53 protein-coding genes (2 of these 53 cut by a window edge) are annotated in these 57,671 nt (G+C 69.4%); 27 read left to right on the top strand and 26 right to left on the bottom strand.

Annotation, left to right across the window (positions count from 1 at the left end; translation table 11 throughout):
• Positions 1-2,692, bottom strand: partial view of a DUF4132 domain-containing protein gene (locus ON31_RS19285; RefSeq protein ID WP_147287117.1) — the 5' portion only. Its footprint begins 383 nt before the window's first position; 2,692 of the gene's 3,075 nt are visible here — the first part of the coding sequence; it begins with the start codon at positions 2,690-2,692; the stop codon falls past the left edge of the window.
• Positions 2,693-2,896: 204 nt separating this feature from the next.
• Positions 2,897-3,145, bottom strand: coding sequence for a Scr1 family TA system antitoxin-like transcriptional regulator (locus tag ON31_RS19280; RefSeq protein ID WP_147287119.1), 249 nt, complete (start codon positions 3,143-3,145; stop codon positions 2,897-2,899).
• A 4-nt stretch (positions 3,146-3,149) separates the two neighbouring features.
• On the opposite strand from ON31_RS19280, the gene ON31_RS36790 reads away from it, so the two are divergent.
• The 7 genes from ON31_RS36790 to ON31_RS19250 all read left to right on the top strand — a co-directional run bounded on the left by ON31_RS36790 (position 3,150) and on the right by ON31_RS19250 (position 7,886).
• On the top strand, positions 3,150-3,326 hold the full coding sequence (locus ON31_RS36790) for a hypothetical protein (protein WP_157533728.1): 177 nt from the start codon (positions 3,150-3,152) through the stop codon (positions 3,324-3,326).
• Positions 3,327-3,410: 84 nt separating this feature from the next.
• Positions 3,411-3,845: a GH-E family nuclease gene (locus ON31_RS19275; protein WP_081592572.1), complete on the top strand. Its 435-nt coding sequence runs from the start codon at positions 3,411-3,413 to the stop codon at positions 3,843-3,845.
• A 102-nt stretch (positions 3,846-3,947) separates the two neighbouring features.
• The gene (locus tag ON31_RS19270) at positions 3,948-4,223 is read left to right on the top strand and encodes a hypothetical protein (RefSeq protein ID WP_115061567.1); all 276 of its coding nucleotides are present in this window, start codon (positions 3,948-3,950) and stop codon (positions 4,221-4,223) included.
• Positions 4,224-4,319: 96 nt separating this feature from the next.
• Positions 4,320-4,721, top strand: coding sequence for a hypothetical protein (locus ON31_RS19265; protein ID WP_039815522.1), 402 nt, complete (start codon positions 4,320-4,322; stop codon positions 4,719-4,721).
• Between the two features lie 342 nt (positions 4,722-5,063).
• Entirely contained in the window at positions 5,064-5,768 is a 705-nt protein-coding gene (locus ON31_RS34760; protein ID WP_147287120.1) for a GNAT family N-acetyltransferase, read from the top strand.
• 234 nt (positions 5,769-6,002) lie between these two features.
• Positions 6,003-7,226, top strand: a complete 1,224-nt coding sequence (locus ON31_RS19255) for an FAD-dependent oxidoreductase (protein WP_051037482.1) — start codon at positions 6,003-6,005, stop codon at positions 7,224-7,226.
• A gap of 21 nt (positions 7,227-7,247) precedes the next feature.
• Complete coding sequence (locus tag ON31_RS19250) at positions 7,248-7,886, top strand: TetR/AcrR family transcriptional regulator (RefSeq protein ID WP_081592570.1); 639 nt, start codon at positions 7,248-7,250, stop codon at positions 7,884-7,886.
• A gap of 11 nt (positions 7,887-7,897) precedes the next feature.
• Here ON31_RS19250 and ON31_RS19245 read toward each other — a convergent pair whose 3' ends face one another.
• Positions 7,898-8,905, bottom strand: a complete 1,008-nt coding sequence (locus tag ON31_RS19245) for a PHP domain-containing protein (RefSeq protein WP_039815517.1) — start codon at positions 8,903-8,905, stop codon at positions 7,898-7,900.
• A 22-nt stretch (positions 8,906-8,927) separates the two neighbouring features.
• Positions 8,928-9,524, bottom strand: a complete 597-nt coding sequence (locus ON31_RS19240) for a GntR family transcriptional regulator (protein ID WP_039815515.1) — start codon at positions 9,522-9,524, stop codon at positions 8,928-8,930.
• Between ON31_RS19240 and ON31_RS19235 the strand changes: the two genes are divergently transcribed.
• The gene (locus tag ON31_RS19235) at positions 9,510-10,031 is read left to right on the top strand and encodes an SRPBCC family protein (protein ID WP_255222173.1); all 522 of its coding nucleotides are present in this window, start codon (positions 9,510-9,512) and stop codon (positions 10,029-10,031) included. The two genes, ON31_RS19240 and ON31_RS19235, sit on opposite strands and share 15 nt — an antisense overlap.
• Before the next feature lie 175 nt (positions 10,032-10,206).
• Here the strand turns inward: ON31_RS19235 and ON31_RS19230 are convergent, their stop codons facing one another.
• Positions 10,207-10,449: a hypothetical protein gene (locus ON31_RS19230; protein WP_147287122.1), complete on the bottom strand. Its 243-nt coding sequence runs from the start codon at positions 10,447-10,449 to the stop codon at positions 10,207-10,209.
• Between the two features lie 275 nt (positions 10,450-10,724).
• Between ON31_RS19230 and ON31_RS19225 the strand changes: the two genes are divergently transcribed.
• Entirely contained in the window at positions 10,725-11,195 is a 471-nt protein-coding gene (locus tag ON31_RS19225; protein WP_051037480.1) for a hypothetical protein, read from the top strand.
• 14 nt (positions 11,196-11,209) lie between these two features.
• Here ON31_RS19225 and ON31_RS19220 read toward each other — a convergent pair whose 3' ends face one another.
• The 5 genes from ON31_RS19220 to ON31_RS19200 all read right to left on the bottom strand — a co-directional run bounded on the left by ON31_RS19220 (position 11,210) and on the right by ON31_RS19200 (position 20,751).
• Entirely contained in the window at positions 11,210-14,419 is a 3,210-nt protein-coding gene (locus ON31_RS19220; protein ID WP_147287124.1) for a DUF4132 domain-containing protein, read from the bottom strand.
• A 313-nt stretch (positions 14,420-14,732) separates the two neighbouring features.
• Entirely contained in the window at positions 14,733-15,947 is a 1,215-nt protein-coding gene (gene speD, locus ON31_RS19215; RefSeq protein ID WP_039815513.1) for an adenosylmethionine decarboxylase, read from the bottom strand.
• A gap of 8 nt (positions 15,948-15,955) precedes the next feature.
• Positions 15,956-17,056 (bottom strand): type III PLP-dependent enzyme, encoded by a 1,101-nt coding sequence (locus ON31_RS19210; RefSeq protein WP_039815590.1) that lies wholly within the window; start codon positions 17,054-17,056, stop codon positions 15,956-15,958.
• 207 nt (positions 17,057-17,263) lie between these two features.
• On the bottom strand, positions 17,264-19,771 hold the full coding sequence (locus ON31_RS19205) for a DEAD/DEAH box helicase (RefSeq protein WP_039815589.1): 2,508 nt from the start codon (positions 19,769-19,771) through the stop codon (positions 17,264-17,266).
• 23 nt (positions 19,772-19,794) lie between these two features.
• A complete protein-coding gene (locus tag ON31_RS19200) occupies positions 19,795-20,751 on the bottom strand; it encodes a PAC2 family protein (protein ID WP_039815511.1) in 957 nt (318 codons plus the stop codon).
• A gap of 302 nt (positions 20,752-21,053) precedes the next feature.
• Between ON31_RS19200 and ON31_RS19195 the strand changes: the two genes are divergently transcribed.
• Positions 21,054-21,761: a DUF5642 family protein gene (locus tag ON31_RS19195; RefSeq protein ID WP_255222172.1), complete on the top strand. Its 708-nt coding sequence runs from the start codon at positions 21,054-21,056 to the stop codon at positions 21,759-21,761.
• Between the two features lie 4 nt (positions 21,762-21,765).
• Here ON31_RS19195 and ON31_RS34755 read toward each other — a convergent pair whose 3' ends face one another.
• On the bottom strand, positions 21,766-22,272 hold the full coding sequence (locus ON31_RS34755; RefSeq protein ID WP_051037478.1) for a hypothetical protein: 507 nt from the start codon (positions 22,270-22,272) through the stop codon (positions 21,766-21,768).
• Between the two features lie 20 nt (positions 22,273-22,292).
• Positions 22,293-22,712 (bottom strand): hypothetical protein, encoded by a 420-nt coding sequence (locus ON31_RS19185; RefSeq protein WP_115061569.1) that lies wholly within the window; start codon positions 22,710-22,712, stop codon positions 22,293-22,295.
• Between the two features lie 299 nt (positions 22,713-23,011).
• Between ON31_RS19185 and ON31_RS36785 the strand changes: the two genes are divergently transcribed.
• The gene (locus tag ON31_RS36785) at positions 23,012-24,964 is read left to right on the top strand and encodes a DUF4192 domain-containing protein (RefSeq protein WP_157533726.1); all 1,953 of its coding nucleotides are present in this window, start codon (positions 23,012-23,014) and stop codon (positions 24,962-24,964) included.
• A gap of 263 nt (positions 24,965-25,227) precedes the next feature.
• Here ON31_RS36785 and galE read toward each other — a convergent pair whose 3' ends face one another.
• The gene (gene galE, locus ON31_RS19175) at positions 25,228-26,211 is read right to left on the bottom strand and encodes a UDP-glucose 4-epimerase GalE (protein WP_039815508.1); all 984 of its coding nucleotides are present in this window, start codon (positions 26,209-26,211) and stop codon (positions 25,228-25,230) included.
• A 3-nt stretch (positions 26,212-26,214) separates the two neighbouring features.
• Positions 26,215-26,901, bottom strand: a complete 687-nt coding sequence (locus ON31_RS19170) for an iron-dependent transcriptional repressor DtxR (RefSeq protein WP_039815507.1) — start codon at positions 26,899-26,901, stop codon at positions 26,215-26,217.
• A gap of 176 nt (positions 26,902-27,077) precedes the next feature.
• On the opposite strand from ON31_RS19170, the gene ON31_RS19165 reads away from it, so the two are divergent.
• From ON31_RS19165 to ON31_RS19145, 5 genes are all read left to right on the top strand, one after another.
• Positions 27,078-28,316 carry an acetoin utilization protein AcuC gene (locus ON31_RS19165; protein ID WP_039815506.1) on the top strand — a complete coding sequence of 413 codons (1,239 nt, stop codon included), beginning with the start codon at positions 27,078-27,080 and terminating at the stop codon, positions 28,314-28,316.
• Complete coding sequence (locus ON31_RS19160) at positions 28,309-31,107, top strand: bifunctional acetate--CoA ligase family protein/GNAT family N-acetyltransferase (protein WP_169335023.1); 2,799 nt, start codon at positions 28,309-28,311, stop codon at positions 31,105-31,107. The genes ON31_RS19165 and ON31_RS19160 overlap by 8 nt, the downstream gene beginning before the upstream one ends.
• Positions 31,108-31,139: 32 nt before the next feature.
• Complete coding sequence (locus tag ON31_RS19155; protein WP_051037476.1) at positions 31,140-31,481, top strand: DUF4333 domain-containing protein; 342 nt, start codon at positions 31,140-31,142, stop codon at positions 31,479-31,481.
• Between the two features lie 73 nt (positions 31,482-31,554).
• Positions 31,555-34,317 carry a phosphoenolpyruvate carboxylase gene (ppc, locus tag ON31_RS19150; protein WP_039815504.1) on the top strand — a complete coding sequence of 921 codons (2,763 nt, stop codon included), beginning with the start codon at positions 31,555-31,557 and terminating at the stop codon, positions 34,315-34,317.
• Positions 34,314-34,691, top strand: coding sequence for an SRPBCC family protein (locus ON31_RS19145; protein WP_255222175.1), 378 nt, complete (start codon positions 34,314-34,316; stop codon positions 34,689-34,691). The genes ppc and ON31_RS19145 overlap by 4 nt, the downstream gene beginning before the upstream one ends.
• Before the next feature lie 282 nt (positions 34,692-34,973).
• On the opposite strand, the gene ON31_RS19140 is transcribed toward ON31_RS19145, so the two are convergent.
• From ON31_RS19140 to ON31_RS19125, 4 genes are all read right to left on the bottom strand, one after another.
• Positions 34,974-35,942 (bottom strand): sigma-70 family RNA polymerase sigma factor, encoded by a 969-nt coding sequence (locus ON31_RS19140; RefSeq protein WP_029923966.1) that lies wholly within the window; start codon positions 35,940-35,942, stop codon positions 34,974-34,976.
• Between the two features lie 382 nt (positions 35,943-36,324).
• Complete coding sequence (locus tag ON31_RS19135; protein ID WP_039815500.1) at positions 36,325-37,845, bottom strand: DUF7782 domain-containing protein; 1,521 nt, start codon at positions 37,843-37,845, stop codon at positions 36,325-36,327.
• Positions 37,846-37,898: 53 nt separating this feature from the next.
• Positions 37,899-38,633 (bottom strand): VOC family protein, encoded by a 735-nt coding sequence (locus ON31_RS19130; RefSeq protein WP_039815498.1) that lies wholly within the window; start codon positions 38,631-38,633, stop codon positions 37,899-37,901.
• A 12-nt stretch (positions 38,634-38,645) separates the two neighbouring features.
• Positions 38,646-39,623: a GlxA family transcriptional regulator gene (locus tag ON31_RS19125; protein WP_039815496.1), complete on the bottom strand. Its 978-nt coding sequence runs from the start codon at positions 39,621-39,623 to the stop codon at positions 38,646-38,648.
• A 93-nt stretch (positions 39,624-39,716) separates the two neighbouring features.
• Here ON31_RS19125 and ON31_RS19120 point away from each other — a divergent pair, with 93 nt between their 5' ends.
• The gene (locus tag ON31_RS19120; protein WP_051037474.1) at positions 39,717-41,036 is read left to right on the top strand and encodes an MFS transporter; all 1,320 of its coding nucleotides are present in this window, start codon (positions 39,717-39,719) and stop codon (positions 41,034-41,036) included.
• Here ON31_RS19120 and ON31_RS19115 read toward each other — a convergent pair.
• The gene (locus ON31_RS19115; RefSeq protein ID WP_029923961.1) at positions 41,007-41,357 is read right to left on the bottom strand and encodes a DUF3099 domain-containing protein; all 351 of its coding nucleotides are present in this window, start codon (positions 41,355-41,357) and stop codon (positions 41,007-41,009) included. The two genes, ON31_RS19120 and ON31_RS19115, sit on opposite strands and share 30 nt — an antisense overlap.
• A 159-nt stretch (positions 41,358-41,516) precedes the next feature.
• Between ON31_RS19115 and ON31_RS19110 the strand changes: the two genes are divergently transcribed.
• Entirely contained in the window at positions 41,517-41,759 is a 243-nt protein-coding gene (locus ON31_RS19110; protein WP_029923960.1) for a DUF3039 domain-containing protein, read from the top strand.
• A 61-nt stretch (positions 41,760-41,820) separates the two neighbouring features.
• Here the strand turns inward: ON31_RS19110 and ON31_RS19105 are convergent, their stop codons facing one another.
• Together ON31_RS19105 and ON31_RS19100 are read right to left on the bottom strand one after the other, a co-directional pair.
• Positions 41,821-42,123: a type II toxin-antitoxin system PemK/MazF family toxin gene (locus ON31_RS19105; protein ID WP_029924055.1), complete on the bottom strand. Its 303-nt coding sequence runs from the start codon at positions 42,121-42,123 to the stop codon at positions 41,821-41,823.
• Positions 42,120-42,359 carry a YlcI/YnfO family protein gene (locus ON31_RS19100; RefSeq protein WP_029924056.1) on the bottom strand — a complete coding sequence of 80 codons (240 nt, stop codon included), beginning with the start codon at positions 42,357-42,359 and terminating at the stop codon, positions 42,120-42,122. The genes ON31_RS19105 and ON31_RS19100 overlap by 4 nt, the downstream gene beginning before the upstream one ends.
• Before the next feature lie 149 nt (positions 42,360-42,508).
• On the opposite strand from ON31_RS19100, the gene ON31_RS19095 reads away from it, so the two are divergent.
• Positions 42,509-44,710, top strand: a complete 2,202-nt coding sequence (locus ON31_RS19095; protein WP_218007358.1) for a TerD family protein — start codon at positions 42,509-42,511, stop codon at positions 44,708-44,710.
• A gap of 42 nt (positions 44,711-44,752) precedes the next feature.
• On the opposite strand, the gene ON31_RS19090 is transcribed toward ON31_RS19095, so the two are convergent.
• Complete coding sequence (locus ON31_RS19090; protein ID WP_255222171.1) at positions 44,753-45,493, bottom strand: maleylpyruvate isomerase family mycothiol-dependent enzyme; 741 nt, start codon at positions 45,491-45,493, stop codon at positions 44,753-44,755.
• Between the two features lie 56 nt (positions 45,494-45,549).
• On the opposite strand from ON31_RS19090, the gene ON31_RS19085 reads away from it, so the two are divergent.
• The 5 genes from ON31_RS19085 to ON31_RS19065 all read left to right on the top strand — a co-directional run bounded on the left by ON31_RS19085 (position 45,550) and on the right by ON31_RS19065 (position 50,346).
• On the top strand, positions 45,550-45,987 hold the full coding sequence (locus ON31_RS19085) for a MarR family winged helix-turn-helix transcriptional regulator (RefSeq protein WP_029924059.1): 438 nt from the start codon (positions 45,550-45,552) through the stop codon (positions 45,985-45,987).
• A gap of 144 nt (positions 45,988-46,131) precedes the next feature.
• Positions 46,132-47,184 carry an ABC transporter substrate-binding protein gene (locus tag ON31_RS19080; RefSeq protein ID WP_039815494.1) on the top strand — a complete coding sequence of 351 codons (1,053 nt, stop codon included), beginning with the start codon at positions 46,132-46,134 and terminating at the stop codon, positions 47,182-47,184.
• Positions 47,185-47,243: 59 nt separating this feature from the next.
• On the top strand, positions 47,244-48,236 hold the full coding sequence (locus tag ON31_RS19075) for a FecCD family ABC transporter permease (RefSeq protein WP_483247240.1): 993 nt from the start codon (positions 47,244-47,246) through the stop codon (positions 48,234-48,236).
• Entirely contained in the window at positions 48,233-49,015 is a 783-nt protein-coding gene (locus ON31_RS19070) for an ABC transporter ATP-binding protein (RefSeq protein WP_039815492.1), read from the top strand. The genes ON31_RS19075 and ON31_RS19070 overlap by 4 nt, the downstream gene beginning before the upstream one ends.
• A 29-nt stretch (positions 49,016-49,044) precedes the next feature.
• Complete coding sequence (locus tag ON31_RS19065; RefSeq protein ID WP_255222170.1) at positions 49,045-50,346, top strand: MFS transporter; 1,302 nt, start codon at positions 49,045-49,047, stop codon at positions 50,344-50,346.
• A gap of 17 nt (positions 50,347-50,363) precedes the next feature.
• Here the strand turns inward: ON31_RS19065 and ON31_RS19060 are convergent, their stop codons facing one another.
• Both ON31_RS19060 and ON31_RS19055 read right to left on the bottom strand, forming a co-directional pair.
• Positions 50,364-50,963, bottom strand: coding sequence for a GNAT family N-acetyltransferase (locus ON31_RS19060; protein ID WP_039815490.1), 600 nt, complete (start codon positions 50,961-50,963; stop codon positions 50,364-50,366).
• Between the two features lie 189 nt (positions 50,964-51,152).
• On the bottom strand, positions 51,153-52,220 hold the full coding sequence (locus ON31_RS19055) for a YihY/virulence factor BrkB family protein (protein WP_051037473.1): 1,068 nt from the start codon (positions 52,218-52,220) through the stop codon (positions 51,153-51,155).
• A 123-nt stretch (positions 52,221-52,343) separates the two neighbouring features.
• Between ON31_RS19055 and ON31_RS19050 the strand changes: the two genes are divergently transcribed.
• Both ON31_RS19050 and ON31_RS19045 read left to right on the top strand, forming a co-directional pair.
• Complete coding sequence (locus ON31_RS19050; RefSeq protein WP_039815488.1) at positions 52,344-54,065, top strand: DEAD/DEAH box helicase; 1,722 nt, start codon at positions 52,344-52,346, stop codon at positions 54,063-54,065.
• Between the two features lie 166 nt (positions 54,066-54,231).
• A complete protein-coding gene (locus ON31_RS19045) occupies positions 54,232-55,782 on the top strand; it encodes an APC family permease (protein ID WP_039815486.1) in 1,551 nt (516 codons plus the stop codon).
• Between the two features lie 27 nt (positions 55,783-55,809).
• Here ON31_RS19045 and ON31_RS19040 read toward each other — a convergent pair whose 3' ends face one another.
• Positions 55,810-56,412, bottom strand: coding sequence for a TetR/AcrR family transcriptional regulator (locus tag ON31_RS19040; RefSeq protein WP_039815484.1), 603 nt, complete (start codon positions 56,410-56,412; stop codon positions 55,810-55,812).
• Positions 56,413-56,521: 109 nt separating this feature from the next.
• Between ON31_RS19040 and ON31_RS19035 the strand changes: the two genes are divergently transcribed.
• Entirely contained in the window at positions 56,522-57,262 is a 741-nt protein-coding gene (locus tag ON31_RS19035; RefSeq protein WP_039815483.1) for an SDR family oxidoreductase, read from the top strand.
• Positions 57,263-57,383: 121 nt separating this feature from the next.
• Here the strand turns inward: ON31_RS19035 and ON31_RS19030 are convergent, their stop codons facing one another.
• Positions 57,384-57,671 carry the 3' portion of a hypothetical protein gene (locus tag ON31_RS19030; RefSeq protein WP_039815482.1) on the bottom strand. Its footprint extends 264 nt past the window's final position, so only the last 288 of its 552 coding nucleotides appear in the window; its start codon lies beyond the right edge, outside the window — the gene reads right to left on this strand; the stop codon is at positions 57,384-57,386.

Genomic DNA, 57,671 nt, shown 5'->3' with positions numbered 1-57,671 from the left:
GCAGGAGTTCGTAGTCGGCGAAGATCTCCCGCCAGGACGTGAGCTCACCCGGAAACCGGAGCGGATGGGCGACGCCCAGCACCGCATCGTCGGTGAGGGTGACCCCGTCGTCGGCGCTGTCGGCGAAGCCGCGATCCTCGGCGATACGGAAGGTGGTCGTCAGCGCATCACCCTCGTAGACGCCCCAGACCAAGCGGCGGGTCACCTGCCAGCGCAGGGGATGGCCGATGAACAGGGTGCGCAGTTCGTCGACGGTGAAGCGGCGCTGGACCACCATGGCCCGCTCCAGGCGGCGGATCTGATCGGTGGCGATCGTCCGCGCGTTCTTCTTGAGCGCGCGAAAATCCTTGTGGGCCTGTGCTGCTCGCTCCGGGTCGTCGTGTACTCCGGGCTTGGGCAGCGAGCGGACCTGGGTGCCGTCGGCGGTGGCGACGGTCGGGCGCAGCTGTTCGTCGAAGCCGACCACGAACCGTCGCGGTCCGAAATCCAGGACGGCGGTGCCGTCCGCGCGCAGCCCCAGATCCGGCACCAGGCGATCGGCCAGTTGATCGGCGGTGAGCCCGAGCCGCTCCGCCACCGCCTCGATGCGCTCCTTCGCGCCCTCGCGCACGCGAGTGGTCTTGACCTTCTCGCCGATATGCCGCAATGCCAGCAGCGCGGCATCGGAACCGATGGCGACGAAGGCGTCCAGCGCCGACACCGAGCGCGGATCGGAACGATGGGCGCGGACGTGGTGGAGCAGCGCGGCCACCGTGTCGTCATCGCCGAAGGAGCCGAGGGCGTCGTACACCCAGCTGTGCCGGGTGGGCGCACCCGCCCGCTGCCACTGCGAGAACAGTTCCCATGCCAGGTCGGCCAGCGATGCCGGATCGCAGTGCCGATACACCTGTGCCACACCGGCATACGGCTCGAACGGGTCGGCCAGCATGAGCATGACGAGCAGATTCTCCACCGCGGCGGCGGGGAGGGTCGCGCCGTCGGCGGTGCGCACCGAAGGAAGTGCGGCCGTATTGATCCAGGCCGGAACCGCCGGGAGTCGGGCGGGCAGCAGAGTGAGGGGATCGGCCGCCAGCAGCGCCGCTACCGCCGCCGTGGCCTTGTCGCCGTATTCCGCTGCGGCGGCGTGTATGTCGCCGTCGTGGCCGTGTGCCGCCAGTAGTCGCAGGACCCGGGTGGCGAGGCGGCGGTCCTTCGCCGCCGACCCGACAGCGCGAGGGATCAGCACGCGGGCGACGTGGTGGGCATGGCGGCGGAGATAGCGCAGTGCCCCGGGGCGTAGCGTGCGCCGGTCCAGGCGGGTGATCGCGAGGTCGATCAGTTCCGTGCCCGCGTAGGGAACGATCGCGTCCTCCATATCGCGGGGGTACTCGCGCGCCGCGGCCACGACCATCGGGTAGGCGGCGGTTTCGAACGCCGCGATGGCGGCCTTGACCTGTTTCGACGGTCCGTAGAGCCAGCGCAGCCGGGAGGCGGCCAGTATCGGCAGGGCGCGCTCGGGGCCCGCGAGCACCAGCGCGCCCAGAACCTGCTCGGTGAGCGTGCCGTCGGTGCGGCGCTCGAGGGTCTTGTCGAGATCCGCGTAGTCGTCGGGCCGTACCAGGTTCCGCCATTCCTCGCGTTCGCCCGGCAGCCATGCACAGTACGGTTCGGTGGGCGCCGCGAGTTCCGGCACCACCGCGGCGGCCTTGCCGCGTTTGCGGTTCTGCCAGGGCGGATTCCGCAGTATGCCCGGTATCCCGATCTCGTCGGTGGTGGGTTGAGAAGCCATCCGGCCCAGTTCGCTGGTGATGAGTTCGGCTGTGGCGGTGGGAAGTTCGGGTCTCAGCCGCCGCGCCAGCTCGGGGTGGCCGTGAATGTGCTCACGCAGGATGTCGCCGTGGGCGCCGGGATCGAGCAGGCGCAGGGCCCGCATCGGGAAGCGTGCGGCCGCGCCGCGGACGGCGGCGAGCGCGGGCGGACGGAAAATGCGGGCGGCCAGCGCCGCGAACGCGGCATCCGTGGGTATCACGCCGAGCGCGTCCGCGATCGGAACGCGCAGCGCCTGCGTGGTATCCGGGTGGTCGAACCAGTGCGTCAGCATCTCCACGACTTCGAACCCAACCCCGTCGACCACGGTGATCGCCATCCCGGGCGTATCGATGGCCAACCCCTCGGTGCCGTACCAATATCCGGTGAACAGCGAATTCAAGCGCCGCAACTGCGCCACCGACCAGGCCGCGTCGACGAGCAGCCGCGCATCTCCCTTGGACCCGGCCGCCACCGCCTCCTCGATATCCGCCGCCACCCACTCCCGCCGCGACGGCAACAACACCGACGTGAGCACGCGCGCCCACCGCGACGTCCCTCGATACCGCTCCAGCACGGCGACCGCCGCCGCCAACTCCTCCTCCGAACACCCTGCGAGGCGGTTGCGCAAGGCCCCCGACACCGCCCGCATCTCCCGCACCTCGCCCCGTGCGTCCCACTGCGGCGGACGCACCCACGACGGCTCGGTGACCGCCCGCATCAACACCTCGGCCGTGAACCCCAACCCCCGCACCGCACTCCAGGAGTCGAGCAGCGCACACACATCCGTCACCGCCCGCCGCCGCTCCCCACCGCTCAGGTGATACAGCAGCTCCACCCGCCTACGCAGCAACGCCGCAGCGGATTCCACCCCCAGCACCCCCGCCTCCCCCGGTACCGCACCCACGCCCACCGCACCCCGGGGCGCCCGCAACAACCCATCCCGTCGAAACAACAGCTGCTTCAACTGCTTTGCCGTCGGCTCGAAAACCGACTCGCCACCCACCCGGCCCGTGGCCGTCGAACGGTGTGCGGTTACGGCCATCGATTCCCCTGTCAGCGCGCTCGGCGGTTCGTCGACGACTGTAGTCACCGGTACCGACGCCGGCTGCTACCGGCGTTCCTCGAGTTCGGCCATGATCAGTCGCCGAGTCGATTCGCCGTAGACGGCCTGCTCGGACAACTGCGTGAACATTCTTCCGTAGAGGGCGATTTCGCGCGGTTGGGTGACCGACAGTTCTGCGGTGATCGTCTCAACGTGGACGAGGCGATTGTCGAACATGATGAAGCCGTTCGTGGCGGGAGCCTGGTACGTGGCGCGTTCGGGCAGAATACCGAGCACTACTCGGGGCAGTGACATCGCGGTGAGCACCGCCGTGCCCGCGCAGCAGCGGGCGGCCCGGTATCTCGAGGATCTGGACGCGGGCCGGGAGGAGGACACCACCCTGGCCCGCCCCGACTGGCGGGCCGCCCGTCAGCGTGCAACAGCGTTCGGCGCGTCGCGGCTGATGTCGCGCATCAGAACGCCGGTTCCCGTCTGAATCACATTGCAGCGCAAGTACGATAGGACGACGGTGGGTTGCGGGCGCCCACCCTCACGGAAATGCTTCAGAAGGAGCGCCACGATGAGGGCCGGTTATCAGCATGAGCTCGCATTGCCCGAGGACATCGGATTCGATGTCACCTGGACCCCCGACGCCGCGGTCCATCAGCCGACTGTCGACGCCTACGTCAATGGTCTGGCCAAACCGGGCTGGTACACCGATCCCAACCACCTACGCGCGTCGCGGGATACCCGGATCTGGATGCTGTCTCACCGCGAGTTCCGTCCCGTGGCCGATCCGTGGAACCCGCAACGCCAGCTGCGAATCTTCCTGTGCGAGAGCTGCCGTAACGGTGTGTCGGAGAGCGGCGTGGAACTGGGCCACATTCGGAGGTGGCGCGACCATCTGAAGTACGCGGCGGTCGCGACCCCGGCCGAGGCAAAAGCGGCGTACAACGATCTCGGCAATCTGCGCCTCGAGTGCCGTTCCTGCAACGCCAGCCACGACTGGGAGTAGGCCCGTTTCGGCCTACTGCGTGCGAGTGTCGGTTTCGGCTCGGCCGGATGGGTACGGCTATCGATGATCCGGCGGTCGCCGGGCAGTCGATCGGATGGCGCCATGACCGAACCACGTTCCGCTCAATCGGGAGGTGGCGGCGCCGATCAGGAGCGCCAGGACTGGGCCGAAGGGCTGGTCGCACGCTTGGACGGCCCGATGAGCGCCCTCGGGGTGGTGTTCCTGTTCGTCGTGCTGGGGCAGACGCTGGCGCGGTCACCGGTTCTGATCACCGTCTTGGCGGTCTTGGCGTGGGGGCTGTGGCTGATCTTCGCCGGAGAGTTCCTGCTGCGGCTCTACGTGGCCCCGCGGCGCGGTCGCTTCCTGCGAAAACACTGACGGACGCGCGCCACGACCCGGCCGCTCCCGACATGGTGGGGGAGTTCACTCCGGACACCCGGGTTTCGGGTCGGGCAGTACGGGCATCCAGCCTGCATGAACGGAAACCAGGACCCGGCCGACGAAATGGGCCCCGGCGACACGCTGAGTTCGACGGAGAGCCTGGACCCTGATGACGTACGCAACGCCGACGACGACACCGTGGTCGCACCACCGGAGGATTGGCGCGCCGCGGACAAGTACGGCATGACCGAGCGGGAACAGCGCATCGGCGAACCCCACGCCGCCCGCCTCGACGCCGAGGAACCGGACGTCAGCGCGGACCGGCGCAACCCCGACGCGGGCCCGCCCACGGAGGAATTCTCCCCGCTGGACACATCCGCCGTCGTCACCGACGAGAACGCCGAGGACACCGATCCCCGCCCTACCCGCCAGCATCGCGGGCAGGTCGACGACACCCCGGAAGACGGGGAGTCCTACTTCCCGATCGTGGAGTAGCGGACCCGACTCCTGTCCGAGGTTCGATCCGAGTCGTGAACCCGCGGGCGACCGGAGCAGCGGTGGCCCGATGACATCGTGATCACCGGCGGTGGGGGATCGGCGCGGCCACCAGTGCAACGTGCTGCCCACGGGTCGCATGTACTTCGCTGCCGCCGTGGCGCATTCGCCGTGGAAGCTGTAACTACCTCTGGCCGGGCCGGTGGGTGTCGGCTGGGGCGGCGATGGTCCTCGGTGACTGCGGGTCACCACATCCGGTACTGTCGAGCTACCCCGCGATCCACTGTTGGAAGGGTGCTTTTGTCGAGGTGGTCCCACGTCCGGGGCGAGGTCCTCCAGCGAGTGAGTGCCGTCATCGCCCTTGTGGCAGGTGTCCGCCGCCGACCGCTGGTGGAATCGGCCGAGCACCTACGAGCTACGACGAATGACTGTGAACGCGGCGACGCAGTCGGCGGAAGAGCAGCCGCTGCACTCGATTTCGGTGATATGCGGCACGGCCATGATGAACCGACCGGGACCGGCGGCGCACCGGATCCGGCAGATCGTGCTATGCGTGACGACGCCCTCGATGTTCGTCGACTGACCGCCGAGGATTGGAAATGCCAGCGAGAAGTAACTTTTCGTTCCATCGCGGACGCACCGTGGGCGTTCAAGACCACTCTCGAGCAGGCGGCGGCGCGGACGGAGCAGGAGTGGCGGGCGCTGGTCGAGTCGGCGATGAGCAGGTTTGTCGCGACGCGGGATGGCAAGCCGGTCGGCAGTATCGGCACGGTTGCCGATCCCGGGCGATCCGACACGTTGGAGATTGTCGCTGTGTGGGTTGCCGCCGAGGCCCGTGGAAGCGGGACAAGTGACCGGCTGCTGCACGCTCAGCTGCAGTGGGTGCACGACAATGGTTACCGTCGAGCGGTGCTGTGGGCTCGGCAGGACAACGCTCCGATGCGACAGTTGGCCGAGCGGCACGGCTTCGCTCCCACCGGTCGTACCAGAGACAGCCCGGGCGGCAACGCCATTCCGACAGTGGAGATGAGCCGGGACCTGTCCTGACGGCCGAGCGGACCTGAGCCGCTGCGCCGCCGCGCGGCCACCTTCGCCAGCACGATCGCCACATGCGGAGCGACCGCAAGCGCCGCCGCGAACGGTGACAGCACCGGAGTCAGGAGCATTCCCGGTGCCGATGGCTCGTGGGTACTCGGATTCCCGAATCCGTAGTTACGAGCCCGTAGTTACGTTACCGTATCAAACGTCGGAAGCGAGCGGGCAGGACAAGGGGAACCGTCGATGAGTGCGAACTGTGTGGTGGTGGGGGCCGGGCCGGTGGGGTTGGTCGGGGCGCTGGCGTTGGCGCGGCGGGGTGTGGCGGTGACGGTGGTGGAGGCCGAGGGGATGGGGCGGATGCGGCCGGGGAGTCGGGCTATCGGGTTGTTCGCGCCGACCGTGCGTCGGTTCGATGCCGTGCTGCCGGGGCTGGGGGAAGCTGTTGCGGCGGCGGGGATTCGGGTTCGGGGTTATGACGCGTACTACGGGGAGCGTCGGGTGTTCGGGTACCGCTCCCGGCGCGGCGTGCTGGGGCGGGTGATGCCCAGCGAACTGCTGGGTGTCAGTCTGCCGCAGACGGTTACCGAGAACCACCTGTACGAGGCGTGCGTGGCGCACGGCGTGCGGTTTCGGTGGGCGTCGCCGCTGATGCGGTTGTCCAGCAATCCGGACGGAGTCGAGATCGAGCTCGAAACCGGGGACACCCTTTCTGCCGCATACGTTATCGGGGCCGATGGGGCGCGCTCGCGGGTACGGGACGAGATCGGCGCGACCCTGCGGGGTACGCCGGACGACACCCGATTCGTCATCGTCGACGTCGCCGACCATCCGGACGGCACGACACCGCACATGCCGGGCTTCTTCCAGTACAACTGTCCCCGCCTGGGTGGACGCAATGTCATGCATATGCCGTTCCAGGGCGGGATGCGCATCGATCTGCAATGCCTGCCCGGCGACGACGCCGACTACTGGTCCGGTCTCGACGGCATCCGGCGGTGGACGGCCGAGATCGTCGACCCCTGGTACGGGGAACACGTGACCTGGGTGTCGAGCTACCGCTTCCACCAATCGGTCGCCGACACCTACACCGACCCGCACCGGCGGGTCCTGCTGGCCGGGGAAGCCGCGCATCTGTTCGCGCCGTGGGGTGGAAGAGGGCTCAACTCAGGGGTTTTCGACGCCACCGATGCCGCCACCGCCATCGCGCATGCCCTCCGCACCCCCGATCCGCACCGCGCCCGCCGCGCGATCGAACGAGTCGCCTGCCACCGGCGCGCCTGGGGCATCCGCAATCGGGACCTGTCGTCGCGCGCCCTGCGGATCATGCGCGCCGCCGAGCCCACCACCCTGCGCGTCCGTGATCGGGCGGCCCGGCTCGCGCCCGTATGCTGGCCCGCCGGAGCCTGGTTGGCCAACGCGCCGCTGCAAATGGCGCCGCCACCGGTCGGGTTGCGCGGCCTGTACTGAGCACCGCATACGGTGAACCGTATGCCCGCTCCCCTCGAGTCGCCGCGGAAACGTCAACCGCGCATGGACCTGGAAGTCCGTCGCGTCCAGGTCCTGGACGCCGCCCTGCGGCTGGTTGTCCGCGACGGCTACGCGGCCGCCACCATGGAGGCGATCGCCCGTGAGGCGAAACTCGCCAAACCTCGTGTCTACGCCGCCTATCCGGGCCGCGGCCCGCTCCTGCTGGCACTGCTGGAACGCGAACAGCGACGCACCATCGACACCCTCGCGACAGCCATGCCCCCCTTCGACGACGACAGCGACTTCGAAACCATCCTCACCTCTGCCGCCACCAACCTGCTGCACGCCGTCGTCGAACATCCGGAATCCGCCCTCCTGCTGACCGCCCCCGCCGACGACGCCCCCGCCGAAGTCCGCGAACACGCCGCCCGCGCCCGCGCATTCGCCCGCGACAACCTGCGCGCCCTCATCGAATGGGCCCGCCCCCGCCGCCCCGACCTCAGCCGCCTGGACCCCGAACTGCTGTCCATCGCACTGCTGGCGGTCGGCGAACAACTCGTCCGTCTGGCCGTCACCGACCCCGACCGCTACCCCCCGACTCACCTTGCCGACTTCGTCACCACCGCCGTCGACCATCTCAGCCGCCCGTCCGGGACCTGATCGCGCTGCCGTCAGCCGCGGGAAGTCCACGCCAGCAACTCGTCCACCGGCCAGGTATTGACGATGTGCTCGGTGGGGATGTCGTTGTCGGCGGCGCGTTGGGCGCCGTAGCCGAGGAAATCGAGTTGGCCGGGGGCGTGGGCGTCGGTGTCGATGGAGAAGTGGCAGCCCAGGTCGCGAGCGAGGCGGAGCAGGCGGGTCGGTGGATCGCGGCGTTCTGGGCGGGAGTTGATCTCGACGGCGGTGCCGTGGTCGCGGCAGGCGGTGAAGACCGCTTCGGCGTCGAAGGTGGATTCGGGGCGGCGGCCGCGAGAGCCTTCGACCAGGCGGCCGGTGCAGTGGCCGAGCACATCGACGCGGTGGTTCGAGACGGCGCGAATCATCCGCCTGGTCATGGCGGCGGATTCCATTCTGAGCTTGGAGTGGACGCTGGCCACGACGATATCGAGGCGATCGAGTAGAGCCGGGTCCTGATCGAGGGAGCCGTTGTCCAGAATGTCCACTTCGATGCCGGTGAGAATGCGCATGGGGGCGAACCGTTCACGCAACTCGTCGATGACGTCGAGCTGTTCGCGCAGCCGCTGCGCCGACAGGCCGTTGGCGACGGTCAGGCGCGGCGAATGATCGGTGAGCGCGCAGTACTCGTGACCCAGGGTGCGGGCGGTGTCCATCATCTCCGCTATGGGCGCCGAACCGTCGGACCAGTTCGAGTGCAGGTGCAGATCACCCCGCAGTGCCGCGCGCACCGCACCGCCGCCCAGATCCTGTGCCGCCGAGCGTAATTCGATCAGTGCGTCGGGTTCGCGACCGGACCACGCCTGGGCGATGACCGCGGCCGTCTTCGGCCCGATACCGGGCAGCGACTGCCAGGCGTTGGTGCGGCCCAGCACCTCGCGCTGGGCCGTGTCCAGCCGTTCGACGATATCGGCGGCCCTGCGGTAGGCCATGACCCGTCGGGTGTCCTCGCGGGCGCGGTCCTTCCAGTACGCGATCTGGCGTAGAGCCTCGACGGGGTCCATGCCTCCAGTGTGCCCGGGGGTGTCACGCGGGGTCGGTCAGTCCGGTCGCGGTGAGCGTGAGGTGCCGGGTCAGTACGGCGGCGGCGGTATCGGCGTCGCGCGACAGCGCCGCCTCCTCCAGGCGGCGGTGTTCCGCGGCTCCGTCCCGATCGGGGTTGCGGTGTGCCGACCAGCGGCGGGCCAGCTCGCTGGCGGTCCACAGGCGGTCGAAGGTCTCCAGGAGCACGGGGTTGCCGCACCCCTCCAGCAGGGTGCGGTGGAACCGGCGGTGCGCCTCGGACCAGGCTTCGGTGTAGTACGCGCCCTCCCCCGGAGCGAAGGCCGGGGTGCGGGCCAGCCGGTGGTGGGCGGCGCGCACCCGGGCCTCCCAGTCGACGTCACCGCGCTCGATGGACAGCCGCAGCAGTACCGGTTCGACGGTGCGTCGCGCTTCCGCGATCTCCTGCCAGCGGCGATCGGAGTACTCCGGGACGGCGAAGCCGCGGTTGGGCAGCCGGTCGGCCAGACCCTCGCCGACCAGGCGCACCAGCGCTTCACGGACGACAGCCAGACTCACGCCCTGGTCCCGCGCGAGATCCTGCGGTTTGAGGGCGGTGCCGGGAGCGTGGTCGCCGCGCATGCGAACGCCCCAATCGAAACGCCCTCCACGGCAGATGCCGTCGAACGGATCGAGGTCTCGAGGCTCATCCCCGCGCCCGCCGCCGCCATCTTCTCGGTGCTGACCGACCCGAAGGGGCACGTCGATATCGACGCATCGGGAACGCTCATCGACGCCGAGGGTGCGACGGTCGAGCGGACCGGCGACCGGTTCGTCGTCCATATGGATCGAGAGGCGTTGGGCGATCTTCCGCTGGGGCGATACGACGTCGAAGTCGTCATCACCGAACTGGTTCCGGATACCGAGATCGCGTGGACCGTGGAGGCCCACATCAAGCCGCACGCCCGCCACATCTACGGCTACCGGCTGGAACCGGTCGCGGACGGCACCCGCGTCACCTCGTATTACGACTGGTCGGAGGTCGACGAGCACTGGCGGCGGCGCGTCGACTTCCCGGTGGTTCCCGCATCGGCGCTCAAGGCGACGCTCGGAATTCTCGAGCGCACCGTCCGGCGGCGCGCCGCCTGAACCGATCAGTCCGCGCGCAGCAGCGGTTGGGTCGAGCAGCGGAATGACCGCATCAGCGGGAGGTCAGTGGTCGCCCTGGGTCGCGGCCTCGCCGAACTCGATACTGTCCCAGCCGCGCGACGGCTGGGACAGACCGTCGGACAGCCGGACGCGAGTGGGCCGCACAGCGATACGCTCAGCGCCGCTCGGGATGGAGGGCGGGCTCGAGTAGTCGTTGGCGGGCCAGTCGCTCACCGAGTTCGGGCATGGCGCCGGGGGGATTGCCGGTCAGATCGTCGAGACTCCACCGGAGTACCAGCTCCACCCGCTGTCGTGACACGCTGCCCGCGAGTTCGGCGGACAGCCGCTCGACCGTCTGGTCGTACACCGCCGGGTCGATGGTTCGCGTCGGCCCGGGCGTTCCAGTAGTGGGAATCACAGGTACAGGCTGCTGGGTGATCGACCGCCATGGCAGAGCCGAAAGACCCTTTCTGAGATGGCCTTCACACCGAACGAGGCGGCTCGGCGCGTCGTGGCACGGCTGCGCGGACGACGCTAACCTCGGTTTCGGGACAATCGCGACGCTCTTCGTCTGGGACGGTGGGCGGGGCGTTGCTCGTCTCACCCGTGTCAGCGCTGACTCGCGTGTGAAAGGTATTGGCAAACAACTACATTGGAGTTCGATCGGCTATGGTTTCGCACACCGCACCCGCAATGAGACCGCACCGGCGGGCCGAGATGGTTCCGGTCGGCACGAGCGCATGGCATGACGGATCGCTGTGGTGGGATGCGAAATCCGTGCTGGTGACGCGTCCGGTCGCACCGGGAAGCATCGCCACCGCACCACATCTGGTGCTCCCCGCCGAACAGGGGCGACTGGCCTTCGTCCTCTCCTCCTACGGGGAGGAAGCGCAGCAGCTCGCCTACGACGGCCGGGTCGTGATCCAGATCGGCGACTGGCGCGGCCGCCCCGCACTGGGATCCCGCCAGCACTACGGGACCGCGCACATCGTCAACGATCCCCGGGTGACCGAACGGGTACACGAGGGGATGCGCATCAAATACGGTGCGCGGACCGCGCTGGCGCGCATGGCGCATCGGTTCGCGCACGGAGCGGTGCCCTACGGTGACCTGGTCGCCATTGTCGAACTGCATCCGCAGGGTCCGCTGATGATCTCGCGCTGAGTCGTTCGCCTCGGTCAGGTGGTGAGCTGTTCCAGCTCCCGCAACACCTCCGACACCGTGACCTGATCCAGGTCGGCGAAGGAGTGCTCGGTCCGGTTCCGATGCCCCCACGCGGATTCCTGCCCGCTGGCGGTGATGTGCACGCTGATCGTCTGGTCGCCCAGTTCCAGGGCCATACCGGCCACGAAGCCGGGATCCAGATCGAGGACCACGGACCGATCGTCGCCGAGCGGCCGGAAGATCTCGCCCGAGATACCGGCGTCCATGGGCGTACCGCGCTCCCAGCCGAGGCGGGTCAAGCCGAGCACCTTGCCCGCCGGAACGACCGTGCCGTCGAAGCGGGCGAAGGCGGCGTCCCGGTCGGTGGGCAGGTGGATCTCCCGTTGCAGCTGTGGAAACGGCTGCAGTGTCTCGTAATCGGCGAAGACCTCCGCCCATGCGGCGCGGGTGTCCCCGAGATGCAGCGGATGGGCGATGCCGACCAGCATGTCATCGGGCAGGGTGACTGCATCGTCGTCGACGTCGGCGAGGCTGCGATCCTCGGCCACCCGGAAGGAACCGGTCGGCGAGCCGTCGGCGTCGAAGGTGGCCCACACCAGGCGGCGGGTGGGATGCCACAGCAGTGGATGCTCCACGAACAGCCGCCGATGGATCGCGGCGGTCCAGCGCCGGTTGCGGACCATCGCGCGCTCCATGCGGAGCAGCTGTTCGGCGGCAACGGATTTCACATCCTTCTTCAGGTTCGTGAACCGTGTGTAGGCTGCCGGTGCGAGTTCCGGATCGTCCTTCACACCCGGTTTGGGCAATGCCTTGCGGGGTGTCCCGGCCACGTCGCGAACCATCGGGCGTAGCTGCTCGTCGAAGCCGACGAGGAAGGCGCGCGGTCCGTAGTCCAGCCGTAGCGTCCCGTCCTCGGCCAATCCGAAGCTCGGTACCAGTCGATCGGCCAGTTCCTCCGCCGACATTCCCGCCTCCTCGGCGAGCTGGCGGATCTTCTCCCGCGCTGTGGCCTTGATGCCCTTGAACTTGACCTTCTCGGCAATGCTGTTGAGTTGCATGAGCGCGACGTCGCTGCCGATGGCGGTCAAGACGTCCAGCGCGGCCACCGCGCGCGCGTGTGCGTTCTCGCCGGGCCAGGCGCGGATCAGCGGCGTGAGGGCGCGGGCGGTGTCGTCGGTGCCGAGCAGGCCCAGGGCGTGCAGGACCCAGTTCTCGTCGGCGGAGTACCCGGTGAAGCCCCATAGTTCGAACAGCGCCCAGCAGAACTCGGCCAGCGAATCCCGCTCGGCGAGCTCGAGCAGCCGGGCGACGCCCGCGTAGTCGCCGGTGGGGCCGCTCATCGCCAACATGGTGCATACCGCCGCCACGGCATCGGGCGGTAGGGCGCGCGGTCCGTCGGGCCTGGTCAGGACCTCGCGGCGCAGCACGATGGGCGGGAGTGCCGCCGGCGCGAGCCAGGTGGGCAGTGTCGGAACGGTTTTCGGCAGGATGTCGAGCGGATCGGTGGACAATGCCGCCACCAGGGCCTCCGCCGCCGACCCGCCGAGCGTGTGCGCCGCCGTGACCAGTGCCTCCCGGTGGTCGCGGCCGTCCAGGGCGCGTAGCGCCTTCCATGCCAGGGTGCGCTGTCTGCCCGGTTTGCCGAAGGCGGCGGTGAGGAGTTCCGGTGCCGCCGTGGGCAGGTGACGCTCGAACCAGGACAGGGCCACGGCGCGATTGCGCCGCGAGTCGAGCTGACGGGACATCAATTCCGTGACCGGGGTCCCCGTGGCCGGGAGCAGGACCGAGATCGTCGTGGCCGCGTTGTGTCGCACGGCGTCGACGATCGTCGCGAGGGCGGCATCGCCACAGCGGCCCAGGATGCGGCGGAGCGGGTCGACGGCGTCCCACAGCTCGGTCGGCTCGATCAGATCCAGGTTCGCCAGTGCCAGCGGCGGGGGCGCGGTGGCGATCAGTCGCAGCGTCCACCAGGAGCCGTGCCATTTCCGATCGCGGACGCGCTGGAACTCGTCCTCCCAGTCGCGGTCCGGATCCGTCTGCTCCACAAAGATGTTCGACCAACCATCCTGCTCGCCGGGAAGCCACGACAGAGCGAGCGGCCGTGGTGATCCGAGACCGGGCAGCACGGTCGGCGGCGCGGGCGTGACGCCGCGTTTCCACGGCGGCACGCGCAGCAACTCCGGCAGTTCATCGCGCGGAACGCACTCCACGGCTGGTTGCGGCGCGTGCGTCCCCGCGTTCAGGTCGGGGTACACGCGGGTCAGCAGATCACGCAGCCCGACGGTGAACGGCTCGTCGGGCAGGTCGGCGAGCACGCGCGCGGCCCGTCGGGGGAAGCGGTACATCGCCTCGATGGCGGCCGCGCGAACCCCGGGCCGGTCGGTGCGGTGCAGCAGCGCGAGGAGCGCGGCATCGGTGGGCAACTGCGCGAGCAGCTCCGCGATACCGCGCTGATCATCGGCGGACAAACCGTACACATCCAGCAGCTGGGTCAGATACGGCGCCGCGTCGGGGCCGACCTCGATCACCGCGCGCAGGATGTCGGCCCTGCCGGTGAGCCGCCACAGATATCCGGGGGTGTCCAGGAGCGCGAGCTGTTCGGTCGATGTCACGGTCGCGGCGAGCATGGTCTCGGCGCTATCAGGGTGGGACGCGCAGCGCGCCGGTGCCAGATCGCGGTTCACCCAATCCTGTTCGGTGGGTGCGAGATACGAGGTCGCGGTGTGCACGGCCAGCGCCCGCGATTCGGCGCGCACCCGCCCCAGGCCCGCCACCGCCGCGTGGTACTCGGTGTCGCTCAGCGCCGCGAGATGCGTACGCAGCCGGGGGAGTAGCGTCGCGGCCGGTTCGTCGAACACGTGCGGGCGTTCCGGGCGGCGCGCGACACACCGGGTGAGATCGGCGCCGATATGGCCGACGGACAGTCCGGCCAGCAGCGCACCCGCCGCCGCTGCTGTGCCCGCCCCGTGCGCGGCCACCCATGCGTCGACCAGTCGACCGGTCAGATTGGGCTTGGGGCGCGTGGCATCGGCCACCCGTGCGGCGAGCGCGCCCGCGACCGCGATACCCAGCGGTGTGGCGTCCCCGGGATGTTCGATCGCATGCGCGGCCGCTTCGGCGAGGTCGCGGTATCCGCCTCGGGACGTCAGTTCGATCGCGAGGCGAACACGCTTGTCGTCCAGCCATTTCCGATACAGTCCGAGCGCCTTGGGGTCCGTTCGCACGGCCCGCACGGGACCTCGCCCGCGGAACGGCGTGGCATGCGTCGGGCACCACCCAGCGGTCCTCGTCAGCGCGGCGCAGGTGTGTCATATTCCCCTCCGTAGTCCCGGCGGCACGGCCGATGGGGTGGTCGGCGTCCGATCGCGACGACTGTAAACGCGGAGTCCGACATATCGGTGGGAGCGCGCTGTGGCTTCTCCGGTTGGACCGGTCGAATGCTCTGTGGGAGAGGGTATTTCGAAGCGAATCGGCGGTCGGCTACGACAGCGCCCCGCACGGTGCTCCGTGCGGGGCGCGGTGCCGAGTCGCCTCGACTCAGACGCTGACGCCGACGCGCAGCGCGTGCGGCTCGATGGCGCCGCGGACGATCGCCCGCTCGTCGATGGTTTCCGCCCGGTACGGCAGCCGCGACAGGGCAGTGGTCATCTTGGCGACCGGGTCGGCGATCGCCTTCGGGGTGCCGAAGATGAAGGTCCACTCGTGCTCGTCGCTGACGTAGGGCACGACGGTGTCGAACAGGCTGTGGAAGCGGGTCCACGAGCGCTTCAGGGTTTCGTTGCGCCACATGGTCTGACAGCCCGCCTGCGCGGCCAGCACGCCGCCCTCGGACAGCAGTGCCTTACAGCGGAGCAGGAATTCGTCCTCGTAGAGGCGGTTGTGCTGGGCGTCCTCGACCCGCTCGTCGGGAAGGTCGATGACGATCATGTCGTAGCGCACGCCCGCGGCCTCGGCCTGGGCCAGGAAGTCCCAGCCGTCGGCGTAGTGCATCTTGATCGGGCCGGTCTGCGCGACCGCCGCGGCCAGATCCGCCTGCGTGTAGCCGTAGGGGAGGTGCTCGGCGCACAGCTCGACCTCGAGCTGGTCGATATCGACGTGGTCGACGAGCGACGCGCCCGCGGCCACCGACATCTGCGAGGCCACGCCCTCACCGGACCCGATGATCAGCACCCTGTCCAGCTTCTCGGCCAGCGCGTACCCCGGGACCAGCATGGCCTCGTGGTAGGTGAGCTGCGAGAACTCGGTGGACTGGCGGTCGTCGTCGGAGAACAGGCTGATGCCCTGCTCGGTCTTGGCGATCACCATGTGCTGGTACGGGGTGTTCGTGTCCACGATCACCTCGGACATGTTCCACACCCGGGTCAGGCCCTCGCCGACCGGCTCGTGGATGCGGCGCGAGGTGTGGCCGCGCTGGATGACCTCCATGTTGACCGATCCGGGCGACAGCTCCTCCTTCAGCAGCTCGACCGCCTTGGTGGCACCGGAACCGATACTGCCGCAGGTGAATACGTCGACGAAGATGTCCCCGGACTCCGGATACGTGTGGATGGAGGCGTGCGACTCCGAGAGCAGGGCGAGAATGGTGACCCCCTGCGGCTCGAACTGCTTGTGCACCACATCGCAAATGGTCACCCCCGCGGCGACCAACGATTTTCGGAGCGCACTCTCGAGTCGTTCGAGGTCGTCGCACAGCTGCGGGTCGACACCACCGAACTCGGCCAGCACATGCCAGCCGGTGAATTCTGCCGTCATAAGCGAACTCACTCTCGCTCAGCGCCGATGACATGAACAGTCAAAGGCGGAAAACCGTTGAAGGACACCGACGAATAGCTCGCCGTATAAGCGCCGGTATCGAGGATCCGAACGGGATCACCGGCTCGCAACGTGGTCGGAAGGAGGACACGCGTGCGTTGATAGAGTACATCGTCGCCATCGCAGGTCGGTCCGGCGACCACCGCCTCGTCCATCGGGTCATCGTCCCGATCGGTTTCGAAACGGTAGGCGATGTACTCGTTCTCGGTCTCGGCCATACCGTTGTAGCGGCCGATATCGAGGTATATCCAGCGCCGCCCGTCCGGCGCCTGGCGAACATTCACCACCTCGGCGTGAATCACACCGGTATTGCCCACCAGGGCGCGACCGGGCTCCACCACCAGTTCGGTGTGTTCCGGGAAATGGGTCGCGAACGCCTCGGCGATCACCGCACCCAGCTCGGACAGCTCCGGTGCGGCATCGGCGTACGAAATCGGCAGTCCACCACCGACATTCACCGACGGAACCGGAATGTCCTTGACGGCCAACGCTTCCGCGATGGCGCCAGCCTGCTCGATGCCGATGCGCCAGGCGATCGGATCGGTCTGCTGCGAGCCCACGTGGAAGTACGGGCCAGCCACCCGCAATCCCAGGTCACGCGCCCGCACCAGCAGCCGCTTGGCCTCACCGGGATCGCAGCCGAACTTGGTGCCGAACGGCGTCTGCGACTGCGGAGCGGAGGACAGGAACCGGCACTCCACCTCCGCGCCGGGGGCGTGCTCGGCGATGCGAGCCAGATCGTCCTCGGTGTCGAAGGCGTAGCGGCGCACCCCGGCCGCGCGAGCGGCGGCGATGTGGGCGGCTTTCTTGATCGGATTCCCATAACACATGACGGCCGGATCGACACCCTGCGCGATGCAGAGTTCGATCTCACCGATACTGGCGACGTCGAACTCGGCGCCCTCGTCGTTCAGGAGCCGGATGATCTCCGGCACGGGACTCGCCTTGACGGCGAAGCGAATTCGTGCCGCGGGTAGAGCGGCTCGCAGTGCTTGGTAGTTCGCACGGACCCGGTGCAGGTCGATGACCAGACGGGGGGATTCGAGCAGGTTTCGGTTGGTCAATCTAAGGGAACTCTTTTCGATCGGGCGCTGTGGCGGGATGTGGGCAACAGTGCGCGACGATACACGCGATCAGCCTGGAAAAACGAACCGGCCAGCGGTCGTCTTCGTCACCGTACCGCCGGGACGGTTGAACAAACCGGACCGGGCATCTTACGGAACTATGAAGAAATCGGGGCGCGAACGTGGCGGCGGTCAGCCCGCCACCACCGTGACCTCGTCGAATACCACTTCACCGGCGGCATCCGACTCCGCCAGATCGACCACCGCCGCCACGGCCCATCCGTGGTCACCGGACGGATCGTCCAGCACCTGACGCACATGCCAGAAACCCGGCCGCTGCTCGATCTGGAACAGCTTCGGTCCGCGCGCGTTCGGCCCGATACCGATCTCGCCGTATTCGTCGTAGTAGGGCGCGAGTTCGCCTTCCCAGTCCAGGCCGTCGCCCAACGCGTCGAGAGCGTCCCAGCGGCGCAGCGCGGCCATCTCCACCCGCCGGAACATGGCATTGCGCACGAGCACCCGGAAGGACCGCTCGTTCGCGGAGATCGGCCGGGGCGCCTCCGCGCCGAACGCCACCTCCTCGGTATCGCTCTCCGCGCCCGGATTGGTGAGCTGCTCCCATTCGTCGAGCAGGCTGGAGTCGACCTGGCGCACCAGCTCGCCCAGCCACTCGGTGATGTCGTCGAGCTCCTCGGTGCGGGCCTGCTCGGGCACCGTGCGGCGGAGCGCCCGGTAGGCGTCGGCGAGATAGCGCAGCACCACCCCCTCGGAGCGCGCCAGCTCGTAGGTGGACACCAGTTCGGCGAAGGTCATGGAGCGTTCGATCATCTCCCGCACCACGGACTTCGGCGACGGCTCGAACTCCGACACCCACGGGTGGCCGCCCTTGTAGGTCTCGAAGGCGGGCTCGATCAGGTCGGCGAGCGGTTTGGGCCAGGTCACCTCCTCGAGCAGCTCCATGCGCTCCTCGTACTCGATGCCGTCGGCCTTCATCTCCGCCACCGCCGCACCGCGGGCCTTGTGCTGCTGGGCCATGAGCAGCTGGCGCGGATCCTCCAGGGTCGCCTCGATGAGCGAGATGACATCGAGGGTGTAGGTGGGGGAGTCTTTGTCGAGCAGCTCCAGCGCGGCCAGCGCGAACGGCGACAGTGGCTGATCGAGGGCGAAATCGCGTTGCAGGTCCACGGTGAGCCGGGCGCGGCGGCCGAACTCGTCGGGTGTGTCGAGCTGCTGCACCACGCCCGCGTCCCGCAGCGCGCGGTAGAGCCGGATGGCGCGCAGGATGTGCCGCCGCTGCGCCGGACGCGGCTCGTGGTTCCGCTCCAGCAGATGCCGCATGGCGTCGAAGCAGTTGCCCTTGCGGGCGATCACGTTCAACAGCATGGAATTGGTGACATTGAAACGCGACACCATCGGTTCCGGGGTGGCCCCGACCAGCCGGTCGAAGGTGTCCTCCGACCAGGACACGAAACCCTCCGGCGGTTTGCGCTTCTGGACCTTCTTGAGCTTCTTGGGATCGTCACCGGCCTTGGCGATGAGGCGGGCGTTCTCCACCTCGTGCTCGGGCGCCTGCACCACCACGGTGCCCATGGTGTCGTAGCCGGCCCGGCCCGCGCGGCCCGCGATCTGATGGAACTCGCGGGCATTGAGGCGGCGGGTGCGCACACCGTCGTACTTGGTGAGACCGGTCAGCAGCACGGTGCGAATCGGCACATTGATGCCGACGCCCAGGGTGTCGGTGCCGCAGACCACCTTCAGCAGGCCGTCCTGGGCCAACTTCTCCACCAGCCGCCGGTACTTGGGCAGCATGCCCGCGTGATGGACGCCGATACCGTGGCGGATGAAGCGCGACAGCGATTTGCCGAAGCCGGTGGCGAAGCGGAAATCACCCAGGGCCGCGGCGATGGCCTCCTTCTCCGCCTTGCTGGCGAAGTTCACGCTCATCAGGGCCTGCGCCCGTTCGATCGCCGCCGCCTGGGTGAAGTGCACGACGTACACCGGGGCGAGGCTGGTGGTCACCAGATCCTCGAGAGTTTCGGTGATCGGGGTGCGCACATAGGAAAAGCTCAGCGGCACCGGGCGTTCCGAACCGGAGACGACGGCGGTGTCACGGCCGGTACGGTCTTTCAGATCCCTGGCGAAGAAGTCGACCTCGCCCAGCGTGGCCGACATGAGCAGGAACTGCACCCCCGGCAGTTCGATCAGCGGCACCTGCCACGCCCACCCGCGATCCGGATCGGCGTAGTAGTGGAATTCGTCCATGACGACCTGACCCACCGGGGCGTCCGCGCCCTCGCGCAATGCCAGATTGGCCAGGATCTCCGCCGTCGCGCAGATGATCGGAGCATCCGGATTCACCGCCGCGTCACCGGTCACCATGCCGACCCGGTCCGCCCCGAACACCTCGCACAGCGCGAAGAACTTCTCGCTGACCAGGGCCTTGATCGGAGCGGTGTAGTAGCTGCGCTGGCCGCGGTTGAGCGCGGCGAAGTGCGCGCCCAGCGCCACCATCGACTTACCCGAGCCGGTCGGGGTCGCCAGAATCACATTCGAGCCGGTGAACAGCTCGAGCAGCGCCTCCTCCTGCGCCGGATACAGCGTCAGGCCCTGCTCGAGGGTCCAGTCGACGAAGGTCTCATACAGCCACTCGGCATCGACGTCGGGTACGGCACGGTCGGGGACGAGTTCGGATAGCTGCACGCCCACCTACGTTACTGGTGTGGTCAGGACCGCCGGTCGCCGCCGTCGTTCGCGTCGCCGTCGCCGAAACCGGACTGTTCGGCGAGGAAGCGTTCGAATTCCGCGCCCAGTTCCTCGCCGGTGGGCAGGTCGCTCTCGCTGGCCAGCAGGCTGGACTGGCGTTCCTGGGCGGTGACGAAGCTGTCGTACTGGCGTTCCAGGGCCGCCACCACGGTCTCCACCTCGGAATTGCCCGCGATGTGCTCGTTGACCTGCTCCCGCACCCGGGCCGCCTGCTCGGTGAGCGCCGCCAGGGGCAGTTCCAGCCCGGCGTTCTCGGCGACGCTCTCCAGCAGCGTCTGCGCGGCCTCCGGATAGGCGGTCTGGGTCAGATAGTGCGGGACGTGCACGGAGAAGCCGACCGATTCGTGGCCGTGCTGGGCCATGCGGTACTCCAGCAGCGAGGAGGCGCTGCCCGGCACCTGCAACTCACCCGGCCAGCGCTGGTGATCGCCGATGAGGTCGCGGTCGCTGGCGTGCGCGGTCATCCCGAGCGGTCGGGTGTGCGGGATCGCCATGGGTATCGCGCTCAGACCGATGGTGCGGCGCACACCCAGCTGCTCGGCCAGCAGCCGCACGGCGGTCACGAACTTCTCCCACCGCAGATCCGGCTCCAAACCGGCCAGCAGCAGGAACGGTGTGCCCTGAGTGTCCTTGAGCGCCCACAGGTTCAGCTCCGGCTCGGTGTAGTCGGAGAAGTGGTCGGTCTTGAACATCATGAGCGGGCGGCGCGAGCGGTAGTCGAGGAGTTCGTCCATATCGAACGAGGCGACCAACTCCGCCTCCAGGCTCTCCCGCAGATGCGTGGTGGCCAGGCGGACGGCGTGACCGGCGTCGGTGAAACCCTCCAGCCCGTGCACCAGCACCGGACCCGCGCCGTCAGCGGAGGACAACTGCGGCGCGGGGAACTCCAACTCGTACATGCTCGACTCGTAGTCCATCGCTTCATCCCTTCTGCATGGTCTCCAGCGGTCCGGTCCGGCGGAACTCGGCGGCGCGTGCCGCGGTTCATTCGCCTGACGGGCGATACTGGGACCACCACCATTGTCCCTCATGCCCTCGCGTGCCCGCGCCCCGTGGGTGCGAGCCCGCATCTGGTGTGCAACACGCCCGACGGTGGAACGCATTCCCACACCGCTCGCGGTCACACCTGTTTCCGGCGTGGCATCCCGGATGAACAGCGGAAATTCGGCATAGTGGACGGGTGATCGTGCCGGATTCGCCGTGCCCGCGGCAGCCTCCAGTGTCCGTGGTGCGGCGCCGCCGCACATCGACCGTACGGCGGATATCCGCACTGCTGGGTGTCGCGGCCCTGGGCTGTGCGCTCACCGCCTGCGGAACCACGGTCTCCGGGCACCCCCGGTCCTCGTCCGGACCGAACTCGACGGCCGCGGCATCGGAACTGGCACGGCTGCTGCCGAATCCATCGCAGTTCCCCGAGCCGTACGCGGCGGTGGAACTGCCGCCGGACACCGCCGAGCAGGCCGCGCACGATCTCGACGGAATTCTGCCGGGCGCGCGGGTCGATCCGGAGGACTGTGCGCCGGTGCCGCCGGTGTCCGTACCCGCGGTCTCGGTCGGCACCGACGATGCCACCCGCGCCACCCTCACGGTGGAACTGGTGCGCACCGATCACGCCCTGGCCACCCTGCAACGGCAGCTCGAACGCTGCGGCACCGTGCGTGCCACGCAGAACGGCACGACGGCCACCGTCACCACCGAACTGCTGCCGCCGCCACCGCTGGATGCCGACGAGACGGTGGCGCTGCGGCGCACCGTCCGGTCGGAGGCGGGCGATCCGGAGACCACCCGCAACATGCGCACCCTGCTCGGTCAGGTCGGCGATGTGCGAATCACCGTGACCTACATGACCTTCGGTGACGACAGTGTCGACGGCGAGGCCCTCGACTCGCTGTTCACCACCGCGGTGAGCAAGGTGCGCAGGGGCTGACTGGTCAGCAGGCCGAGCCGCTCGCCGAGCCGCTGCCCGCGGAACCCGAACCGGCGGAACCGCTTCCGGCCGAGCCGGTGTCGGCGGATCCGGAGGCCGAACCGGTGCCCGCGGACCCGGAGGTCGAACCGGTGGGGAACCAGCCGCAGCCGGAGGCGTGCTGGGTGACGGTGTAGACGATGGTCGACGTGTTCTGCGCCTGTCGCGCGCCCACCGTGTACGTGCCCGAGACTTCCGGCCGCCACTGCAGCGTGGCGGTGATCAGGCCGGAGCTGGTGCGCTGCGGAGTGGCGGTGCCGACGGCGGTGTTGTTGATCAGGAAGTCCACCGCCTCGAACTGGGTCACGGTCACCTGGATGAGGCAGCCCGCCGCGACCGAGCACGGCCGCTCGTCGATACCGGTGATGCTGATGTCCTCGATATCCGCGGACGCGGAGCCCGCCAGGACGACCGGTGCGGTCAGGGCGAACAGCGCGGCGGTCGCGCCCAGCCCCGTACGTGTTCTCGTCATGTGATCACTCTTCTGGCGAATCAGCCCGCCGAACCGGACGGGAGCAGGCCCCCGAAGGATCCGGTGCCGCCCGGGCTCTGGATGTCGTAGGTGATGACGCCCGAGGAGACGCCCTGCTTGGCGACGATGTGGTAGCTGCCGGATTCGCTGGGATTCCAGACCACTTCGGCCGAACCGCGGTTGGGGTCCCACTGATCCTGCACCGGCCAGGCGTAGCCCACGAGGGTGCCGTTCACGGTGACGGCGACCTCGTCGAGACGGTTCTCGCCGACGGTCCGAATGCGGATGACGCAGCCACCCGACGTGCCGCAGGTCTCACCGGATACGCGGGCGTCGACGCGGATGTTCTCGGTATCCGCCGACGCCGTGGGGGCCAGCAGCACCGGCGCGGCGGCGCTCGCCACGGCGACCGCGAGACCGCCGAAAGTACTTCTCTTCATTGCTGATGCGTTCTTCCTTCCGACACCGAGCCGATGGTGTCGAGGCGGACTGTAACAGCGCGACGGCGGCGGTTCGGGCAAAATGAAACGCTACGCATTCAGATTTTTCGCCGGGTGGGTCACCGATCGCCCATCACGCGACCTGCCGGAATCGGACGGTAGCAGGGGGCACCGACGAAAAGCCCTCGGCGCGAGCCGATTCGCACCCATTCCGCACAGCCGCGGCGACTACTCACAGACTTGTCCGCCGCCCAGGTCGGCACTCCGGCGCGGTCGGCGCCATCGCGCACCGTGAGGACATGACGAATTCCACCGAACCCCTGCCCGCACCGCCACCGGGTGACGCCCCGCGTTACCGGTACTGCGAACCCGCGCGCATCCCGCGCCACCGCGGCCGCCGCACCTGCTCGGGCGGGAACACCTTCCCACCAGACGACTTCGGCACCGAACGCTGGCTGCCACCACCGCCGGATCCGCTGGCGGACGACGACCCGCCGCCGGTCGAGGGCGGCGAAACACCCGACACCCGTGCGGCGTACACCGAGCCACCCGGGCGCGGTGCGGACTCCGCGGTAGGCGCCACGGCATCGGCAGGGCCTGCGCGGTCGCCGGAGCATGCGGTGTCGCGGGAGCAGATGGAGTCGCCGGAGCGGTCGGTGTCGCGGGAGCAGGCGGTGTCGCCGGAGCAGGCGGAGTCGCGGGAGCGGTCGGTGTCGCCGGAGCAGGTGGAGTCGCCGGAGCGGTCGGTATCGCCGGAGCATGCGGAGTCGTTGGGGCGGTCGGTGTCGCCGGAGCAGGCGGAGTCGCGGGAGCAGGCGGAGTCGCCGGAGCAGGGGGTGTCGCCGGAGCAAACGGTGTCACCTGGCCGGGCGGCGTCACCCGGGATTGCGCTGTCGGCCGAGCGTGCTGGGTCTGTCGAGCGCGCCGCTTCTGCCGACCGTGCTAGGACTGTCGACAGCGCTGGGTCTACCAAGCGCGCCGCGTCTGTCGAGAGCGCTGGGGCTGTCGACAGCGTCGCGCCGATCGGGAGCGTGGTGTCTGCCGCGAGCGCTCAGTCTGCGGAGTACGCAGTACCTGTCGACGACGTGGTGACCGCCGAGAGGGCCGTCCGGGTCGACAGGGCGGCGACGGACGCGGATGCCGCGTCGTTCGGGAATGCCGCTGTGCCGCAGCAGCATCTGCGCGAGCCGGGGGAGTTCATCGCGGCGGTGCCCGCCATGCTCGGATTCGTGCCCGCGCGGTCGCTGGTGCTGGCGGTGCTGCGGGCGGAGGAGGGGCGGTCGGATTCCGCGGCGGTGGATGTGGTGGTGCGGGTGGACACCGACGTGACGGGACGGGCGGCGGTGCGGGCCATGATGGACCAACTCGCCGATATCTGCGTGCGGCAGCGGGCCGTCGCGGCGCTGGCCCTGATCGTGGACGACCGCGCCACCGTGCCGGATGCACGCCACCGGGGAGTGCGCGCACGACGGCACCGGGAACTGACCGACCTGCTCGCCGCTCGGCTCGCGGCCGCCGATGTCATGCTGACCGGCGCCTGGGCCGTCGCCGGATTCGACGCCGGGCGGCCGTGGTGGAGCGTGCTGGACCCGGCGAACACCGGCGCGCAACGGGCTCCGGCCGACTCGCCGGTGACCTTCCGGCAGGTCCTCGACGGTCGCCCGCTGCGCGGATCGCGAGCCGAACTGGCCGCTGTGGTGGCGGTCGACGCCGACGCCCGCGCCGCGGTCGCGGCGGTGCTGGAGTCGGTGGTCACCGCGGCGCAGGCCCGGCTGGCCGCGGCCGTGCGACGCGGCGAAGCGGAGGTCTACACGCGCGCCGCGCTGCGCAAGGTGCTGTGGCAGCTCGCGAACGTCGAATCCGGAGCGCGGCTGCATCCCGCCGAACTCGCGGAACTGGCGGTGGCCCTGCGGAATCCGGTGGTGCGGGATGTCATGTTCGCGCTCGCCCCGGGTGATCACGCCGCGGCAGCGGAGGCGCTGTGGATCCACCTCACCCGCGTTCTACCCGACCCGGACCGAGCCGAGGCGGCCGCACTGCTCGGCTACTGCGCCTATGTGCGCGGCGACGGTCCGCTGGCCGGAGTCGCACTGGACGCGGCCCTGGCCTCCGACCCGGACCACACCATGGCCCGCCTGCTGGAGACGGCGCTGCGGAACGGTCTGCGCCCGGCCCAACTGCGCCGCATCGCCGAGACCGGCCGCGAAGCCGCCGCGATCCTCGGCGTCGACCTCGGCCCGGAGCTGTCGTGACCGCCCCGGCCGGTCCACTCCCGCACACCGGTCACCCGGTCGACGCCGGGAGAAGCACGCCGAAACCCGGTCCGCGCCCGGCAAGGCCGAGTCCGGGGCTGGGCCGAATGAGTCCGGGGCGACCGGGACTAGGGCGAGTGAGTCCGGGACGACCGGGGCTGCGCGAACGTGTCCGGGGCGGACGGGACCGGGGCGGACGGGACCGGGGCGGACGGGACTGCGGCCGATGGGACTGGGGTGGACGGGGTTGGCGAAGGAGCGGGTCAGCGGCGGGCGCTGTGCGCCCGGTCGCCGAGTGTCTGCAGGAACGACCAGGCATCGGCCACGATGGTGTCCAGTTCGGTGTGTCGCGGACGCCAGCCGAGTTCGGTGACGGCCCGCTCGCTGGAGGCGATGAGCACCGCCGGATCGCCCGCGCGCCGAGGGGCGTCGATCGCGCGGATGGGCAGGCCGGTGACGCGTTCGCAGGCCGAAATCACCTCGCGCACCGAGAAACCGGTACCGCTGCCGAGATTGAAGATGCGGTGCGCACCGGGGCGCGACTGCGCCAGGGCCAGCAGATGCGCCTGGGCGAGATCGCGGATGTGGATGTAGTCGCGCACCGCGGTGCCGTCGGCGGTGGGGTAGTCGGTGCCGAAGACCGAGATGGACTCGCGGTGGCCCAGCGCCGTCTGCAGGACGAGGGGAATGAGATGGGTTTCCACGACGCGGTTCTCACCCAGGCCCGCGTACGCGCCCGCCACATTGAAGTAGCGCAGGCTGGTCGCCGCCAGACCGTGCGCAGCCGCGTAGGAGGTGATGGCGTAGTCGATGGACAGCTTCGACGCCCCGTAGGGGTTCGTCGGCCGGGTCGGCGCGTCCTCCACGATCGGCACCTGTTCCGGCTCGCCGTACACGGCGGCGGTGGAGGAGAACACCAGGCGCGGCGTACCGGCGGCCCGCATGGCCTCCAGCAGGGCGAGGGTCTTCACCACATTGCCGTGCCAGTACTTCTCCGGCTGCTGCACCGATTCCCCGACCAGCGACTGCGCCGCGAAATGCAACACGCCGTCGAAGTTCTCGGCGGCGACGAGCTCCACGCCCACCGTGGCGATATCGCCCTCCACGAACTTGGCGCCGGTGGGCACCCCGTCGGCATTGCCGGTCGAGACATCGTCCACCACGACCACCTCGTGGCCGTCCTCGAGCAGCACCTGCGCGCAGACGCCGCCGACGTAGCCCGCACCGCCCGTGACCAGAAGTTTCACGCCTCAGACCAACTTCACCTGGACGGCGTGGGCCATCTCGTCGGAGAGTTCGAAACCGGCGTGGCCCGGCACCAGAATGACCACCGCGCCCGGCTTGGTCTCGACGTTCACGCGGGCGTCGGGCACCACGCCCGCCTCCCGCAGCTGGTTGATGATCTCCGGATCGGTCTGGATGTGCTCGGAGAGCCGTCGCACCACCACCGCCGCGGACTGCCCGGAGGGCAGGTCCGAGAGCCGGACCAGCTTCTCCTCGGCATTCGAGGTGCCGGTGACGCCCAGCTCGTCCAGGCCCGGGATCGGGTTGCCGTACGGCGAGGTCGTGGGGTGGTTGAGCACCTCGACCAGGCGGCGCTCCACCTCCTCGCTCATCACGTGCTCCCAGCGACACGCCTCGGCGTGCACGTTCTGCCAGTCCAGGCCGATGATGTCGACCAGCAGCCGCTCGGCCAGCCGGTGCTTGCGCATCACCGCGACCGCCATGGCCCGGCCCTTCTCCGTCAATTCGAGATGGCGATCACCCGCGACGGTCAGCAGTCCGTCGCGTTCCATACGCGCCACCGTCTGACTGACCGTGGGCCCGCTCTGCTCGAGGCGCTCGGCGATGCGCGCACGCAAGGGCGTGACGCCCTCCTCCTCGAGGTCGTAGATGGTACGGAGGTACATCTCCGTGGTGTCGACCAGATCCTTCACCTGTTTAACCCCTTCGTCGTGCACGAATTCTACCCATGCGCGGCGGCTGCACCGGGCGACAGCTTATTTCGCGAACGCACTGTCAACACCCAGGGCGCGCTGCGTGTTCCCTGCGGGTTCGGTGCTGCGCGGTGTCCAGAGCCTACGAAGCGCCGTGACGCATTAGCGTGGCAGGTATGCCTGGCCCACCGCGCAGCGACGGCACCGTCGTCTGGACCGACCGTTTCCTGGACTACAAGTGGACGCCGGAGCATCCGATGCGCCCCGTGCGGCTGCGCTTCACCATGGCGCTGGCCGAGAGTCTCGGGCTGTTCGACGGGGTGGAGGCGCTCTCGCCGACGGCGGCCACCGAGGGCGATCTGCTGCGCGTGCACACCCACGACTACATCGAAGCGGTCAAGCACGCTCGACAACCGGACGGCCAGCCGCCGCTGGCACCGCCCTACGGACTCGGTTCCCCTGACAACCCGGTGTTCCCGCAGATGCACGAGGCGGCCTCGGTCATCGTCGGCGGGACCCTCGCGGCGGCCCGGGAGATCGCCGCCGGACGCACCCGCCGCGCGGTGAGCATCGGCGGCGGCATGCACCACGCCATGCCGGATTCGGCGGCCGGATTCTGTGTGTACAACGATGCGGCGGTGGCGATTTCGTGGTTGCTGGACAACGGTTTCGACCGCATCGCCTACCTGGACGTGGACGTCCACCACGGGGACGGGGTGCAGCGGGCCTTCTACGACGACCCGCGCGTGCTGACCGTCTCCATCCACCAGCATCCGGCGACGCTGTGGCCGAATACCGGCTGGTCCGAGGAGACCGGCGCGGGTAAGGCGGAGGGCACCGCGGTGAACCTGGCCATCATGCCCGGCACCCGGGACGCGTTGTGGCTGCGGGGCTTCCACGCGGTGGTGCCCGGCGCGCTGGCCGCGTTCCGGCCGCAGATCGTGGTCAGCCAGTGCGGCGTCGACACCCACCGCGAGGATCCGCTCGCCGACCTGGAGCTGTCGGTGGACGGGCAGCGCGCGGCCTTCCTGGCCATGCGCGATCTGGCCGACCGCTACGCCGAGGGCCGCTGGCTGGCCATCGGCGGTGGCGGCTACGGGCTGATCCGGGTGGTGCCACGCGCCTGGACGCATCTGCTGGCCGCCGCCCTGGACCGCGATATCGACCCGGCCACCCCCATTCCGGCGGAGTGGGTCGCGGCCGCCGCCGAGTACGCGCCGAATATCGCGCCGCCCGCCACCATGGGCGACGGTGGCGACATCGCCTTCGAACGCTGGGACGGCCCCGGCGGCGGCCGGGAGACCGGTGACGAACGCGCCGACCGGGCCCGCCGGGCCCTCGACACATCCGTATTGGCAACACGCCGAGCGACTTTCGGACTGCTCGGCCTGGATCCGGAGGATCCCCGTGACTGAACCCACCGACCCGGCGACACCGCCGCCGGGCGAACCCGCCGCACGCGACAGACCCGCCGCCGGCGAGCCGTCGGCCACCCCGGCTGGAGCACCGTCCGCCGCCGCACCCTCGTTTCCGGACAGTCCGGGGACCCCGGCGACGCCCCCGCCCCCGCCGGAACACTGGTTCGCCGACGTGCTCGCCTCCGATGGCGGCGTGGTGCGGCTGCGACCCATCACCCCCGAGGACGCGGAGCCCATGCAGCGGTTCCACGCGGGGCTGTCGGATCGCACGCGTTATCTGCGCTACTTCGGGCCGTACCCGCGGATGACGCCGAAGGATCTGTACCGCACCACCCACGTGGACTACCACGACCGGGTCGGGCTGGTGATCGAGCTGGGCGACGAGATCATCGCGGTGGGACGGTACGAGTATCTGGCCGAACGGGGTGAGCCCCGGGCCGCCGAGGTGGCGTTCGTGGTGGCCGACGGGCATCAGGGGCGCGGGCTCGGGTCGATACTGCTCGAACATCTGGCGGGCGCGGCGGCCGAGAACGACATCGACACCTTCGTGGCCGAGGTGCTGGCCGAGAACAACGCCATGGTGCAGGTGTTCCGGGATGCCGGGTACCAGGTGCAGCGCAGTCGCGACGGGTCGGTCCTGCACCTGGAATTCGCCATCGACCCCACCGAGGCGCTGCTGTCGGTGCGGGACTCGCGCGAACGCGCCTCCGAGGCGCGCAGTGTGGGAAATCTGCTGTCGCCCAAGTCTGTTGCCGTCATCGGCGCGACACCCTCCACCGGGCGGGTGGGCGGCGCGGTGCTGGCGAATCTGTTGTCGGGCACCTTCCAGGGGCCGGTCTTCCCGGTCAACCGCAATCGCGCCGCCGTCCGCGGGGTGCGGGCGTACGCGACCGTCCGCGATATTCCCGACGAGGTCGACCTGGCGGTGATCGCCGTCCCCGCCACCGAGATCGATTCCGTGCTCGACGACTGTATGGCCAAGGGCGTCAAGGGGCTGGTGGTGCTGACCGCCGGATTCTCCGAGACCGGCCCGCGCGGCTACGCGGCCGAACGCAGCCTGGTCGACGCGGCCCGCGCGCACGGTATGCGAGTGGTGGGCCCGAGCGCGCTCGGCATCGCCAATACCGATCCGGCCATCGCACTCAACGCCACCCTCGCCCCGGTCCTGCCCGGCCGCGGGCGGATCGGCTTCTTCTGCCAGTCCGGCCCTCTCGGCGGGGCCATTCTGGCCGAGGCCGCGGCTCGGCAGCTGGGCCTGTCCACCTTCGTCTCCGCCGGCAATCGTGCCGATGTCTCCGGCAACGATCTGCTCCAGTACTGGGACAGCGACCCGGATACCGATGTGGTGCTGCTGTATCTGGAGACCTTCGGCAATCCGCGCAAGTTCTCCCGCATCGCCCGCCGGGTGGCCCGCAGCAAACCCGTGGTCGCGGTGAACAGTGGCCGCAATGTGGCGCAGGCGGAGGGGGAGCGGGATCTGGACCGGTCGCTGGTGCGCAATCTGTTCGCGCAGGCGGGCATCATCCAGGTCGACTCCATCGCCGAACTGTTCGATTGCGCCATGCTGGTCGGTTATCAGCCGCTGCCCGCGGGCAAACGACTCGCGGTGATCGGCAACAGCGCCGCCCTCGCCTGGCTGGCCGTCGACGCCGCCCGCGGCGAGGGCCTCGACGTCGGCGAACCCATCGACCTGGGGCCGCAGGCGAGTCCGGCCGACTATCTCACCGCCGTGGCCGCCGCGGTCAGCGACAGCGAGGTGGACGCGGTCATCGTCGTGTACTCACCGCCGGTCGCCACCGGTGTGGCCGCCTATGCCGAGGCCATTCGTTCCGGTGCGCAATCCGATCCGGCCACACCGGTGCTCACCACCTTCGTGGCCGATCAGGGCATGCCCAATCTGCTGGCCACCCGGGGTGCGGGCGGTTCGGTGGAACGCGGTTCCATCCCGTCCTACGCCGATCCGGAGCGGGCCGCGCGGGCCCTGGCCCGGGTGCGGCGCTACGCCGACTGGGTCGCTCGTCCGGTCTCCCCGGTGGCGCGGCCGGACGGACTCGATACCACCCGCGCCCGCGATCTGGTGGCCGGGTGGATGGCGGCGGACGAGGGCCGCTGGCTCACCGATCTGGAAGCCGTGGACCTGCTGGACTGTTACGGCATTCGCATCGTCGAGTTCCGGGAGGTGCTCGACGCCGATGCCGCCGTGGCCGCGGCCGAGGAACTCGGTTACCCGGTGGCGGCCAAGGCGACCGGTGAACTGTGGCGCAACCGGCCCGACCTCACCGGGGTGCGGCTGGACCTGTGGCGCTCCGACGCGGTACGGCGCGGTTACACCGACCTCGCGGAGGTCTCCGGCAATCCGGTGGTGCACATCCAGCGCATGGCGACCAAGGGTGTCGGCTGCACCTTCCGCGTGCAGGACGACCCGTCCTTCGGATCGGTCATCAGCTTCGGCCTGTCCGGCACCATCATCGACCTGCTCGGTGACCGCGTGTACCGGGCGCTGCCGCTCACCGAGGCCGAATCCGCGGAACTCATCGACGCCCCGCGCGCCGCCCCGCTGCTGTCGGGCACCGTCGGCGGGCGCACCATCGACAAGCCGGTGGATCGCGGCGCACTCGCCGAACTCGCCCAGCGCATCTCGGCCCTGTGCGACGACCTACCGGAGGTGCGGGAGTTGCTGTGCGAACCCGTCCTCGCCTCCCCGGAGGGCGCGGCGGTGCTCTACGGCCGGGTACGCGTCGGTCCGGAACCGAGTCGATTCGATATCGGTCCCCGTCGTTTGGCGTAAACGACCGGTGGGTCGGCGGCGATACTTCCGACATGTCCGCTCTGCTCTCGGCTCGCCGTCGATCCGCCCGCGCGCTGTCCGCTTTCGTATTCGTTCTCGGCGTGGCACTCGCCGCCACCGCGTGTTCGGTGTCGATCGGCGGCGACCCCGTCGTCGAGGAGGCCGAACTCGAGAGTTCGCTCGAGCAGACGCTCACCGATCAGGTGGGCGTCGCCCCGGATGCCATCGACTGTCCCGGCGACCTGCGCGGGAAGGAGGGCACCACCATGCGCTGCACCCTGACCGCGGGGGCCGACACGCTCGGGCTGACGGTGACCGTGACCGGCACCGATGGCGATACGGTCAACTACGACGTGCAGGTCGACGAGTCGTGAGGGTGCGTGCCGTGCGGTAGCCGCGGGTATGCCCGATCCGCCTCTCGCGGCGAAAGCGGGCAGAATTCATCCCATGCGGGAAGATCGGATCGAAACTGCCACCGCGCCGCTGCGCGACGACATCCGGTTCCTCGGCGGGATCCTCGGCGACACCATCCACGATCACGAGGGGTCGGACGTCTTCGACCTCATCGAGCGGGTGCGGGTGGAGGCGTTCCGGGTCCGGCGTTCGGAGGTGGAGCGCCGCGCCGTCGCCGACATGGTCCGCGATGTGGACATTCACACCGCCATACCGCTCATTCGCGCCTTCAGCCATTTCCTGCTGCTGGCCAACCTCGCCGAGGACCTCCAGCGCGACCGCCGCCGCGCCGTGCACCTCGCGGCCGGGGAGCCGCCGCAGGACTCCAGCCTCGCCGCCACCTACCGCAAACTCGACGCCGCCCGGCCCGACGCCGATATCGCCGCCGAACTGCTGCGCGACGCCCTGGTCTCGCCGGTCATCACCGCGCACCCCACCGAGACGCGGCGTCGCACCGTCTTCGACGTGCAGGCACGCATCACCGAACTCATGCGGCGGCGGCAGCGGTACGCCGAGACCGAACCCGAGTACGCCGCGCTCGAGAACGATATCCGCCGCCAGGTACTGCTGCTCTGGCGTACCGCGCTGATTCGGCTGGCACGCTTGCGGATTCAAGACGAGATCGAGGTCGGCCTGCGCTACTACGACCTCACCCTCTTCGACGTCATCCCGCGCATCAACGCCGAACTGCGCCAGGCGCTGCGGACGCGCTGGCCCGAACAGGAGCTGCTGACCCGGCCCATCCTGCGACCGGGCTCCTGGATCGGCGGCGACCGGGACGGCAATCCGAACGTCACCGCCGAGGTGGTGCACCGGGCCACCCACCGCGCGGGGGCGGTGGCCTTCGGCAACTACCTCACCGCGCTGGTGGATCTGGAGAAGCAGCTCTCGCAATCGGCACGGCTGGTGCCGGTCACGCCCGCGCTCGCGGCGCTCACCGACGAAGGCTACGACGATTCGCCGCAGCGCGCCGACGAGCCCTACCGGCGTGCCCTGCGCGGTATCCGCGCCCGGCTCAGCGCCACCGCGCAGCGATCGCTCGGCGAAATCCCCACCGACGGCATCGATGTCGGTGCGCGCCCCTACAGCGGACCGCGCGAGTTCCTCGACGAGCTGTGCGTGGTGGACGCCTCCATGCGCGCCTCCGGTGACGGGCTGCTCGCCGACGACCGTCTCGCCGCGCTGCGAAACGCGGTGGAGACCTTCGGATTCCATCTGCAGGGCCTGGACATGCGGCAGAACTCGGAAGTGCACGAGCAGGTGGTGGCCGAGCTGTTCGCCTGGGCCGGAGTGCATTCCGACTACGCGTCGCTCGACGAGGCGCAGCGGGTGGAACTGTTGGCCGCCGAGCTCACCACCCGCCGTCCACTGGTCGGCCCGAAAGCACGGCTCAGCGAGTTGGCCACCAAGGAACTGGGAGTGGTGCGGGCGGCCCGCACGGCCCTCGACGACCTGGGCGCGGATACCGTGCCGAACTACATCATCTCCATGTGCACCTCGGTCAGCGACATGCTGGAGGCGGCGTTGTTGCTGAAGGAGGCGGGGATCCTGGATCCGGGCGACGCGCAGACGCCGCCGTCGAGTCCGGTGGGCGTGGTGCCGCTGTTCGAAACCATCGACGATCTGCGTCACGGCGCGGACATCCTGGTGGCCGCGCTGGAGGTGCCCGCCTATCAGCGGCTGGTCGCGGCGCGCGGCATGCGACAGGAGGTCATGCTCGGCTACTCCGACTCCAACAAGGACGGTGGGTATCTCGCCGCCAATTGGGCGCTGTACCGTGCCGAACTCGATCTGGTGGAGGCGGCGCGCAAGACCGGAATTCGCTTGCGGCTCTTCCACGGTCGCGGCGGCACGGTCGGTCGCGGCGGCGGCCGCAGCTACGACGCCATCCTGGCGCAACCCGCCGGAGCGGTGCGCGGTTCGCTGCGGCTCACCGAGCAGGGCGAGGTCATCTCCACCAAGTACGCCGATCCCGGCACCGCGTACCGCAATCTGGAAGCGCTGGTGGCGGGCACCCTGGAATCCACGCTGCTGGATGTGGAGGGTCTCGGCGCGGATGCCGAACCGGCCTACGAACTGCTCGACGAACTGGCCGAACTCGCGCGCCGGGCCTATGCCCGGCTGGTGCACGACACCCCCGGTTTCGTGGAGTACTTCCGTGCCTCCACCCCCATCGCGGAGGTCGCCGACCTCAATCTGGGCAGCCGCCCCGCCTCCCGCAAGCCCACCAATTCGGTCTCGGATCTGCGGGCCATTCCGTGGGTGATGGCCTGGAGCCAGTCGCGGGTCATGCTGCCCGGCTGGTACGGCACCGGTTCGGCCTTCGAACAGTGGATCGGCGACGACCCGAACCGGCTGGCCACCCTGTCGGACCTGTATCGGTGGTGGCCGTTCTTCCGTACGGTGCTGTCGAATCTCGCCCAGGTGATGGCCAAGGCCGATATGGACATCGCCGCCACCTATGCCGAGCTGGTGCCCGACGAGGCGTTGCGCGACACCGTGTTCGGGATGATCCGGGACGAGTACGCCCGCACCGTGCGCGTGCACGCCGCCATCACCGGCAGCGACGAACTGCTCGCCGACAATCCGGCGCTGGCCGAATCCATCCGCAACCGCTTCCCGTATCTGGAGCCGCTGAACCAGATGCAGGTGGAGTTGCTGCGCCGCCGCCGTGCCGGGGACGATTCCGAACTCGTGGAGCGCGGCATCCTGCTCACCATGAACGGCTTGGCGACCGCGCTGCGCAACTCCGGATAGCGGTCCGGCTCCACCACCGAAATCCCCCCGGTGGTGGAGCCACGATTGACACCACCCCGGCACCAACGGCCCGGTGGCTGATGGAATCCGACGGTTTCGAACCGGTGGTCGGCGCCCGCTTCGGCCTGCGCGCCGAGCCGATCGCGGCGACCGACTTCTTCGGGCAGATCAGCTGCGAGGTGCTCGCGGCCGTCGCCCCGAAGCGCCTGCGCATCAGCTGGGACGATGCGAACGCGGAGCGATCCACCGGCTGGGTGATCACGTGGGATCTGCGTCCGGAGGGCAGCGGCACCCGAGTCGTGCTGACGCACAGCCGCTTCGACCCCGACGACGCCGCCGCGCAGCTCTCCCGCAACATCATGCGCGGCGGCTGACCGAGGGTGCTGCGCCGACTCGACGAAACGCTCGCCGCGGGCTGATCACCGCAGCGAGCCAGATCGCCGGACCGGCCGACCGCGCGGATTCCGGCGGCTTCCGTTGCTACTGCGAATGCGCGGTCGAACGGTTTGATCAAGGTGTCGCGGCTGTCCACCGGCCATGATCGGCGACCGGAAAATGCCGGTCGGTCCACGCTGTCCCGAGGGGTTGGTGGACAGCGGGAACCGACCGGCGATGGTGTCGGACCGGCGCCTCGAGACGGCCCGACGATCAGGGGTCTAGCTTGCGTAGGCGCGCAGGCGGTCGGCGCGCTCGCCCTTGCGGAGCTTCGACATGACCTCACGCTCTATCTGGCGAACCCGCTCGCGGGACAGGCCGAAGAGCTTGCCGATCTGGTCCAGGGTGCGCGGCTGGCCGTCGTCGAGGCCGTAGCGCAGGCGGATGACCTGCTGTTCGCGTTCGTCCAGGGTGGCCAGCACGGTGCGCACGTCGCGGTGCAGCAGACCCGCGATGACGGCGCTCTCGGCGGAGGTGGCCTCGGAGTCCTCGATGAAGTCGCCCAGCGGGGCTTCCTCGTCATTGCCGACCGGCATGTCCAGACTGACCGGATCGCGGCTGTGGTCCAGCAGATCGGCGATCTTCTCGACCGGAATGCCCGACTCTCGCGCCAGTTCGGCGTCGGTGGCCTCGCGTCCCAGCTGCTGATGCAGTTCGCGCTTGATCCGGGCCAGCTTGTTCACCTGCTCGACCAGGTGCACGGGGAGCCGGATGGTGCGGCTCTGATCGGCCATACCGCGGGTGATGGCCTGCCGGATCCACCAGGTGGCGTAGGTGGAGAACTTGAAGCCCTTGGTGTAGTCGAACTTCTCCATGGCTCGGATCAGGCCGAGATTGCCCTCCTGGATCAGGTCCAGCAGTGGCATCCCGCGACCGGTGTAGCGCTTGGCAAGCGACACCACGAGACGCAGGTTGGCTTCGAGCAGATGCTGGCGCGCGGCCTGACCTTCGCGAACCAGGATCGCGAGATCCTTCTTCTTCGCGGCCGACAGCCGTTTGCCGGTCTCCAGCAAATGCTGAGCGTAGAGGCCCGCCTCGATGCGCTTGGCCAGCTCGACCTCGTCGGCCGCCGTCAGCAGCGCCGTCTTGCCGATCCCGTTCAGGTACACACGTACCAGGTCGGCGGCGGGGCTCTGGGCGTCGAGGTCCTGTTCGCTGGTGCGCACGTCAGTGGTGGCGGGGCTTGTCATGACTTGCCTCCTGTCGGTGGTGTCTCACTCCGATCAACGGACCCGACATTGGGAAAGTTCCCCGCCGTAAGCCTGATAAACCGCATCTGAGCTGCGGTTTCATCACGCTTCGGCTGAGAAGTTCCTGAGAAGGGTCCGCCCGGGGAACGCGGCCCCCGACGGGTCCGCGCCGATGTCCGGATGGTTGCCGTAACCGGAACCCAACTTCCGCATACGCCCCTCGGATAGGCGTTTTCGGCGAGAAGTAACCCCGCCGTCGGACGTTGTGTGGTGTGGGTCTCGAGGGAGCAGCTCAACCGATAGGTGAAACGACGGGTGGTCACCGGGCATTCCCTGGGGAATGCCCGGTGACCACCCGCCGTGACGTGTGCGTTTCGCCGAACTACCGAACCGGTCGGATCAGGCCGTGCCGGACCAGGTCCAGCACCACCCGCAGGGCGGCGGTCCGGAACTCCGGGGTTGCCGTGTCGCCGGACTCACCGAAGGCGAGCAGTTCGACCAGATCGGCCAGCGGCAGCCCGTCGGGCCGCATACCGGCCAGCAGAGCGGCGATGGCGTCGTCGATCTCGTGCTGCCAGCGCGGGCCGTCACCGCGATGCAGGCGCGCCACCCGCTGCTCCCAGCCGTGCGGGCCCGGCAGTGAGACCCGCTCCAGCGCCGTCGCGGCATCCACCTCGAAGCGTGCCGACCACGCCACCTCGGGATCGGCGGCCACCGCCCGCAGCCACGCCGAGCGCTCGAAGTAGCGGGTGGCCTCCGGCCCCAGCGGATCGTCGAAACCGTGGGTGAGGTCCTCGGCCAGCAGTTCGGTCGGGCCGTCTATGGCGCGCAGATAGACGAAGCCGAATCCGATGCCCTCCACCGCGGCCGCCGCGAACGCGTCCAACCAGGCCTCGGCGCGGGCCTGCGCGGCCGGATCGCGCGGATCGAGTCCGGCGTCGCGCAGCCAGGTGCCGACATACAGGGCGGGATCGGCCACATCGCGCTGCACGATCCAGGCGTCCACCCCGTGATCGGGCAGCCAGCGCGATACCCGGCCACGCCAGTCCTCGCCCTCGACATGGACCCAGGAGGCCAGCATGGCGGCCGTACCGCCCGGATTCAGCAGGGCGGGGGCACCCGACACGACGAGTTCGCTGGCCCCGTCCAACGCCAGCCCGGAATCGCGGTAGGTGTGCTCGACCCGGGCCGGGCCGACGACGAACGGGGGATTGGCGACCACCTGGTCGAAGCGGCGTCCCGCCACTGGTTCGAACCAGGAACCCTCGAGCAGTTCGAAGGTCAGGTCGTTGAGTGCGGCATTGGCCTCGGCCAGCCACAGGGCGCGTTGGTTCACGTCGGTGCCCGTGACGCTGCGGCCGTAACCGCTGGCGTGGACGGCCTGCACGCCGCAGCCGGTGCCCAGATCGAGGACCGTGCCGACCGGTTCGGTCGGGGTGGCGCGCAGCAGCGACAGCGACGCCTGCCCGACCCCGAGCACATGGTCGGTGTCCAGGGCCCGCCGCCGCATGGAGTCGTCCAGATCGGACAGGATCCAGCGGGTACCGTGCCCCAGGTCCAAGGGCCGCAGATCCAGTGCCGCCCACACCTCGCCACCCTCGCGGTCGAGCAGACCGGCGGCGACGGCGGCCTCGATATCGACCGGCCGCAGCGCCGCGGCCGCCTCCCGCTCGGGCACCGGATCACCGAGCAGCAGCAGCCGGATGAGAACGCCGAGTTCCCCGGCGGCCCGGGCGGCGCGGCGCACCGGCACCGGCTCAGAGCGCCCGAGGGCCGAATGCGCCGCATCGCCGAGCACGTCGAGGAGAGTGTCGGCGTCGTAGCCGACGCGAGTGAGGGCGGCGCGCAGGTCCGGGGCCAGTGCGGCGAGCAGAGACGAGGTGGTCGTCGGATTCGTCGGCATGACCGAAACTCTGCCACCGCAACCTTCGGGCATCGCGCAGCGGCCCCGGAACGTCACTGCCTGGGCGACCGTCCGGTGACGCAGTAGGGCTGGCCGCTCGGATCGGCCATGACGATCCATTCCTTGCCGATGCCCAGGCGTCGGGCACCGAGCGATTCGTGCCAGGTCGCGATGGCCTCGGTGTCGGAGCTGGCCAGATCCACGTGCGCGGAGGTGGGACGGTCCTCGTCGAGGCGTTGCAGCAGGAACTGCACGAGTGGGCCGTCCGGCGGGCGGAGCCGCTCGAATTCCGGCCGCGCGGACGGTGTTCGGTCCCAGCCGGTGAGCTCGACCCAGAATCGGCTCTCGGCCTCGTAGTCCGCGGCTCCGATATCCAGGCACACCTGATCGAGTCGGGAACGGCTGCCGTCCGGGGCGGTGACCACCGGTGTGTCGTCGGTGCCCGCGGAGCGGTCGAACGGTGTGAGACAGAACGTCATGCCGTGCGGGGATTTCAGCACCGTGTAGTCGGGATGCTCCAGCACCGGCGTCGCGCCCAACTCCCGGGCGCGCTCCACCGCGGCGGGGACATCGTCGACATCGAGATCCACGTGGACGCGCGGATGGCTTTCCACCGCTTGCATTTTCACACTGGGCGCGCCGGACTCCGGAAGCAGTGTCACGAATTCGGCGTTGTCGCCGCGGGTGTCCGACAGGCGGCTACCGGTGACGGTGCTCCAGAAGTCGGCCGCGGTGTCGAAATCGGCGGCGGGACGGTCCAGGAACACCCAGAGCCATCGAATCATCATGCGGTTCTCTCCTCATCGGCTGCCGACGATGGTCCGTCGGAAGGTGCGGCGGTAGGCGAGCGGTGCGACACCGAGTTCGGTGCGCATGTGGTGGCGCAGCGAAGCGGCGGTGCCCAGTCCCGCCCGCCGCGCCACCTCGTCGACCGCGAGGTCCGTGGTCTCCAGCAGGTGGCGGGCGTGGCGGAGCCGTTGCTGGAGTACCCAGGTACCCGGAGCCACACCGGTTTCGGCCTTGAATCGCCGGGTGAAGGTGCGCACGCTCATGCACGCGTGCGCGGCGAGGGTGGCCAGACCCAGATCGTGGTCGAGATGACGCAACGCCCAGGCTCGCGTCGGTGCGGTGCCCTCGGTGCCGGGTTCGGGCACCTGCCGGTCGATGAACTGCGACTGCCCGCCCTCGCGCCACGGCGGCACCACGCAGTAGCGGGCGGCCTGATTGGCGGCGGCGCTGCCGTGATCGGTGCGCAGCAGATGCAGGCCGAGATCGATGCCCGCGGCGAGGCCGGCCGCGGTGCAGACGTTCCCGTCCTCCACGAACAGCAGGTTCTCGTCGAGCCGGACCCGCGGGTAGAGGGTGCGGAAGGCATCGGCGAAGGCCCAGTGGGTGGTGGCGCGGCGGCCATCGAGCAGGCCGGCCGCGGCGAGGACGAACGCACCCGTGCAGATGGAGACGATGCGGGTGTCCGGGCGGATGGTGGTCAGGGCGGCGGCCAGGTCGGGCGGCAGGGTGCCGTGGTGGCGCGGGCCGTCCATGCGATTGCCCGGCACGATCACGGTATCGGCGTGGGCCAGCAGGTCGGGTCCGTGCGCGGGCACGATCGAATAGCCCGTGGTGGTGGCGACGGGGCCACCCAGGCCGCAGATCCGCACGTCGTAGAGCGGAGTGCCGGCGACATCGGTCGCCGAGCCGAGCACCGTGCCGGGGATGGTCATGTCGAAGCCGACGACGTGTTCGAGGGCGAGCACCGCCACCAGATGCGGGGTGGCCATGGGCAGGTCCTCTCGCGGCGAGTGGCGTGATCTTTACGCATTGTGTCATTCCGGCCACTCGATCGGTAGGCGCATTTCCGGCACGCTCGGTCGGTGACCGACACCCAGCTACCCGAGACCACGCGATCACCGCATGTCACAGGCGAATTCCGCACCCGACGTCCGCACCCGGCCTGGATCGTGGCGGCGGTCGCCTTCCTGACCTTGTTGGGCGCGGCCGGATTCCGCTCCGTCCCCGGCGTGCTCATGAATCCGCTGCACGAGGAATTCGGCTGGTCGCACGGCACCATCGGCCTCGCCGTCTCGGTGAATGTGCTGCTCTACGGGCTGATCTCACCCTTCGCGGCGGCACTCATGGACCGCTTCGGCATTCGCCGGGTGGTGGCGGGCGCGCTGGTGCTCATCGCCGCGGGCAGCGGGCTCACGGTCTTCATGACCCAGGCATGGCAGTTGGTGGGGACCTGGGGGTTGTTGGTCGGCATCGGCGTGGGGTCGATGTCCATGCCGTTCGTGGCGACCATCACCGGCCGCTGGTTCGTACGTCAGCGCGGCCTGGTCACGGGGGTGCTGACCGCCGCCGGGGCCACCGGACAGCTGATCTTCCTGCCGCTGGTGTCGGCGCTGGCCGTCGAGCACGGCTGGCGGCTGCCCGCCCTCGTCGTGGCGGCCACCGCGCTGGCGGTGGTGCCGCTGGTGCTGCTGTTCATCCGGGACTTCCCGAGCGATCTGGGTGTCACCGCCTACGGCGCGCCGCCCGGCGACGATCCGGGAGTGCGGACCGCGGCGTCCGGTGGGGCCGTCCGGGCGCTGACGGTACTCGGCACGATTGCCCGCACACCGGTGTTCTGGCTGTTGGCAGGAGGTTTCGCCATCTGCGGGGCCTCCACCAACGGGCTGATCGGCACCCACTTCGTCAGTGCCGCCCACGATCACGGGATGCCCGCCACCACGGCGGCCGGGCTGCTGGCGCTGGTCGGCATCTTCGACGTGGCGGGCACCATCGCGTCGGGCTGGCTCACCGATCGGGTCGATTCGCGCTATCTGCTGGTCGCCTACTACTCGCTGCGCGGGTTGTCGCTGCTCATCCTGCCCGCGCTGTTCGCGCCGGATGTGGAGCCGAGCATGTGGGCGTTCGTCATCTTCTACGGCCTGGACTGGATCGCCACCGTGCCGCCCACGGTCGCGCTGTGCCGGGCGCACTTCGGTGCGGACGGACCGGTCGCCTTCGGCTGGGTCTTCGCCGCACATCAGATCGGCGCGGCCGTGGCCGCCTTCGGGGCGGGCTTCATTCGCGATATCCAGGGCAGCTACGACCTGGCGTGGTGGATCGCGGGTGGGCTCTGCGGTCTCGCGGCGCTCATGTCCGCGGGCATCCGGCGGCCGTCAACCGTCGATCGCGCGGTGCTGACCTGACTCCAGGGCGATCTGCCGACGGCGCTCGTCCCAGCGACTCGGCTCGTCCTTGCGGCGCGGCGGCCGGTCGTTGGCGACCAGCACCGCGATCCACGGCAGCGGAATGGAGACGCCGATGATCAGCAGCGAGATCACCCAGTTCTCCCACATGCTGTAGGCCACCGCCGCCAGGATCAGGCACGGGATCCGGAAGCCCATGAGGATGGTGTACCGACGCACCCGGTTGCGATGCTGCTGCTCCAGCGAGGTCTGCGCCTCGGTGATGAGCACCGGCTTCTCCGGTTCACCCTTGAAGAATCCCTGCGAAGGCCGGGGCGGCATGGGTATGGAACCGGCCGGACGGAACTCGAACTCGGGGCGAACCGCGTCGCCATCGTGCTCGGCATCGGGGGTCTCGCCGTCACGCTGCATACCCCCGAGTCTTCCACCCTCGCCACCCGAATGCACACGGCGGTGGTCCCGGGAAGGGTTCCTGGCATCATGGAGGGCGTGAGCGCAGACACCCTGGTACGCCCCGATGAGACCACCGACGAGTCCACCGACAGCGACATCCCCAAGTACTTCCACTACGTGAAGAAGGACAAGATCGCCGAGAGCGCGGTCATGGGCACCCACGTCGTGGCCCTCTGCGGCGAGGTCTTCCCGGTCACCCGCTCCGCCAAGCCGGGCTCCCCGGTGTGCCCGGAGTGCAAGCGCATTTACGAGATGATGAAGAAGGATTGAGCTAGGCCTGGATCTCTGCCTGGTAGCTCCTGGCCTCGGGTGGGGCGGTTGGTTCGGTTCGCTACTTCAGTTCGAAGGCGGCATGGATCGCGTCGGTCAAGCTCTCCTCTTGCCCGGGGTGTAGGGAACCGACGCGACGGCCGAGCGCGGTCGCGGGAAGAGTGGTGATTTTGTCCAGCAGCGCGACGCAGTCGTGATCGAGCCCGTTGCTGGAATCGAGCCGGACCTCGGTGGGGATGCCGCGGATGGTACTGGTGATCGGGGCGACAGTGACCGTGTTCAGGACCGGTCGGGCGACCTCACGGGTCAGTACCAGCACCGGTCGAGGTTTGGCCCCCAGCTCGGCTATGTGAATCGGCCTCACTCATCACCCCACACGGACTTGTCCGCGGCGGACAGGAATTCGTCCAAGTCCTTATCTTCGCCGTCGGGGATGGCGGTGTACCCGGCGACGATGGCTTCTCCGATGGCGCGTTCGCGGTAGTGCTCGAGAGCGGCGGCGACAAGGGCGGCGCGGCTGGCGCAGTGTTGCGCTGCCACCTCGGCGTCCACGAAATCGACCAGCTCGTCGGGTAGGCGGATGGTGATCTGTTTGCTCATACCGCATAGCATACCGCTGCTGGTATGCGATCGGGGTTCGCTCGGAGGTCTCGAGGTGCTCGAGCCGGTCGGTCGCACTCGAGTAGGTTTCCGCACTGCGGGACCGCGCCACCCGCGAAATAGGGAGGAATGATCGACGGGTTCGCGCTATGGTCACCATCGGTTACCGGCGGCGACGTGCCGGGGAGGGGTGGACGACTGTGATGATCGACGAGTTGGTCGTTCGCCGTACCTTGCGGGTGCTTGCGCCCGCGGGCGTGGCGGGTGATGGGTCCGTCGCGACTCGGCAGTTCGACGCCGTGTTGATGTCGGTGGGGTTCAAGCTGTCCGAAGAGCTTTTCGACCGGTTGTCGGCGCTGTCGGCGGGGGTGGTGATCGATACCGCGGTCAGCGTGCTCTCGGCTGTGCGCGGGATGGTCGGCGATCATGTCCAGCACAATGTCTACTTCCGGGACTTTCCCCGCAATGTGCCCGACACGGTGGAGTTCTGGGCCGAGTGCTTGGTCGAGGCGTTGGCGGAGCCGGAGGTGGCGGAGCGGATCGGTGGTGATGTTCTGCTCGGTTCGCTGAATCTGCTGGATCTGCCGAAGTACGGACGCTACCAACACGATTACGCCGACATGCTGGCCGCGCACGCCGAGTTCATCGCGGGTGCGGGTGACCGGGTGACCGTGCTGCACGCCGGCGGGAACGTGGCCGACGAAGCCGCCGGGCTGTATCGCGCGCTGGCGGGCGCGGCCACCCCGGGCAATGACGACGACCGGGAGGCGCTGCGCACGCTCGCCCGGTACTGCGCGACCGATCCCCGTCAGCCGCACGACATTCCGGTGCGCGAGAACCGGGCGCTGATCAATGCGGTTCGCCTCGATCTGGGGCAGGAACCCTTGCTGGGCACGGTGACCGATGCGCTGCGGCTGGCGTGCGCGATCTCGGGTGGTGACGTCACGCTCGTCGAGCCGACGCGGTTCCGCACCTTGCCGCGCGCGTATCGCAGGGCGCTGCTGGCCGGGCTGCATCGACTCGTGGGCGACAACCCGAGTGCGCTCGGGGATGTGTCGCGCCATCGCGAACAGTGGAAACGGCTCGGTGAGCGCCTGCATCCGCACGAGTACCCGCAATGGCCGCGCGCGGCAGCGGTTTTCGCGGTGGCGCGCGGCGAACTGGACGCCGAATCGACCGTGTCGTGCTTCGAGCGGCTGATGCGCTCGGGCCGTGTCGACGACGCGGCCGCTGTGCTGCGAACCCGGGCGCCGGGACTGCTGTTTCGGTCGGCGGACCGAGTGCTGCGCGTCAGCCCGACATCCGATCAGGACGCGATGGTCACCCGCATCGCCGACGCCGCTCCCGAGGTGTCGGGCCGGGTGCTGCTGTCACTGCGGGAGCACCTGGAGAACCGGGACGCGGCGCGCGGTCGGCGGCGGGTGTTCATCAATCGGTCGGCCCGCGGCCACGCGATCGACGATGAGCGGCCGCCGATTTCGCGTGCGGCACTCGAGCGGTTGCGGGATGTGCTCGACGGCGAGATTCGCCGTCGCCATGCGGCGCTACCGCGCTGGGTGGTCGATCCGGACATGCTGAATGTCGCGCTGCCGATCAACGGGAAGTCGATCGCGGGTGGATTCGGTACCCTGCCGCGCGGCTCGGTGTCAGCCGTGGACGGGCGGCTGCTGCGCTTCTTCGTGTACTGGCGAGAGCACCAGCGGCGCACCGACTTCGACCTGTCCGCTCTGATGCTCGACGCCCGCTACGGCAACCCGACGTGGCTGTCCTACACGAATCTGACCGCAGCCGGTGGATGCCATTCGGGCGACATCACCGAGGCACCGTTCGGCGCATCGGAGTTCATCGAAGTCGACCTGGCCAAGGTTCCCGCGCGGATTGTGATCCCCCAGGTGAACATCTACTCCGGGGAGGGATTCGACGAGGTCGCCGAATCGTTCTTCGGTTTCATGCTCCGCGAGGGCGAGCAGCGGGGCGCACCGTTCGAACCGCGGACGGTGCGCATGAAGTCGGATCTCCGTGGCGCCGGTCGTGTGGCCCTGCCCCTGGCGTTCGTCCGCGGCGCAGGCAAGCGCTGGCGGGCGGTGTGGACCCACCTGCACCTGTCGGGACAAACGTTCAATCGGGTGGAGAACAACCGCCTCTCGACCGTCGACCTGATCCGCAGCGTGGTCGAACGCCGGTATCTGACCGTCGGTTACCTCGCCGGATTGCTGGGCGCGGACATCGGCGATCCCAGCCCGGTGGCGGGCCGACCGATCACCTATGTCGGACGCGAGGACCCCGGGCAGCTGCCCAACGGTTCGATCGTGATCACACCGAAAAATCTCGCGGAGCTCGTTCCGGTGTAGTGCTAGAGTCGGTGACGGCGAGGCCATGGGGACGCTTCCTTCTCACACTTCACATGTTCCAGCATCTCCGCTTTCCTCGCCTTTACCTTTCGGTGCCGTCGCGGTTTCCGTTGCCCGGGAAGCGGTTTCCAACCGAGTCGCGAGGATCTCGACGCCCGGTCCGGTGGTGTGTGCGAAACCCGCTGGGCGGCCGGTGATCACGAGCAGTAGGGCCAGCGTCGGGCCGTGGATCTCGACTCCGTCGCCGTGCTCCCAGGTGGAATCGGTGGCGCGCAGTCGCACGCCGTCGAGGCGGTGGCGGTCCCAGACCGGCCAGCCGACCTCCACCGCGCGGTCGGCGGCGGCGCCGGCGGCTTCGGGGGAGACGGTGATGGTGTGGCCCAGGGGGATGGCCATGTCCTGGGCGTGCACCATGGTGTCGAACAGGATGTTCCGGTAGTTGGTGAGCTTGGGCAGGTCGCGCGAGGCGGCGTGGGTGCGCAGCGCGGCGACCGGATCGAAGTCGGGGTCCGCGGCGTAGCGGCGGGTGATGATGTCGATGAAGCGGTTGTAGTTGCCGCGGGCGCGGATCCCGGTGGACAGCATGAGCGGGAATGCGGGCGGAGTCGGGGTGAGGGCCACGTGGGCGGCGACCTCGCGCACGCTCCAACCGGTGCACAGGGAGGGCGTCCGCCACTGTTCGGGGGAGAGGCCGCTCAGCATGTCGGCGATGGCGAGCCGTTGTTCCTCGATGATCCGCCAACTGGCTTCGCGGTCCATGGCCCTGTCCCTCCAGCCCTGCATTTAGTCAGTCTATCTGTCTAATATAGTCAGAGAGCCGAACTGAAACAAGGAGTGCGATGGCCGACGACCAGATGAATGTGGGGCTGCTGATGGCCATAGCCCACCGATCCATGGAAACCCGCGTCTACACCGAGTTGGCGGCCGCCGGGCATGCCGACATCACGGTCGCGCAGGGCAAACTGGCCGCGCAGATCGCCGCGGACGGCAGTCGGCTCACCGAACTGGCCGAGCGGGCCCAGGTCACCAAGCAGACGGCGAGCTTCCTGGTGGACCAGTTGGAGAAGGCCGGATACGTGGAGCGGATACCGGATCCGAGCGACGGCCGCGCCCGACTGGTGCGGCTGTCCGCGCGTGGGCGGGAGATGGCGGATGTCGCCAATGGTGTTGCCGCGCGGGTGGAGAGCGAGTGGGCCGCCCATCTCGGGGTCCGGCGCATGCGACAGTTGCGGGACAGTCTCGAACGGCTGCGGGAGATCACCGACCCGTACGCGTGAGCGCGCGGGGGTGTCCGCGAGTGCCGGGGCTCCCGGAGGATCGGCCGCGCATGGGACCACTGGACAACGTCTGTACGATGCTTAGCCTGCCCTAATTTGTGGTGCCGCTCGCTACCGCCGAGCGATCCTGATGAAAGGTTCCCGATGCGCCCGAGCCCCCGCCGACTACTCGTCTCGGCCGTTGTCGCCATGCTGTCCGCCGGTGTGCTCGCCGGTTGCGGTGCCTCGGAACCGATCGACGACACGGCGGCGGCATCCGACACCGAGGGCGTGGTGAACTACCCGCTGACGCTCGAGAACTGCGGTCTGTCACAGACTTTCGACCAGGCACCCGCCCGGGTGGTGTCCCTGGACCAGGGGTCCACCGAGATCCTGCTCTCGCTCGGACTGGCGGACAGGATCGTGGGCACCGCGTCCTGGACCGATCCGGTCCGGGAGAATCTGGCCGAGGCCAATGCCGGGGTGCCCCGGCTGGCCGACAACGCCCCCTCCTACGAGGCCGTGCTCGACACCGACCCGGATCTGATCACGGCATCGTTCGGGCGGCACTTCGAACGGGAGGGCGGCGTCGCCACCCGGGAGCGGTTCGCCGAGACCGGCACCGAGACCTACCTGTCGCCCACCGACTGCGAGGACGGCCGGTCCATCAACGCCGGCGGCAAACGCACCCGGCCGCTGACCATGGACGCCCTCTATCAGGAGATCACCGAGCTCGCGCAGATCTTCGACGTGCCCGGACGAGGCGCGCGGCTGGTGGCGGAGCTGCGGCAGCGCACCGATGCCGCCGTCGAGAAGGTGCGGGCCAGCGGGCAGACCGTCGGCTTCTGGTTCGCCGACATCAGGAGCCCGTACTTCGCCGGGGGGACGGGATCGGCGAATCTGCTGGCCACCACGGTGGGGCTGACGAATATCTTCGCCGATGTGGCCGACGACTGGCCGGCCGTGAGCTGGGAGGCCGTGGTGGACCGCAATCCGGACATCCTGGTGCTCGGCGATCTGGCCCGCACCCGCTTCCCGGGCGATCGCCTGGACGACAAGAAGGATTTCCTGGCGTCCGATCCGGTGGCGGGTGCGATGGCGGCGGTACAGGGTAAGCGGTACATCGCACTGCACGGTGCCGAGCTGAATCCGTCGATCCGCGCCGTGGACGGCATCGAGAAGCTCGTCGACGGCCTCGCCCAGCTGCCACCGCGGTGACCGCGCTCGATCGCGGTGGCCGCGTCACCGCCGCTCGCCACCGCGCCACCGGTCCCGCCCTGGTATTGATCGGCCTCACCCTGCTGGTGCTGTCGGTGATGATCGCCATGACCCTGGGCACCGCGGACATCTCCCTGGTGAATGTGCGCGACATCCTGACCAACCACCTGCGTCTGACCGATATCCCGGTCCGGCGCACCGAGGACGCCATCGTCTGGGAGGACCGGCTGCCCCGCTCCCTGGTCGCCGCGGCATGCGGTGCCGGGCTGGCGGTGTGCGGTGTGGTGCTGCAATCGCTGCTGCGCAACCCGTTGGCCGACCCGTTTCTGCTGGGCATCTCCTCCGGTGCCTCCACCGGCGCGGTGATCATCGGAGTGCTCGGTCTGGGCGGCGCGGTGATCGGCATGTCCGGTGGCGCGTTCGTCGGTGCGCTGCTCGCCTTCGCCCTGGTGCTGCTGCTGGCGCGCGGGTCGGGTGGCAGCAATGAACGGGTGATTCTGGCCGGAGTGGCCATGACGCAGCTGTTCTCCGCCCTGACCTCCTTCGTGATCTTCGCCTTCGCCGACTCCGACGAGGCCCGGGGCGTGATGTTCTGGCTGCTCGGCTCGCTGGAGGGAGTGCGCTGGGACGATGTGTGGGTGACCGGCACGGTGGCGGTCGCGGGCGTTCTCGTCTGCGTCGTGCTGGCCTTCGTACTGGACGCCTTCACCTTCGGTGACGAGGTGGCCGCCTCGCTCGGTATGCCGGTGCCGTGGGTGCGGGGCGGGCTGCTGGTGCTCACCTCGCTGATCACCGCCGCACTGGTGAGCGTGGCGGGCGCGATCGGCTTCGTGGGGCTGGTGCTGCCGCACGCGGCCCGGTTCCTGGTCGGGCCCGGCCACGCCCGGCTGGTGCCGGTCGCCGCGATCTTCGGCGCCGTATTCCTGGTGTGGGTCGACGCGCTGTCCCGGGTGGCCTTCGCTCCCACGCCGCTGCCGGTGGGCGTCGGCACCGCCCTGATCGGCGTCCCGGTGTTCGTACTCATCATGTTCCGACGGAGGGCGGCCGCATGACACTCCACGCGGACAGCGTGACCTGGGATCGCGGTGGGGCGATCGTCGTCGACTCGGTCAGCGTGCATCCGGAGCCGGGGCAGACCGTGGGTCTGCTGGGACCCAACGGTTCCGGCAAGTCCTCGCTGTTGCGGTTGCTCGCCGGGCTGGCGGCGCCGACCGCCGGCACCGTCGAACTGGACGGGCGTGACCTGCGCCGGATCGGGCGGCGGGAGGTGGCGCGGGCGGTGGCCGTGGTCTCGCAGCACGCGGACACCAATGTCGACGTCACCGTGCGGGAAGTGGTGCGGCTGGGCCGGATTCCGCATCGTGGCCTGTTCGACAGCGATCGCGCGGCCGACGATACCGCGGTCGCCGCCGCGCTGGCGCACACCGGTCTGGAGGACAAGGCCGACCGCCTGTGGCATCGGTTGTCCGGCGGTGAGCGGCAGCGGGTGCAGATCGCCCGGGCGCTGGCCCAACAGCCACGGGAACTGCTGCTCGACGAACCCACCAACCACCTGGACATCCACCATCAACTGGAGTTGATGGCGCTGGTGGCGCGGCTGCCGGTGACCTCGATCGTCGCCCTGCACGATCTGAACCTGGCCGCCATGTTCTGCGATCACCTGATCGTCTTGCGCAACGGCCGGGTCATGGCGGCCGGGCCGGTCCGGGAGGTGCTCACCACCGACCTGATCGCCGAGGTGTACCAGGTGCGCGCCGAGGTCACCGACACCGCCGACGGCGGGCTGCACATCCGCTTCCTGCCCACGGCGGTCGCGGTGGAAGCGCGGTGATCGGTCGGCTGCCCGGTGGGGACCGCCGCGTGACCGCGGTGAGTGGGTTCCGGGCGGCCGGTCCGGTGGTGCGCCTGCTGGTGCTGACCCAGTTGGCGTTCAATGTCGGATTCTTCATGGTGCTGCCGTATCTGGCGGTGCACCTGAGCGACGATCTCGCGCAGGGCTCGGCCGTGATCGGCGCGGTGCTGGGGTTGCGGACGGTCTCGCAACAGGGTTTGTTCATCGTCGGCGGGATACTGTCCGACCGTATCGGGGTGCGGCCGGTGGTGTTGCTGGGCTGCGCCTGCCGGGTGCTCGGATTCCTCGGATTGGGTCTGTCCACCGGTCTGGCGGGGATCGCCGTGGGGGCGGTGCTCACCGGTTTCGCCGGGGCGCTGTTCTCCCCGGCCGTGGAGGCCGCGCTCGCCCGCGCGGTCGCACCGGCGGCCACCGCGACGGACCCCGACCGCCCCGACGCTCGACTCGACAGTGCGCGTTCCGCGCGACTCGGCGCGTTCGCCCTGTTCACCGCCTTCGGTCAGTTGGGCACCTTCCTCGGACCGCTGATCGGGGCCGCCCTGCTGCTGGTCGACTTCACCGCCGCCTGCCTGGTCGCCGCCGCGCTGTTCGTGGTCATCGGTTGCGCCCAGCTGCGCTGGCTGCCCGGCGACCCCGGCGAGCGCTCACACGGTGATGCGGGATCGGTGTCCGGTTGGCGTGCGGCGCTGGCGAACCGCCGGTTCCTGGCTTTCGCCGCGGTGATGAGCGTGCAGCTCGTCGGTTACAACCAGCTCTACCTGCTGCTGCCATTGCAGGTGGACCGGGCGTGGGGGTCGGCGGCGCCGCTGAGCGTGCTGTTCGCGGTGGCGTCGCTGCTGGTGGTCTTCGGGCAGTTGCCGGTCACCGCCGTCGTCGCGGGTCTGCGGCCCGCGACCTGCCTGGCGGTCGGCCTGGCGTCGATGGCCGCAGCGTTCGCCGTCGGGGCGGCCGGTGCTGCGGCGAACCTGCGCGGCGTGGCGGCCCTTACCGTACTGGTCGGATTCATCCTGCTGTTCACGGTGGGCCAGATGATCGCCACCCCCACCGCTCGGGCGATGATTCCGAGCCTTGCCGGGGACCGCTGGCTGGGCACCTACTACGGGCTGTTCGCATCGATCGGGGGACTGGCGGTGCTGCCCGCGGCGACCGCCACCGGTCTGCTGTCCGACCTCCTACCTACCACCGGAATCGGTGCCGCAGGACCGTGGCTGCTCATGAGCGGAGCCTTCGCCCTCGCCACCGTGCCCACACTGCGCGGTGCCTCCCCGACGACGAGGATGCGCGCGGCCGAGGGCATGGCGAGCCGCTGATCAGCCAGCCCGGCCGCTCAGGGCGTCGGTCGGAGCATGGCCCAGTGCATCGGGCCGTCGTCGGGCAGCCGGACTTCGCCGACGACCTTGAATCCCAGCGATTCGTAGAACGGCAGATTCGCCGCGTCCTGCGTCTCCAGAAACGCCTGCACGCCTTCGGCATCCGCGGCGGCCAGGCCCGGGGCGATGACCGCCCGCCCCAGACCCCGGCCGCGCTGGTCCGGGTCCACACCGACCACGGCCAGACCCCAGACGGGTTCCGCGGGCCGGTGCGCCTCGATCACCGGACCGTCCATCGCGACAACGTCGGCGCGGCTGCCGCTGATGTCCTCGAATTCCGCGGCGAGATCCGCGAAGACGCTGAGCGGGGTGCGCGGGGTCAGCCAGACCGAGACGGCGCTGTGGTCGTCGGTTACCCACACCCGACCGTGGGGCAGGCCGATACCGCTGAGGAACAGGCGCTGGTAGCGGGCCAGGCGGGTGAGGTAGTCGTCCGGGGCCAGGCTGCGCCGGGTCATCGGATAGTGCTCGAAAGCGCGGGTGAGGGTGCGGACGGCGGGGTCGATATCGGTGGCGGTGGCGGAACGGACGTCGGCTCGATCGAATGGGTCACCCATACCCGCAAGATACCTGCGTGGCGCAGGGGATGACGGAAACGTCCATGCGATGGCAAGTACCGCAACCGTTTTCGGCCAGCGCCTCGGTGAGTGCAGGGATCCGTGACCGACGGAAACCCGGTGGTCGGGTCCTGCGCGCCTCACCACGGCCGTTGTGATCCGGGTGGCCGACGGTCGGCCCTGCGACGCTCAGACCGTGCGTACCGGCTGCGGGTCCGCGGGCGGCAGCGGGGGCGGGAGGTCGGTGTCCGGGTCGCCCTCGTCGGGGCCGATGTCCTCGGACAGCCGTCGGCGGCGGCGCTGCGCCAGCCACTGCTGGAACTGGGTCCAGCGGGTCTGCCGGGCGGGCCAGAACTCCTGCACGCTGGCATTGAACTCCGCGCCCAGGATCACCGCGAAGCCGAGAAAGAAGGTGAACAGCAGGAAGGCGATGGGGGTGGCGAGCGCGCCGTAGCTGATGCCGGTGCGGGTGACCCAGGTCAGATAGCGGCGCAGGCCCTCACTGGCGGCCATGAAGAACACACCGGCCACCAGCGCGCCGCCGAAGAGCCGGTGCCAGGGCAGGGTGCGGTGCAGGGCCAGTTTGTACAGGGTGGTCAAGCCCACGATGAGCAGCAGCGCCGTGCCCGGGTAATAGAAGCTGTCCACCAGCCGCAGTCCGGGTTCGCGCCAACTCTCCGGCAGCGCCCGGCCCACCAGCGCGGGTCCCAGCGCGACCAGCGGCAGGATGAGCACCGCCGCCACCAGGAAACCCACGTACAGCAACAGCGCGAACAGTCGTTGCCACACCGGATGTCGGGCATCGGCCTGACCGTGCGCGGCGGTGATGGCGTCCACGAAGGTGGCCATGGCCGAGGAGCCCGCCCACAGCGAGAGCACGAAGCCGAAGGACACCACACCGCCGTGCCCGCGCAACAGCACGTCGTTGACCGTCGGCGCGATGAGATCGTCGACCACGCTGGGGCTGAACAGCTTCCGGCTGAAACTGATCACCTTGGATTCCACGATCTGCACGGTGTCGGGACCGAACCAGCCGCCCACGTAGCCGAGGCTGCCGAGCAGACCCAGCAGCAGCGGGGCCAGCGACAGCGTCTGCCAGAACGCGGCCGCGGCCGACTTGGCGAAAATCGAATCGTCCCACGCCTTCACGGCCACGTGGGCGACGAGTTCCCAGCCGCGGCGCACGGCGGCGGCGACATGCGCGAGCGCGCCGCTCGGTGCGGCGGATGTCGCAGAAGGGCCAGCGTGCTCGTTCATGGTGGTTACAGCATCGCCCACCTGGGTTGCGGTTGGCTTGCGACCTGCCAATGTGTCGGGAACCACCCAACTGTGATGTGTCGAATTGGTGCGGTGTCGGTCGCGGTCGCTAATCTCTTCCGAGTGACTTCGGGTGGTGGCGGTTCGCTTCGTGCATGGCAGCGTAGGGCTCTCACCAAGTATCTGACGTCGAAGCCACGGGACTTCCTCGCGGTGGCCACGCCCGGTGCCGGTAAGACCACGTTCGCGCTGCGTATCGCCGCCGAACTGCTCACCGACCGCACCGTCGACCAGATCACCGTGGTCGCGCCGACCGAACACCTCAAACACCAGTGGGCGGCCTCGGCGCAGCGCAGCGGACTCCAGCTCGACTCCAACTTCTCCAACTCCACGGGCTCCACATCGTCGGATTACCACGGTGTGGTCGTCACCTACGCGCAGGTGGCCTCGCATCCGTTCAAACACCGAGTGCGCACCGAGAACCGGCGCACGCTGGTGATCTTCGACGAGATCCACCACGCCGGTGACGCCAAGAGCTGGGGAGAGGCGGTCGAGGAGGCGTTCGGCGACGCCACCAGACGCCTGGCGCTGACCGGTACGCCGTTCCGCAGCGACGACTCGAAGATTCCGTTCGTGAGTTACGAGCCCGACGAGTCGGGCTTCGAGAAGTCGCGCGCCGACCACACCTACGGCTATTCCGAGGCCCTCGCGGACGGTGTCGTGCGTCCGGTGGTCTTCCTCGCCTACAGCGGTGACGCGCACTGGCGCGACAGCGCGGGCGAGGAGTATCAGGCCCGGCTCGGTGAACCGCTGAGCGCCGAGCACACCGCCCGCGCCTGGCGCACCGCGCTCGACCCCGCCGGTGACTGGATGTCGAAGGTGCTCACCGCCGCCGACACCCGCCTGCGGCAGCTGCGCGCCACCGGGATGCCGGACGCGGGCGGCCTGATCATCGCCACCGATCAGGAGAAGGCCCGCGACTACGCCGAACTGATCGAGCACATCTCCGGCAGCAAGCCGACCGTGGTGCTCTCCGACGATCCGGGCTCCTCCGACCGCATCGACCAGTTCAGCCGGAGCACCGACCCGTGGATGGTGGCCGTCCGCATGGTGTCCGAGGGCGTCGACGTGCCCCGGCTGGCGGTGGGTGTGTACGCCACGTCCGCGTCGACGCCGCTGTACTTCGCGCAGGCCATCGGACGGTTCGTGCGTGCGCGCAGACCCGGGGAGACCGCGAGCGTCTTCCTACCCTCGGTGCCGGTGCTGCTCGACCTGGCGGCGCAGCTGGAGATCCAGCGCGACCACGTAATCGGCAAACCGCACCGCGAGGCCAGCGCCCTCGAGGACGAACTGCTCATCGACGCCAACCGGCAGCAGGACGAGCCGGGGGAAGAAGAGCGCAAGTTCGTCGCCCTCGCCGCCGACGCCGAACTCGACCAGGTCATCTACGACGGCGACTCCTTCGGCACCGCGACCTTCGCGGGCAGTGACGAGGAGGCCGACTACCTCGGCATTCCGGGTCTGCTCGACGCCGACCAGATGCGGGCGCTGCTGCGTGACCGGCAGACCCGGCAGTTGCAGGAGCGCAGCGCGGCGGTGGACACCGCGGTGCGACCGGAGTCGGGGGCCGGCATCACCGCGGCCACCGAGCGGGCGGCGACCGCCGACCGGCTCGGGGAACTGCGTCGGGAGCTGAACAGCCTGGTTGCCATGCATCACCATCGGACCGGAAAGCCGCACGGGGTGATCCACGGAGAACTGCGGCGCGAATGCGGGGGACCGCCCACGGCTTTGGCGACCGCCGATCAGCTCGAGCAGCGGATCGCCGCACTGCGCCGGATGTAGGACGGCGGCACCCGGGAAGCCGCGCCGCTGTCCCTGCGGCTCGAGCGCGGACCTACGTGGCTCGGATGCGGCCCCGCCGTTCGGGTGCGGCCCCCGCTCGGGTGTGCTCCGCTCGGATGTGGCCTCGGATTCCTGGTTGCGGGATTGTTGCCATTAACCTTGTTCGGTGACTTCTCCGAGCACCCTGCGGTCGGGTGCGCTTTCCCTGGCGTCCAGCGTCGTCATCGGTGTGGCCTCCGCCGGGCCCGCGTACAGCATCACCGCCACCCTCGGCCTGGTGGTCGCGGCCGTGGGGTTGCAGGCCCCGATCATCGTGCTGCTGGCGTTCGTGCCGATGCTGCTGGTGGCCATCGGATATCGGGATCTCAATGCGGTGGAACCGGATCCGGGGACCAGCTTCGTGTGGGCGACGCGGGCGTTCGGACCGTTCACGGGGTGGATGGCCGGGTGGGCGATCGTGGTGTCGGATCTGCTGGTGATGGCGAGTCTGGCCCAGATCAGCGCGCAGTACACCTTCCTGCTGGTGGGTGCCGACGGGATCGGATCGGACGCCACCAGCTGGTGGGTGTTGTTGCTGGGCATTGTCTATCTGGTGGTCATGACCGCGGTGGCGGTGGCCGGGATCGATGTGTCGGCGCGGTTGCAGTCCTGGCTGCTGGCCGTCGAGTTCGTGATCCTGGTGCTGTTCGCGGTGGTCGCGCTGGTGCGGGTGTTCCTCGGGCACGCCGCCGTGGGTGCGGCGACGCCGAGTTGGGAGTGGTTCGACCCGTTCGCGATCGGCTCGTTCAACGATTTCGTGACCGCGCTGCTGCTCATGGTGTTCATCTACTGGGGGTGGGATTCGGCGGTCTCGGTGAACCAGGAGACGGTGGACCCGCGCCGCACGCCGGGCCGGTCGGCGGTGCTGTCCACCATCACCCTCGTCGCGCTGTACCTGCTGGTGACGGTGGCGGCGCAGGCCTTCGCGGGCAGCGGCACCGAGGGGCTGGGCCTGGCCAATCCGGATCATGTCGACGATGTGCTCGGCGCGCTCGGCACCGCGGTGTTCGGCGCGGGCCCGGTCGGCTCGTTCCTGGTGCACCTGCTGTTCCTCATGGTGCTCACCTCGGCCGCGGCCTCCACCCAGACCACGATTCTGCCGACCGCCCGCACCACCTACTCCATGGCGCTGCATCGCGCGCTGCCGGAGGCGTTCGGCCGCGTCCATCCGCGCTTCCGCACCCCGATCGTCTCGACGGTGGTGTTCGGCGCGCTGTCGGTGCTGCTCTATGTGGCGTTGAACTTTGCCTCCGGCGGGCGGCTCATCGCCGACGCGGTGACGGCCATCGGCATCTCCATCGGTGTCTACTACGGTCTCACCGGCGTCAGCTGCGCCTGGCTGTACCGGCACGAATTCGCTTCGGACCGAAGGGCTCTGGTCATGAAGGGCGTGCTGCCCGCGCTCGGCGGCGGCATGCTGCTGTTCGCGGCGGGCTGGACGGCCGTCACGTCCTGGCAGGCCGATTACGGCGATTCCGCCTGGACGCTGCCCTTCCTGCCGCACTGGCAGATCGGCGGGGTCTTCCTGCTCGGCGTGGGCACCCTGCTGCTCGGGGTGCCGCTGTATCTGCTGCTCGCCCGCTCCATGCCGGAGTTCTTCCGGGGTGAGGTGCTGGCGCGGCGACTGCCCGCGCCGTCGGAGCGGATCGTCGAATCCGATGTGACGCCGCGCGCCTGAGGTCGACAAGCGCTGGGCGGCAAGGGATCAGCGCGTCGGTACCGGCCAGGCCGCCATGGCGGTGTCGATGGAGCGTTGCAGTTCGCGGTCGTCCACGCCGTCGCGGGCCTGAATGGACAGTCCGTACAGCACGGTCGCGTAGAAGGCGGCGAGGGCATCGATATCGGTGCCCGGCGGCAGATCCCCGTCGGCGACACCGCGTTCCAGTCGCCGCCGGATGTCTTCGGTTGTGCACCTGCGCATATCGATGAGGAAGTCGCGGACGGCGGTATTGCGGGTGGTGTAGGTGGAGCCCGCCAGCACCACCATGCAGCCGCGCGGGGAGCCGGGGGTGGTGTAGGAGCGGGCGTTGTCGCGCAGCATGGCCTCGATGCTGGCGCGGGCGGTGGGCTCCTCGCGCAGGGCGCGTTCGGTCAGGCCGCCCTCGGTGCGGCCGTAGAGCGCGACGGCCTCGCGGAACAGCGCCTCCTTGCCGCCGAAGGCAGCGTAGAGGCTGGGGGAGTTGATGCCCATGGCGGTGGTGAGGTCGGTCATGGACGCGCCCTCGTAGCCGTGCTCCCAGAACACCTCCATGGCGCGCCGCAGCGCGATGTCGCGGTCGAACGCCCGTGGCCGTCCGCGTTCCGCCATGGCGGACTCCTTTCTGTGTCGATCGTTAAATATACCCCTTGACGCGACCGCCCGGCCTCTGCTTGGGTATTTATGTACTGATCGACACAAAAAGTGATGGAGGGTTCCGATGTCGGATCTGACGGGCAAGGTGGCGCTGGTGACCGGTGGCAGCCGGGGGATCGGCGCGGCGATCGCCCGCGCGCTCGCCGCCGCGGGCGCGGATGTGGCGCTGACGTATCAGGCCAATGACGTGCTGGCGAAGAACATGGTCGCCGAACTCGAGGCGCTGGGTCGTCGGGCCGTGGCCATTCGGGCCGACAGCGCCGACGCCACCGCGGTGGCCGCCGCCGTCGACCGCGCCGCCGCCGAGCTCGGCCGGCTCGATGTGCTGGTCAACAACGCGGGCATCTTCCCTGCCAAGCCGTTCGAGGAGTTCACCGTCGACGAGATCGACAACGCCCTGCACATCCACGCCCGCGCCCCGTTCGTCGCCGCGCAGGCCGCGCTGAAGTATCTGACCGAGGGTGGCCGCATCATCAGCATCGGCACCAACCTGGTCGAGCACGCGCCATTCGGCGGACTGGCGCTCTACAACCTGAGCAAATCGGCCCTCAACGGTTTCACCAAAGCCCTTGCCCGCGAACTCGGCCCGCGCGGCATCACCGTCAATCTCATCCAGCCCGGCTCCACCGACACCGATATGAACCCGGCCGACAGCGATCACGCCGAGGGGCAGGTCCAGCTCACCGCCCTGGGCCGCTTCGGTGTGGCCACCGATATCGCCGCCGCCGTCACCTATCTCGCGAGCGATTCCGCCCGCAGCGTCACCGGCGCGTTCCTCACGGTCGACAGCGGAACGAACGCCTGACCCGCGGCCGGTCGCGATTCGGCTCAGATCGGCGAAGTCGCCATCGCGCACGCCGTACTCCTGGGAGACCCGAGGATGGTCGACGGTGATTTCCACGGTCGCCCAGCCGTGTCGACCGTCGTCAGGCGAGGTCGAAGAACCGGGCGGGATCCAGACTGTCGATGGGGGTCCAGCGGGCCGGGGCGGGCTCCGGGCCCTCCTCGGTCGCGCCGCCCGTGCGGTAGCCCTGGAGGTCCAGGGCCAGCCAGGGATTCTCGTCCACCATGCGAGCGAGGGTGTAGCAGGTGGCGAGCATGTGGACGCAGCGCGTGGTGCGGGCGCGGCAGGAGCAGTCCGCGCTGGTGAGGGTGGGTGCCAGGGTGATGCCCGCGGCGCGGATCGCCGCGTGCATCTCGTCGGTCGGGGTCAG

Source organism: Nocardia otitidiscaviarum NBRC 14405, assembly GCF_000308635.1.
Lineage (GTDB): Bacteria > Actinomycetota > Actinomycetes > Mycobacteriales > Mycobacteriaceae > Nocardia > Nocardia otitidiscaviarum.
This window is presented reverse-complemented; position numbering and strand designations above follow the sequence as displayed.

Coding starts and splice junctions, on each gene's coding strand:
- ON31_RS19250 (WP_081592570.1), top strand. CDS start 7,248: ATGCCCGCTCCCCTCGAGTCGCCGCGGAAACGTCAACCGCGCATGGAC.
- ON31_RS19115 (WP_029923961.1), bottom strand. CDS start 41,357: ATGCCGCCCCGGCCTTCGCAGGGATTCTTCAAGGGTGAACCGGAGAAG.
- ON31_RS19255 (WP_051037482.1), top strand. CDS start 6,003: ATGAGTGCGAACTGTGTGGTGGTGGGGGCCGGGCCGGTGGGGTTGGTC.
- ON31_RS19275 (WP_081592572.1), top strand. CDS start 3,411: ATGAGGGCCGGTTATCAGCATGAGCTCGCATTGCCCGAGGACATCGGA.
- ON31_RS19225 (WP_051037480.1), top strand. CDS start 10,725: ATGAGACCGCACCGGCGGGCCGAGATGGTTCCGGTCGGCACGAGCGCA.
- ON31_RS19200 (WP_039815511.1), bottom strand. CDS start 20,751: ATGGACTACGAGTCGAGCATGTACGAGTTGGAGTTCCCCGCGCCGCAG.
- ON31_RS19080 (WP_039815494.1), top strand. CDS start 46,132: ATGCGCCCGAGCCCCCGCCGACTACTCGTCTCGGCCGTTGTCGCCATG.
- ON31_RS19110 (WP_029923960.1), top strand. CDS start 41,517: ATGGAGGGCGTGAGCGCAGACACCCTGGTACGCCCCGATGAGACCACC.
- ON31_RS19165 (WP_039815506.1), top strand. CDS start 27,078: ATGCCTGGCCCACCGCGCAGCGACGGCACCGTCGTCTGGACCGACCGT.
- ON31_RS19135 (WP_039815500.1), bottom strand. CDS start 37,845: ATGCCGACGAATCCGACGACCACCTCGTCTCTGCTCGCCGCACTGGCC.
- speD (WP_039815513.1), bottom strand. CDS start 15,947: ATGACGGCAGAATTCACCGGCTGGCATGTGCTGGCCGAGTTCGGTGGT.
- ON31_RS19125 (WP_039815496.1), bottom strand. CDS start 39,623: ATGGCCACCCCGCATCTGGTGGCGGTGCTCGCCCTCGAACACGTCGTC.
- ON31_RS19085 (WP_029924059.1), top strand. CDS start 45,550: ATGGCCGACGACCAGATGAATGTGGGGCTGCTGATGGCCATAGCCCAC.
- ON31_RS19265 (WP_039815522.1), top strand. CDS start 4,320: ATGAACGGAAACCAGGACCCGGCCGACGAAATGGGCCCCGGCGACACG.
- ON31_RS19055 (WP_051037473.1), bottom strand. CDS start 52,220: ATGAACGAGCACGCTGGCCCTTCTGCGACATCCGCCGCACCGAGCGGC.
- ON31_RS19280 (WP_147287119.1), bottom strand. CDS start 3,145: ATGTCACTGCCCCGAGTAGTGCTCGGTATTCTGCCCGAACGCGCCACG.
- ON31_RS19035 (WP_039815483.1), top strand. CDS start 56,522: ATGTCGGATCTGACGGGCAAGGTGGCGCTGGTGACCGGTGGCAGCCGG.
- ON31_RS19090 (WP_255222171.1), bottom strand. CDS start 45,493: ATGCAGGGCTGGAGGGACAGGGCCATGGACCGCGAAGCCAGTTGGCGG.
- ON31_RS19130 (WP_039815498.1), bottom strand. CDS start 38,633: ATGATGATTCGATGGCTCTGGGTGTTCCTGGACCGTCCCGCCGCCGAT.
- ON31_RS19095 (WP_218007358.1), top strand. CDS start 42,509: ATGGTCACCATCGGTTACCGGCGGCGACGTGCCGGGGAGGGGTGGACG.
- ppc (WP_039815504.1), top strand. CDS start 31,555: ATGCGGGAAGATCGGATCGAAACTGCCACCGCGCCGCTGCGCGACGAC.
- ON31_RS19270 (WP_115061567.1), top strand. CDS start 3,948: ATGACCGAACCACGTTCCGCTCAATCGGGAGGTGGCGGCGCCGATCAG.
- ON31_RS19070 (WP_039815492.1), top strand. CDS start 48,233: ATGACACTCCACGCGGACAGCGTGACCTGGGATCGCGGTGGGGCGATC.
- ON31_RS19140 (WP_029923966.1), bottom strand. CDS start 35,942: ATGACAAGCCCCGCCACCACTGACGTGCGCACCAGCGAACAGGACCTC.
- ON31_RS19240 (WP_039815515.1), bottom strand. CDS start 9,524: ATGCGCGGCGACCACGCTCCCGGCACCGCCCTCAAACCGCAGGATCTC.
- ON31_RS36785 (WP_157533726.1), top strand. CDS start 23,012: ATGACGAATTCCACCGAACCCCTGCCCGCACCGCCACCGGGTGACGCC.
- ON31_RS19060 (WP_039815490.1), bottom strand. CDS start 50,963: ATGGGTGACCCATTCGATCGAGCCGACGTCCGTTCCGCCACCGCCACC.
- ON31_RS19040 (WP_039815484.1), bottom strand. CDS start 56,412: ATGGCGGAACGCGGACGGCCACGGGCGTTCGACCGCGACATCGCGCTG.
- ON31_RS19155 (WP_051037476.1), top strand. CDS start 31,140: ATGTCCGCTCTGCTCTCGGCTCGCCGTCGATCCGCCCGCGCGCTGTCC.
- ON31_RS19185 (WP_115061569.1), bottom strand. CDS start 22,712: ATGAAGAGAAGTACTTTCGGCGGTCTCGCGGTCGCCGTGGCGAGCGCC.
- ON31_RS19245 (WP_039815517.1), bottom strand. CDS start 8,905: ATGGACCCCGTCGAGGCTCTACGCCAGATCGCGTACTGGAAGGACCGC.
- ON31_RS19100 (WP_029924056.1), bottom strand. CDS start 42,359: ATGAGCAAACAGATCACCATCCGCCTACCCGACGAGCTGGTCGATTTC.
- ON31_RS34755 (WP_051037478.1), bottom strand. CDS start 22,272: ATGACGAGAACACGTACGGGGCTGGGCGCGACCGCCGCGCTGTTCGCC.